This window comes from Streptomyces griseoflavus, from assembly GCF_014649995.1.
In the GTDB taxonomy this organism is placed as follows: domain Bacteria; phylum Actinomycetota; class Actinomycetes; order Streptomycetales; family Streptomycetaceae; genus Streptomyces; species Streptomyces griseoflavus.
The window spans coordinates 495,118-548,574 of sequence record NZ_BMUC01000002.1 but is presented as its reverse complement, the minus strand read 5'-3'; the positions used below and the strand labels follow the sequence as shown (position 1 = coordinate 548,574).

Here is a 53,457-nt window from a genome sequence, read left to right as displayed (position 1 = left end):
GCGGGCTTCCTCGCGGGCCCGGATCTCGGCCTCGGACAGCGGCAGCACCTGGTCGAGCCGGTGCCGGATCACGGTGGTCACCGACTCCGGTTCCTGACCGGCGTCGACGACCAGGTAGCGGCCGGGGTCGGCGGCGGCGAGCGTGAGGAAACCGGCGCGTACGCGCGCGTGGAACTCGGCGGGCTCGGACTCCAGCCGGTCCGGTGCCTCGGTGAAGCGTTCCCGCGCGGTCTCCGGGGCCACGTCCAGCAGCACGGTCATGTGCGGTACGAGGCCGTCGGTGGCCCAGCGGTTGATGCGGGCGATCTCGGTCGGCGACAGGTCGCGTCCGGCGCCCTGGTAGGCGACGGAGGAGTCGATGTACCGGTCGGAGATGACGACCGCGCCGCGCTCCAGGGCGGGGCGCACGACGGTGTCGATGTGTTCGGCGCGGTCGGCGGCGTACAGCAGGGCCTCGGCGCGGTGCGAGAGTCCGGCGCTGGAGACGTCCAGCAGGATGGACCGCAGCCGCTTGCCGACCGGGGTCGCGCCGGGTTCGCGCGTGAGGACGACCTCGTGCCCCTTGGCGCGGATCCAGTCGGCGAGAGCCTCGGCCTGGGTGGACTTGCCGGCGCCGTCGCCGCCCTCCAGGGCGATGAAGAAGCCTGCGGCGGCGGGCGTCTGCTCGGGGTCGTCGCCGCCGAGCAGTGCGTCGCGCAGGTCCTGGCGCAGCGGCACACCGGAACGGTCGTCGACCTTGGCCAGGACGAGCGCCGCCACCGGCAGCAGCAGCGCGCCGACCAGCATCAGCGTGAACGCGGCGCCGCCGTGCGCGAAGACGAAGCGGCCGTTCTCCAGCCGGTGCGGTCCGATGGCCGCGGCGAGAAGCGGGGCGGTCACCGCGCCGAGCGCCACCAGGACGCGGACCACCGCGTGCAGGTGCTCGGTGGTGCGGGCCCGGCGCTGTTCCTCGGTCTCCTGGTCGAGCAGCGTGTGCCCGGTGTTGGCGGCGATGCCCGCGCCGATGCCGGCCAGCGCCATGACCAGCAGCACGCTGGTGACGTCCGGCACGAGTCCGGCGGCCAGCAGCGCGACGCCGGTGAGGGCGAGGGCGAGGGCGAGCAGGCGGCGCCGGGACAGGGCCGGCAGCAGGGCGGGCGCGGTACGGATACCGACGACGACACCGCCGGTCAGCGCGCCCACCATCAGGCCGTAGAGCACGGGGCCGCCGCCGAGGTCCTTGGCGTGCAGCACCGACACGGCGACGGCGGCCGACACCGCGGCGGCGACGGACGCCGAGGCGAGCACCAGCAGCGGCATCGCGCCGGTGCGGCCCTTGTCGTTGCCCGTGGCGCTCTTCGGCCGGCGCAGCCCTTCGAGCGGGGACCGCGCGCGGGGGGTGCGGGTGCCGGGCAGTTCCAGGGAGGTGACGACGGACAGCGAGGCGGCGAAGAGTCCGGCCGCGACGTAGGAGGCGAGGGCGGCCTGGTGGGCGCCGAACCACTCGATGCCGGTGCCCAGCAGGTTGTTGAGGAGGGCCGCGACGACGAGCGCGAGGGCCGCGAGGGGTATCGCCACGAAGCCGGTGCGCAGCGACAGGCGCCGCAGTGCGTCCATGTGGTCGGGCAGCGGCCTGATGGTGGCGCCCTCGGGCGGCGGGGCGGGCAGCAGGGCGGGCGCGGCGCTTTCCCGGCACACCGTCCAGAAGCGCTCGGCGACCCCGGTCACGAAGACGGTGACGAGCAGGATGGCCGGCGCGTTCCGCGGGGTCCAGTCGATCCACAGGGGCGCGACGATGAGCAGGGCGGCCCGCAGTCCGTCGGCGCCGACCATGGTCCAGCGGCGGTCCAGCGGCCCGTCCTGCGAGGTGAGCGAGGTGAGCGGGCCGAGGAGTACGGCGCCGAACAGCAGCGTCGCGAGGATGCGCACCCCGAAAACGGTCGCCACTGCGAACGCCGCTCCCCGACTGCCGCCACCGAACGACTGTTCGGCGATGGTCGCCTGGAGGACCAGGAGGACCAGCACCAGAAGGGCGAGGACGTCACCGACCCCGCCCACCAGGTGCGCGCTCCACAGCCGTTTCAGCTGGGGTCGGCGCAGCAGGGCGCGGACGGCACGCTCGCGGGAGTCCGCGACCAGGGCGTCGTCGGGGGCCGGCTGAGGGGCCGTAGGCTGCTCGGCTCGCGTCATGCGTTCAGCCTATCGGCCCGCGCCCACAGCCCGGCGCGACGCGCCTGACATGCACACGCCCCGACACCAAAGTGTTGCCGGGGCGTTCGCATTCCGAACGCCGGGCGAAGACCGCCCGGCGCTGCCGGGGAGGGGTCAGTCCTCCGCCCCGTTCGAGGCGGTCGCCTTCTTGGCGGCGGTCTTCTTCGCCGCGGTCGCCTTCGCCGCCGTCTTCGCGGTCGTGGTCTTCTTCGCCGCGGTCTTCTTGGCGGCCGTCGCCTTCTTCGCCGGCGCCTTCTTCGCCGCCGTCTTCTTGACGGTCTTCTTCGCGGCCTTCTTGGCGGGGCCCTTCGCCCGCTTCTCCGCGAGCAGTTCGAAACCGCGCTCCGGGGTGATCTCCTCGACGCTGTCGCCGGAGCGCAGCGTCGCGTTGGTCTCCCCGTCGGTGACGTACGGGCCGAAGCGGCCGTCCTTCACCACGACCGGCTTCTCGCTGACCGGGTCGGTGCCCAGCTCCTTCAGCGGCGGCTTGGCCGCCGCCCGGCCACGCTGCTTGGGCTGGGCGTAGATCGCCAGCGCCTCCTCCAGCGTGATCGTGAAGAGCTGCTCCTCGGACTGCAGCGACCGCGAGTCGGTGCCCTTCTTCAGGTACGGCCCGTAACGGCCGTTCTGCGCGGTGATCTCCTGGCCCTCGGCGTCCGCGCCGACCACGCGCGGCAGCGACATCAGCCTCAGCGCGTCGTCGAGCGTCACCGTGTCCAGGGACATCGACTTGAAGAGGGAGGCGGTGCGCGGCTTGACCGCGTTCTTGCCGGTCTTCGGGGTGCCCTCGGGGAGGACCTCCGTGACGTACGGGCCGTAGCGGCCGTCCTTGGCGACGATCGTGTGACCGGTCGCCGGGTCGGCGCCCAGTTCGAAGTCACCGCTCGGCTTGGCGAGCAGTTCCTCGGCGAGCTCGACGGTCAGCTCGTCGGGCGCCAGGTCGTCGGGGACGTCGGCCCGCTGGTGCTGCTCGCTGTCCTTCTCACCGCGCTCGACGTACGGGCCGTAGCGCCCGACCCGCAGCACGATGCCGTTGCCCACCGGGAACGACGACACCTCGCGCGCGTCGATCGCGCCCAGGTCGGTCACCAGTTCCTTGAGGCCGCCGAGGTGGTCCCCGTCGCCGTTGCCCGCCTCGGCCGCGCCGCCGTTGTCGCCCGCGGCGAAGCCGCTGTCGGGCACGGTCTCGCCGAAGTAGAACCGCTTCAGCCACGGCACGGCCCGTGCCTCGCCGCGCGCGATGCGGTCGAGGTCGTCCTCCATCTTCGCGGTGAAGTCGTAGTCGACGAGCCGGCCGAAGTGCTTCTCCAGCAGGTTGACCACGGCGAAGGAGAGGAAGGACGGGACCAGCGCCGTGCCCTTCTTGAAGACGTACCCGCGGTCGAGGATCGTGCCGATGATCGACGCGTACGTCGACGGACGGCCGATCTCCCGCTCCTCCAGTTCCTTGACCAGGGACGCCTCGGTGTAGCGGGCCGGGGGCTTGGTGGCGTGCCCGTCGACCGTGATCTCCTCGGCGGTCAGGGCGTCGCCCTCGGCGACCTGCGGCAGCCGGCGCTCGCGGTCGTCGAGCTCGGCGTTCGGGTCGTCCGCGCCCTCGACGTACGCCTTCAGGAAGCCGTGGAAGGTGATCGTCTTGCCGGACGCGCTGAACTCGACGTCCCGTCCGTCGGCGGCCGTGCCACCGATCTTCACGGTGACGGAGTTGCCGGTGGCGTCCTTCATCTGCGAGGCGACGGTCCGCTTCCAGATCAGCTCGTACAGCTTGAACTGGTCGCCGGTCAGCCCGGTCTCCGCGGGCGTGCGGAAACGGTCCCCCGAGGGACGGATCGCCTCGTGCGCCTCCTGCGCGTTCTTCACCTTGCCCGCGTAGGTGCGCGGCTGCGGAGGCAGGTAGTCGGCGCCGTACAGCTGCGTGACCTGGGCGCGGGCGGCGGCGACCGCCGTCTCGCTCAGGGTCGTCGAGTCCGTACGCATGTAGGTGATGTAGCCGTTCTCGTACAGCTTCTGCGCGACCTGCATGGTGGCCTTCGCGCCGAAGCCGAGCTTGCGGCTCGCCTCCTGCTGCAGCGTCGTCGTACGGAACGGGGCGTACGGCGAGCGGCGGTACGGCTTGGACTCGACCGAGCGCACGGCGAACCGCGTGCTCTCCAGGGCGGCGGCGAGCGCGCGGGCGTTCGCCTCGTCGAGGTGCAGGGTGTTCGCGCTCTTCAGCTGTCCCAGCGAGTCGAAGTCGCGGCCCTGCGCGACCCGCCGCCCGTCGACGCTCTGCAGGCGCGCGACCAGCGACGAGGGGTCGGACCGGTCGCCCTCGCGGCCGGATGGGGGTCCCCCCGCCGGAGCGAAGCCGGAGGTGGGGGAGAAGGTGCCCGTCAGGTCCCAGTACTCGGCGGAACGGAACGCCATGCGCTCGCGCTCCCGCTCCACCACGAGCCGGGTGGCGACGGACTGCACGCGGCCGGCCGACAGCCGGGGCATGACCTTCTTCCACAGGACCGGCGAGACCTCGTAGCCGTAGAGACGGTCGAGGATGCGGCGGGTCTCCTGGGCGTCGACCAGCTTCTGGTTGAGCTGGCGCGGGTTGGCCACGGCCTCGCGGATCGCGTCCTTGGTGATCTCGTGGAAGACCATCCGCTTGACCGGGATCTTCGGCTTGAGCACTTCCTGCAGGTGCCACGCGATGGCCTCGCCCTCGCGGTCCTCATCGGTGGCGAGGAAGAGTTCGTCGGACTCCTTCAACAGGTCCTTGAGCTTCTTGACCTGGGCACGCTTGTCCGCGTTGACCACATAGATCGGCTGGAAGTCATGGTCGACGTCCACACCGAGGCGACGGACTTCGCCGGTGTACTTCTCCGGCACCTCCGCGGCGCCGTTGGGAAGGTCGCGAATGTGCCCGACGCTCGCCTCGACGATGTAGCCAGGGCCGAGATAGCCCTTGATCGTCTTCGCCTTGGCAGGCGACTCGACAATGACGAGTCGGCGCCCGCCGTTCGCGGTCTCGCTGGTCGGGGACAACTTCGCTCTTCTCTCCGGTCGACGCTGGGGCCTCCCCAGGCGGTCTTCCCGGGGTCGGGTCATGGTGACGCTGCGGAGTGTGACGGTACATCCCGCCCCCGTGTCAAACGGGAAAAGCCCGCAACGGCCACTCGAACGGTAACCCGACTACCACCGTTCCTGCCGCCCGGAGTGTCCAGACTGCGCCTGCCCTTATGCGGAGCGCAACCCGCCGCTTGCCGGGGAGCGGCCAGGACCCGAGCGCCTCACAGGCGGGTGAAGCACCATGCGCCGAGCGCCAGGATGATCACCGCGGCGAGCCCGGCGACGGTGACCGATGCGACCGGGCTCACACCCTGGGCGACCGGGCGGTGCTGCCGGGCGCGGGTCACGATCCAGGCCAGCAGAGCGGCCCCGAACAGGCAGAACACCATTCCCACGAAGATCGCCGGTCCGCGTTCCATCGACGCCCCAGCCCCCTCTTTCCGTCCGCTGTGCCGTCCGTCGGCAGCGGCCCGGACGTGACGCTGCCACCCCCGGACGGCGCGCGGGCGAACCGGAGGTGAACGCGGGGGCCACAGGGCCCCGCGAGCCGGCCGGAACGAGTGCGGGAATCCGCAGGAATCGGCGCGGGGAACCGCGCGGGGCGGTGCGTCGAACCGCCGGAATCGGCGCGGGGAACCGCGCGGAGCGGTGCGTCGAACCGCCGGAATCGGTGCGGGGACCGCCGGAACCGGCACCGTGCCGCCGGCGGTGCCGGGCCGCCGGGGGCGCTTCCGGAACGCCGTGCGGCACGACGTGCGGAACGCCGACGGGTGGCGCGGGGAGACGACCGCGCCGTGCCGCACGGGCCGCCGGTCGTCCCTCTCCCCGCCGTCTCAGCCGACGGGCTCCAGGAATCCCTGCTCCACCAGCAGCCGGATCTGGGCCGGCGTGCGGTCGCGCAGCAGCACCGGGTCCTCGCCCAGGAGCTGCGCGATGGCGTCCAGGATCCGGCCCGCGCTCATGGTGCCGTCGCACACGCCCGCGAAGCCCGCGCCGATCGTGTCCACCCGGGTGGCCCGGCGCATCCCGCGGTTCTGCCGCAGCACGACGTGCTCCGGATCCTCCGCGCCGGGCTGCCCGACCTGCTCCTGCACGACCTCGGCGGCCAGCGCGAAGCGCGCCTCCAGCAGCGCCGCGTCGTCGTGCGCCCGCAGGTAGTCGAGCCGGGCGAAGTGCGCGCGGACCGTCTCGCCGAGCGGCTGCTCGACCGGGTGCGGCCACTCCTCCACCGTGACCGACGCCGCGTCGGCGCCCGACTTGCGCAGCGCGATCCAGCCGAAGCCGACCGCCTTCACCCCGCGCGCCTCGAACTCGTCCAGCCACGCGTCGTACCGCGCCCGGTACTCGGTCTCGTCACCGCGGTGGTCGCCCGCGTCCCGGAGCCACAGCTCGGCGTACTGGGTGATGTCCTGCACCTCGCGCTGCACGATCCAGGCGTCGCACCCGGTCGGCACCCACGACCTGAGTCTGTCCTGCCAGTCCTCCCCTTCGACGTGCTGCCAGTTGGCGAGGAACTGCGCGAACCCGCCCTCGTTCAGCCGTCCCCCCGCCTCCTGAACGATCGTGCGGCACAGATCGTCCCCGCCCATCCCGCCGTCGCGGTAGGTGAGCCGCGCGCCCGGTGAGATCACGAAGGGCGGATTGGACACGATCAGGTCGTACGTCTCGTCGTCCCGGACGGGAGTGAACAGCGACCCCTCGCGCAGGTCGGCGGCCGGGGCCCCGGAGAGCGCCAGGGTGAGCGCGGTGATGTGCAGGGCGCGCGGGTTGACGTCGGTGGCGGTCACGCGGGTGGCGTGCCGGGAGGCGTGCAGCGCCTGGATGCCGGAACCGGTGCCGAGATCGAGCGCGGAGGCCACGGGCGTACGGACGGTGATGCCGGCCAGGGTCATGGACGCGCCGCCGACGCCGAGCACCACGCCCTCGTCCCGGCTGCCGATCCCTCCGGCGCCGCCGACCGCGCACCCGAGGTCGGACACGACGAACCAGTCCTCGCCGTCCGGCCCTCCGTACGGCCGGACGTCCACGGTCGCGGCGAGCTCGTCCGAACCGGCCCGCGTCAGCCATCCGCCCTCCAGGCAGACGTCGACGGGCAGGACGTCGGCCACGCGTGCCCGCGGCACCGGCTGCTGCAACAGGAACAGGCGTACGAGCGTTTCCAGCGGGGTGTCCCCGCGGGTGGCCCGGAGGGCGGGCACGGTCTCGCTGCGCGCCAGCGCCGCGTACGCGGGAGCGCCGAGCAGGTCGAGCAGTCCGTCGGCGGTGAAGGAGGCTCCGAGCAGCGCGTCCCTCAGCCGGGCGGCGGCTTCGGGACGGTCGGACGAGGGCAGGGGCGGCAGGCTGGCGTCACTCACGCCCTCCATTGTGGACGCCGCCCCCACCCGGCGCGCCCCGCGGCCCCGCGGCCGGGCCCCGCGTGCGCTGTCGTCGCGTCAGCTCCCGGTGGCTCCGGCCGACTCGGTGGCCGTCCGGCAGCTGGGCTGACGGGACATCGCCTCGCCGACCTCGCCCTCCTCCAGCGCGCTGAGGGCCTCGTTGCCGCTCTTGCTCAGCTTGTCCAGCTCGGCGGCGATGTCCTTCAGGCCGTCCGCGAACTCCGCCTGGTCGGTCGTGTCGAGGCCGTCGACCTGCTTCTTCAGGGAGGCGTAGGAGGTGGAGATGCCGTTGAGTTCCTTGACCGCGTCGGTCTGCTTCTTCTCGCCGTTCTCGACGTCCGGCGGGCCGGCCTTGTTCACGGCGGCGCCGATCGCCTTGTAGGCGTCGGACATGTCCTGGAAGGCCTTGGAGTCGGCCTTCTGGACCTCTTCCGGCGTGCTGTTGTCCGACGTCTCCTTCTGGATCGCGGCGTTGGCCGACCTGATCTTCGCGGCCTGCGGCTGCACCGAGTCGCAGACCTCCTTCGCCCAGGCGTCGAGCTTCTCGTTGCCGTCGTCGCCGCCGCATCCCGTCAGCGCCAGTACCAGTACCGCACCGCCGGACAGTGCGGCCGCGAGCTTCTTGTTCACCGGATTGGTCCCTTCCATGGCTCTCGGCCCCGGAACATACACGCCAGATGGACTACACCCACCAGTCGAACGTCCGTTAAGACACTTTTTGAAGCCATTTGCACCAAGAGAGAGAAGGCTCACGGCAACGGGTGAAAGCCGAGGTGAGGGCGGACGGCACGTCAGAACGCGCCGTCCGCCCTCACCTTGACCCGGTGTTCGCCGCCCGCCGTCAGGAAACCACCGCCGGATCCGGTGACTTGGGTTCCGGTTCGGCGTCGTCGTCATTGTCGCCGTCGTTGTCCACGACGATGCCGCGCCGCTTCGACACGTACACCGCGCCGACGATCACGAGCAGCGAGAGGACCGCGACGAGCACTCTCGCCCCCACGCTCGCGTCGGCGCCGTAGGAGAACTTGATGACCGCGGGCGCGATGAGCAGCGCGACCAGGTTCATCACCTTCAGCAGGGGGTTGATCGCGGGCCCCGCGGTGTCCTTGAAGGGGTCGCCGACGGTGTCGCCGATGACGGTGGCGGCGTGGGCCTCGCTGCCCTTGCCTCCGTGGTGGCCGTCCTCGACGAGCTTCTTGGCGTTGTCCCAGGCGCCACCGGAGTTGGCGAGGAACACCGCCATCAGCGTGCCCGCGCCGATCGCGCCCGCGAGGAAGGCGCCCAGTGCGCCGACGCCGAGCGTGAACCCGATGAAGATGGGCGCCATCACGGCGAGCAGACCGGGCGTGGCGAGTTCGCGCAGGGCGTCCCTGGTGCAGATGTCGACGACCTTGCCGTACTCCGGTTTCTCGCTGTAGTCCATGATCCCGGGCTTCTCCCGGAACTGCCGCCGCACCTCGTAGACCACCGAACCCGCCGACCGCGACACCGCGTTGATCGCCAGCCCGGAGAAGAGGAAGACGACCGCCGCGCCCGCGATCAGCCCGACGAGGTTGTTGGGCTGGGAGATGTCCATCATCAGGCTCATGGGCGCGCCCTCACCGCTGAGCCGTTCGCCCACGTCTCGCGCACCGGTGGTGATGGCGTCCCGGTACGAGCCGAACAGCGCCGCCGCCGCCAGAACGGCCGTGGCGATCGCGATGCCCTTGGTGATGGCCTTGGTGGTGTTGCCGACCGCGTCCAGGTTGGTGAGCACCTGGGCGCCGGCGCCCTCGACGTCACCGGACATCTCGGCGATGCCCTGCGCGTTGTCGGAGACCGGGCCGAAGGTGTCCATGGCGACGATCACACCGACCGTGGTGAGCAGTCCGGTGCCGGCCAGCGCCACCGCGAACAGCGCCAGCATGATCGACGTGCCGCCCAGCAGGAACGCCCCGTACACACCGAGCCCGATCAGCAGGGCGGTGTAGACGGCGGATTCCAGTCCGATGGAGATGCCGGACAGGATGACGGTGGCCGGGCCGGTGAGCGAGGTCTTGCCGATGTCCCGCACGGGACGCCGGGTGGTCTCGGTGAAGTAGCCGGTGAGCTGCTGGATCAGCGCGGCGAGCACGATGCCGATGCCCACCGCGACGAGGGCGAGGATCCGCGGGTCGCCGCCCTTGCCCAGGATCGCCTCGTCGGTGACGCCGTCGAGGCGGGCGTACGAGGACGGCAGATAGGTGAAGACGGCGATCGCGACCAGGACGAGCGAGATCACCGCGGAGATGAAGAACCCACGGTTGATCGCGCTCATGCCGCTGCGGTCCGCGCGCCTCGGTGCCACGGCGAAGATGCCGACCATGGCGGTGAGGACACCGATGGCGGGGACGAGGAGCGGGAACGCGAGCCCCGCGTCGCCGAACGCCGCCGAGCCCAGGATCAGCGCGGCCACCAGGGTGACGGCGTACGACTCGAAGAGGTCGGCGGCCATGCCCGCGCAGTCGCCCACGTTGTCGCCCACGTTGTCGGCGATGGTCGCGGCATTGCGCGGATCGTCCTCCGGAATGCCCTGTTCGACCTTGCCGACCAGGTCGGCGCCGACGTCGGCTGCCTTGGTGAAGATGCCGCCGCCGACCCTCATGAACATCGCGATCAGCGCGGCACCCAGACCGAACCCCTCGAGCACCTTCGGCGCGTCGGCCGCGTACACCAGCACCACGCAGGAGGCGCCGAGCAGGCCGAGGCCCACGGTGAACATGCCGACGACACCACCCGTGCGAAAAGCGATCTTCATCGCCTTGTGCGCGACGGCGGTGAGATCCTTTTCCGGCTCGCCCTCGGCCGGAGTCGCTTCACGGGCCGCCGCCGCGACCCGGACATTGGTGCGCACGGCGAGCCACATACCGATATAGCCGGTGGCCGCCGAGAACGCCGCTCCGATCAAGAAGAACACCGACCGTCCGGCACGCTGATTCCAGTCGTCCGCGGGCAGCAGCATGAGCAGGAAGAACACGATCACGGCGAATACGCCGAGCGTGCGCAGCTGCCGGGCCAGATAGGCGTTCGCGCCCTCCTGGACCGCCGCGGCGATCTTCTTCATGCTGTCGGTGCCCTCGCCGGCCGCGAGTACCTGGCGCACCAGGATCGCCGCGACCACGAGCGCCGCCAGCGCAACGACCCCGATGGCCGCCACGAGCAGGCGGTTGTCGTCGGTCAGCACGGCGGCTGCGAGGGATGTGGGTCGGCCCGACTCGTGTGAGATGAAAAGCCCCGCCATTCGTCCTCCTTGACGCTTGGGCTGAGCTCAAGATGTGGACGGGATTGTAGGTACCGGAACCTGATCAAAACAGAGTGCGCGAAATGTAAAATGGCCTGCACGCACTCTTCCCATTGATCGCCGGGCGGCCAGCGGCCCGAAATCGGTAATGCCTTTGAGGCATTCACGTGAGCGCATTTACGGAGCACGGATCGATCGTGAAGTAATTCACGCGATCAATGCACGTGACCACTGTAAGCGCGGCCGGCGGCACCCGCACATGCCGAAGGGCCCCACGAGGGGGCCCTTCGGGAAAAGCAGTCGGCGTCCGGGTGAACCGGGTCAGACGAGGAGGGTGCCCGGCGTCGCGGTGGGCCACCGCATGCGGATGGATCCGCCGTGCTCCCCCGCACTGACCTCGACGTCGTCGACGAGGCCGCTGATGACCGCGAGGCCCATCTCGTCCTCCTCGGTCTCCACGTCCGCGTCACCGCGTCCGTCGCCGGGCGCGCGCCCGCCGGGGACCGCGTGGGGCGCCTCGTCGCCGACCTCGATGGAGAACTGCTTCTCCTCCTCGATCAGCAGCACCTTCACGGGTGCCGAGATGTCCCCGTGCTGATGCAGTCCCACGGCCCGGGAGCACGCCTCACCGACGGCGAGCCGGACCTCGTCGAGGACGGCCTCGTCCACTCCGGCCCTGCGCGCCACCGCCGCCGCCACGAGACGGGCGGTCCTGACGTGTTCGGGCAGCGCGCTGAAGCGGAGTTCGACGGTGGCCATGCATCCCCCTCGCGACTACGGGCGTGCTGTGGAGAGGCCGGGCCTCGAACGCCCGGCCCTCCTCATGGTTCTCCTCCCCGCCCGGGCACTGACCCGGGAGCGGGGTGATCAGTCGGTCGCCGCCACCGCTTCCTCGACCGAGGTGTGAATCGGGAACACCTTGGTGAGGCCGGTGATACGGAAGATCTTGAGAATGCGCTCCTGGTTGCAGACCAGGCGCAGCGAGCCCTCATGGGCCCGTACACGCTTCAGGCCGCCGACCAGCACGCCGAGTCCGGTGGAGTCGAGGAAGTCCACACCTTCCATGTCGACGACAAGGTGGAAACTGCCGTCGTTCACCAGCTCGACCAGCTGCTCGCGCAGCTTGGGCGCGGTATATACGTCGATTTCGCCACCGACCCTGACGATCGTGCGATCGCCCATGGTCTCGGTCGACAGGGACAGGTCCACGGATCCTCCAGCACCTAGCTATCGAGCGGTCGCCCTTGGGGCATCTCGGCTCAGCCCCCGGGACGGTTCGCCAGCCGCGATGGCATTCAATCACTTACCGGCAGGCGTGCACGACGCCTTGGCCCCATTGTCCGTCACGCCAGTGACACACTCGGTGCCGATGGCCAAGAATCACCGATCCGATCGACCCCAGGCGGAGACGCCGTCCAGGACCGCGCCGGACGCCGTCCTGGGCCGGCTCGCGTCCGGACCGAGCAGGGCTGCGCGCATCACTCATACGGAGCACTTGCCCCCGCGTGCGGGTCGCCATGCCGTCTGGCCGGACCGGATCCGCGCCGAGGTGATCGCCGCCGTGCGGGCCGCGGGCATCGAGCACCCCTGGGCCCATCAGGCACGCGCCGCCGAGCACGCCCTGGACGGCGAGTCGGTCGTGGTCGCCACCGGTACCGCGTCCGGCAAGTCCCTGGCGTACCTCACGCCGGTCCTGTCCACGCTCCTGGACGGCGCCGAGGCCCCGAACGGCCGCGGGGCGACCGCCCTGTACCTCGCTCCCACGAAGGCCCTCGCGGCGGACCAGTGCCGATCCGTGAAGGAACTTTCACAACCGCTGGGCCATTCGGTGCGCGCGGCGGTCTACGACGGCGACACTCCGTTCGAGGAACGCGAGTGGATCCGCCAGTACGCCAACTACGTCCTGACCAACCCGGACATGCTGCACCGGGGCATCCTGCCGTCGCATCCCCGCTGGTCCTCCTTCCTGAAGTCGCTGAAGTACGTCGTCATCGACGAGTGCCACACCTACCGGGGGGTGTTCGGCTCGCACGTCGCGCAGGTGCTGCGCCGGCTGCGGCGGCTGTGCGCCCGCTACGGGGCCTCCCCCGTGTTCCTGCTGGCCTCCGCGACCGCCGCCGAGCCCGCGGTCGCCGCCGGCCGCCTGACGGGCCTGCCGGTGGTGGAGGTGGCCGACGACGCCTCACCGCGCGGAGAACTGGTGTTCGCCCTCTGGGAGCCCCCGCTCACCGAACTGCACGGCGAGAAGGGCGCGCCCGTCCGCCGCACCGCCACCGCCGAGGCCGCCGACCTGCTGACCGACCTCACCGTGCAGGGAATCCGTTCGGTGACCTTCGTGCGCTCCCGGCGCGGCGCCGAGCTGATCTCGGTGATCGCCCAGGAACGCCTCGCGGAGGTCGACCGCTCGCTGGCGAGGCGTGTCGCCGCGTACCGGGGCGGCTATCTGCCCGAGGAGCGCCGCGCGCTCGAACGCGCGCTGCACTCCGGCGAACTCCTCGGTCTCGCGGCGACGAACGCCCTGGAACTCGGCGTGGACGTCTCCGGCCTGGACGCCGTGGTGATCGCCGGCTATCCGGGCACCCGGGCCTCGCTGTGGCAGCAGGCGGGCCGTGCGGGACGCTCGGGGCAGGGCGCCCTCGCCGTCCTGGTCGCCCGCGACGATCCCCTGGACACCTTCCTGGTCCACCACCCCGAGGCGCTCTTCGACCGGCCCGTGGAGTCCACCGTCCTCGATCCCGACAACCCCTACGTGCTCGCCCCGCATCTGTGCGCGGCCGCCGAGGAGCTGCCCCTGACGGAGGAGGACCTGTCCCTGTTCGGCCCGGCCACCGAGGATCTCCTTCCGCAGCTGGAGGCCGCGAAGCTGCTGCGCCGGCGGACGAGGGCCTGGCACTGGACCCGCCGCGAACGGGCGGCCGACCTGACCGACATCCGCGGCGGGGGCGGCCGCCCCGTGCAGGTCGTCGAGACCGGCACCGGCCGGCTGCTCGGCACGGTCGACGCGGGCGCCGCCCACACCAGCGTCCACGAGGGTGCCGTCCACCTGCACCAGGGCCTCACCTATCTCGTGCGCTCCCTCGACCTGGAGGACTCCGTCGCGCTGGTCGAGCGGGCGAGCCCGGCCTACACGACGGTGGCCCGGGACACGACGTCGATCTCCGTGCTGGAGACGGACACCGAGATCCCCTGGGGCGACGGCCGCCTCTGCTACGGCTCCGTCGAGGTCACCAACCAGGTGGTCTCCTTCCTGCGCCGGCGCCAGATCACCGGCGAGGTGCTGGGCGAGACGAAGCTCGACCTCCCTCCTCGTACGCTGCGCACCCGCGCGGTGTGGTGGACGGTCACCGAGGACCAGCTGGACCGGGCCAGGATCAACCCGGAGATCCTCGGCGGCGCCCTGCACGCCGCCGAGCACGCGTCGATCGGCATGCTGCCGCTCTTCGCGACCTGCGACCGCTGGGACATCGGCGGTGTGTCGGTCCCGCTGCACCCCGACACCCTGCTCCCGACGGTCTTCGTCTACGACGGCCACCCGGGCGGCGCGGGCTTCGCGGAGCGCGCCTTCCACACCGCCCGCTCCTGGCTCACCGCCACCCGTCAGGCCATCGCCTCCTGCGAATGCGACGCGGGCTGCCCCTCCTGCATCCAGTCGCCCAAGTGCGGCAACGGCAACGATCCCCTGCACAAGCGGGGCGCGGTGCGGCTGCTCACGGTGCTGCTGGAGGGCGCACCGGTGGAGAAGCCCGGGGCGGCGGGGGACACGTCCGGCACGGACGGGAGGGCGGAGGCGGAGCTGCCCGGGCGGACGCCGGCGTCGGGGTGAACCCCGGGACCGGGCGCGGTGCGGGGCCCGGGCGCGGGGGCCTGCGACGGTCCTGAGTCCGGTGCCAGGCCCGTGCCGGAGCCCCGGCCGTGCCCGGCGGCAGGGGGTCGGGCGGGCCGGCGGGGCCCGCCCGTGCCCTGACCTCCACGGTGAACGGCCCGTTCCCGGACGCCACCGACACGTCCGCCACCTCGCCGGTGATCGCGCACCGCACGAGCCGTGCGTCCTGGGCCCGGGCCACCCGTTCCGCCCGCGCGCATCCGGCCGCGCGTCCCTCGGCCCAGTGGTCGGCCGCGGCGAGCGCTGCCAGGTCCGCACCCCCGGCCGCCCGGTGCCTGATGACGACGGCGTGCCCGAGGGCGAGCACGATGCCGAACACCAGGCACAGCACGGCGATCGCGCCCACGCTCCAGACCGTCGCGGACCCCCGGTCGGAGCCCCGCGCGCGTCCCCGGCCGACGCGCCGACCGCCACCGGGCGGCCGGACGCCGCTGTCCGACGCGCCACCGCCCGCCGGGCGGGCCGGACGTCCCCGTCCGACGGACCACCACCCGCAGGGCAGCCCGGGCGTCCCTGTCGCCGTCGCGCTCCCGCACACGGCGGCTCGGAGGTTAAGGAGCCGTCGTTCGCGGGTCCGGGCCCTCATGTTCCCGCCCCCACCGTCTCTCCCTCGGTCTGCTCCACCGCCGCGACGGCCTCCTCCCGCAGGTCGAACGGCAGCCCGCGCAGCACCGGCGGCCTGGCCACGACGACCACACGCACCTGTCCGGCCTCGCGGCTCACCGTGACCCGCGCGCCGGGCGGTGCCGCTCCCCGGGTCACGTCGACGACCGCGCCGGGCGGGTCCTGCCGGGCCGCCGCGCGGGCGCCCGTACGGGCGGCGTCCACGCACTGGATCTGCGCCGCCACCACCATCAGGCCCCCGACCAGCGCCGTCGCGAACATCACCAGCACGGGCAGCACCATGGCCGCCTCAGCCGTCACGAACCCCTGGTCCGCCCGCCGCTCACATCCGGCCATCAAGTGCCTGCTGCACGATGTTCCGCAGTGCCGTGCTGACCGGTCCGCTGTTGACGACCTCGTAGAGCACCACGGCGAACGCCACCGCCGCCACGATGCCCATCGCGTACTCCGAGGTCACCATTCCGGCGTCCCTCCGTGCCGCACGCGCCCCGCACACCAGGGCACGCAGTCGTGCCCGTACCGCCTGATACATCTCAACCCCCGTAAGGAGAAGTCGTACTGCTCTTGTGGTCACCGCTCGTTCCGGCTTTCCGCCGCAGGCCGTCGCCCGTCACCCACCACCTCCTCCCCGCACTCCGCCCGCGAGCCCGATGACCACGGGAAGGACTCCGATCGCGATGAAGGCGGGCAGGAAGCACAGGCCCACCGGGGCACTGACCATGACGGCCGCCTTCCGGGCCCGTGCCGTCGCCGCGCGGGCCCACTCGGCGCGGGCCTCGGCGGCGAGCCGGCCCACGGGGGCGGCCAGGGCGATCCCGGACACATCGGCCCGTTCCAGCAGCCGGGCCAGCGGCGCGGCACCCTTCAGCCCGGCCAGCCGGCGCCAGGCGGCACCCGGTTCACCGCCGAGCCGCACCTCCGCCGCTCCGCGCGCCAGCGCGTCCCCGACCGGGCCGCCCAGTGCCTCTCCGACGGCCTGCGCCGCCAGTACCGGCCCGGCACCCGCCGCGATGCAGGCGGACAGCAGGTCGGCGGCCAGGGGCAGTCGGCGTGCCGCCTCGGCGGCATCGGACGCCCCGGCGTCCACCGCGGCCGCGTGCCGGCGCAGCTGCCACCGCCACAGCCCGACCGCGGCCGCCAGCCCGACCAGCACTCCGGCGGGACCGTCCACCAGGCACCATCCGGCGCCCACGACGCCCACGAGCGGCAGCCGGTCCCGTGCGAGCCGCAGCCGCTTGGGGCCTGCGGCGGTCGTGGGCACCGCCCGTTCGGGCGGCAGCACCCCGGCCAGTCGGCGTCGCACTGTCCGCGCGGACCGGGTGCGCCGGCACCACTCCGCCGACCAGGCGAGTGCCGACACCATCCCCACGACTGCCCCCAGCCTGTGGACGACCTCCCCGCTCATCCCGTCACCTCCTCGGCGCCCCGCATGATGCGCAGCGCCCACCACAGGCCCAGGCCCTCCAACACCCCGCCGGCGACCAGACAGGCCAGGCCGGACGGCGTGTGCAGGAGAACGCGCAGCGGGTCGGCGCCGAGCGCCGCGCCGAGCGCCAGGCCCACGGCGGGAAGCCCGGCGAGCATCACCGCCGTGGCACGGGCACCGGCCAGCTGGGCACGCAGATCGGCCCGCTGGTCCCGTTCGGCACGCAGCGCCGCTTCCAGCCGGTCGAGCCCGTCCGCGAGACCGGCGCCCTGGTCCACCGCCACCCGCCAGCACGCGGCGAGTCCCCGCAGCCCTTCGGCGCCCGGCTGCCGCGCCGCCGCCGCGAGCGCGTCCGGTACGTCGCCGCCGAACCGCGCCGCCGCCAGCACGGCCGCCTGCGTGTCACCGAGCCCGCCGGAGTCCCGCCCGGCAGACAGCAGCGCCTCGGCCGGCTGCCGCCCGGCGCGCACCTCGCCGGCGAGCGCCCCGCACAGCGCGATCACCGCGTCCCCGCGCCCGTCCCGGGTCCGTCGTGCCTCGGCGGCCCGCCGCACCCGGCGGAGCACGGGCACCCCGGCCACACCGGCGAGGACCGGCAGCACGGACGCGCCCAGCAACGCCAGCACCGTCCCGGCGACCAGCGACCACCATTCGGCCCGCAGCCGCCCACGGATCCGCGCCCACTCGCCGGCCACCCGGGGCCACCCCGGCGGTCCGAGGCCCGCCGCGCCACCGCCGGCCAGCAGCAACCGCGCCCGCCGGGCCCCGCCACACCCGCCGCTCAGCATCCAGGCGGCGGCCCCCAGACAGGCCACGGCCGCACCCGTCGACATCCCGGCCGTCCCGTTCATCGCACGGCCCCTGCCCGCGGTCCGTCACCGCTCCCGAGCCGGAGCAGTTCCCGCAGCCGCTCCCAGCCCCGCTCGCGGACGAACGCCTCCGGACCCCACCGCAGCGCCGGCACGGTGCGCACCAGCCCCGACGGGTCCCGCTCCAGCACGTGCACTTCGGCGATCCGCCGCCGTCCGCTGCGGTCGCGTACGAGGTGCAGCACCACCGAGAGGGCGGCCGCCAGCTGGCTGTGCAGGGCGGAACGGTCGAGTCCCGCGGCCGTGCCGAGTGCTTCCAGCCGGGCCGGTACGTCGGCGGCGGCGTTGGCGTGGACCGTGCACGAGCCGCCTTCATGGCCGGTGTTCAGGGCGGCCAGCAGATGGGTCACCTCCGGGCCGCGGACCTCGCCCACGACCAGCCGGTCGGGCCGCATCCGCAGCGCCTGCCGCACCAGGTCCTCCAGAGTGACCAGGCCCGCGCCCTCCTGGTTGGCCGGCCTGGTCTCCAGGCGCACGACGTGCGGATGATCCGGGCGCAACTCCGCCGAGTCCTCCGCCAGGACGATGCGTTCGTCCGGCCCGGCCAGTCCCAGGAGCGCGCTCAGCAGGGTCGTCTTGCCGCTGCCGGTGCCTCCGCTGACCAGGAACGACAGCCGCGCGTCCAGCAGCGCCCGCAGCAGACGGTCACCGCCCGGCGGCACCGTCCCGGCCGCCACCAGCTCGGCGAGCGTGAAGGCGCGCGGCCGTACGACGCGCAGCGAGAGACAGGTGCAGCCGACCGCCACCGGGGGCAGCACCGCGTGCAGCCGCGTCCCGTCGGGCAGTCGTGCGTCGACCCAGGGGCGGGCGTCGTCGAGGCGCCGGCCGGCCACGGCGGCGAGCCGCTGGGCCAGGCGGCGGACGGCCATCGCGTCGGGGAAGGAGATCTCGCTGAGCTCCAGCCCGCCGCCCCGGTCCACCCAGACCCGGTCCGGCGCCGACACCAGGACGTCGGTCACCGACGGATCGGCCAGCAGCCGCTCCAGCGGGCCGCTGCCGACCAGCTCGGACCGCAACTGCTCGGCTGCTCCCAGCACTTCGGCGTCCCCGAGCACCCGGCCCTGGTCCCGCAGCGCCTGCGCCACCCGTGCCGGCGTCGGCTCGGCCCCGCTCTCGGCCAGCCACCGCCGCACCCCGTCGAGCAGCCCGGGAGGCATCCCGGCCCCGCTCACCGTCGACGCCCTCATACCGTCCTCGCCTCCACCAGCGCGCGCTCCAGGAACTCCTTGCAGAAGCGGGCGAGCGGGCCCCGGCCGGAGGCCCCCGGCGGCCGTCCGGGGTCGTAGGGGCGTTGCAGGGCGGGCTCGACGGGCACGTCTCCCGCGAGGGGCAGTCCCAGCAGGCGGGACACCTCGCGGTCGTCCAGGCCCGGCGCGTAGGGCCCGCGCACCGCGACCCTCAGGTCGCGCAGGACCATGCCGACGGCGGAGGCGACCCGGCCCGCCGCCGCGACGGCGCGCAGTTCCGCGGGGACCACGAGGAGTCCGAGATCGAGCTGGGCGAGGACCTCGGCGACGCCGTCGTCGACGCGGCGCGGCAGGTCGACCACGACGGTGCCGCCCCCGCGCCGGGCCGCGGCGAGCACCGCGCGTACGGCGGGGGGCGGTACGGCGAGGCAGTCGCCGCGGTCCCAGCTGAGTACCCGCAGCGAGTGGAGCTCGGGCAGGGACTCCTCCAGGGCGCCGCCACCGACCCGCCCCCGTGAGGCGGCGAACGCGGGCCAGCGCAGTCCTTTGGCCGTCTCCCCGCCGAGGACCACGTCGAGTCCGCCGCCGAGGGGATCCGCGTCCACGAGCAGCGTGCGCAGTCCCTCCCGCGCGGAGGTGACGGCGAGCGCGCACGCGAGGGTGGACGCTCCGGCTCCGCCGCGGCCGCCGATGACTCCGACGGTCAGGGCGGGCCGGCCGACTCCTTCGGCCACGTCGGCGATGCGGTCGACCAGCCACTGCTCCCCGTCGGGGAGCATCAGTACGTGGTCGGCGCCGATCTCGACGGCCCGTCGCCAGACCCCCGAGTCGTCCTGGTCGCGCCCGACCAGCACCACTCCGGTCCGGCGCACCGCCCCGCGCAACCGCCGGGCGGCGTCGTCGCCGACCAGGACGAGCGGCGCCGCCTCCCAGCTGCCCCTGTCCCCCGGCGCCCCGTGGTGGACCTCAGGGGTGGCGCCGGCCGCCGCGCACAGGCGCAACAGGTCGTCGAGGAGTCCTGCGTCCTCGGTGACGATCAGCGGTGCGCCCTGCCGGCCTCCTCCGGAGGCCGGCGGTGGGTCGTGCGTGATGGATGCGTTCATGTACGTCCCCGTTCGCTGCGTGCGCGCGGCCCTCCGGCCGCGCGTTTCCCAGGCGTGTGAAGAACCGGCGAGCGGTCTTCTGATGAGCGGCCGGCGGAAACCGGCCGTGCGCGACCCGGCAAACGGAAGCGGGCGTGAACTCGCGGTGAGCGGGTCGCGCAGGAATCACGGTGCAGCGATACGGAAAAACTCGTGGATCTTGGTCGATATCTGTGGACAAGAGGGCACCTGTGAATATCGCGGTCACCCAAACAGGTGAGCCCTGCGAGCCTTCTGTGCGAGCCCCGCAGGGCAGTCCGACGACTACCCCTGGTAATCAGTCGCGGACATGACAATCAGCTACCGCGGGCATCGCCGCTGCGACACCGTAGGGCCGAAAGGGGGAAGAAAACGTGTCCGGACATGCGACGACCCCCGCCGGGGGGGAGAGCGGGGGTCGTCCCCACGGCCGACTCGGGGGGGGGAGGAGTCGGGCCGGGTTAGCACGGTCGCGAACGATCCGTGACTTCCATGGTGTACCCGAGAGCCCTCTCAGGCAAACCCACGCGCCCCACCTTACGCCGAATGGGCTGCGCCTATGCTCAGGGATGTGGAAAACCACTCCTTGCCCCGCGCAGCCGCCTTCTTCGACCTGGACAAGACGGTCATTGCGAAGTCGAGCACACTCACGTTCAGCAAGTCGTTCTACCAAGGCGGTCTGATCAACCGCAGGGCGGTCCTGCGTACCGCATACGCCCAGTTCGTGTTCCTCGCCGGCGGCGCGGATCACGACCAGATGGAGCGCATGCGCAAGTACCTGTCCGCCCTCTGCCGCGGCTGGAACGTCCAGCAGGTCAAGGAGATCGTGGCCGAGACGCTGCACGACCTGATCGACCCGATCATCTACGACGAGGCCGCCACCCTCATCGAGGAGCACCACACCGCGGGCCGCGACGTCGTGATCGTCTCCACGTCGGGCGCCGAGGTCGTCGAACCGATCGGCGAACTCCTCGGCGCCGACCGGGTCGTGGCCACGCGCATGGTCGTCGGCGAGGACGGGTGCTTCACCGGTGAGGTGGAGTACTACGCGTACGGCCCGACCAAGGCGGAGGCGATCCGGGAACTGGCCGCGTCCGAGGGCTATGACCTGGCCCGTTGCTACGCCTACAGCGATTCGGTGACCGACGTGCCGATGCTGGAGTCCGTGGGTCACCCGCACGCGGTGAACCCGGACCGCGCGCTGCGCCGCGAGGCCCTCACGCGCGAGTGGCCGATCCTCGACTTCCACCGGCCGGTCCGGCTCAAGCAGCGCTTCCCCGCCTTCTCCGTGCCGCCCCGCCCCGCCCTGGTCGCCGCGGCCGCCATAGGAGCCGCGGCCGCCACCGCCGGCCTCGTCTGGTACGCCAGCCGGCGCCGCACCACGGCGGCCTGACCACCCGCCTCCCGGCCCGCGCGCCCCATGGACCACGCGGACGGTCGTCGGCCGCCTGTGTCTCGCCTCCGTCCGTTTCACGAGTATGTGAACCCAAAAGTAAAGAAGCAGGTCCTGGACTTCCCCTCGCTTCGGACCCGGAGTACAAAGGATTTAACGGCCCGCGAGACCAGGGACATCCGCGAGGATCACCTTCACAACGCATCAGGCCCCACGGACCGCGCATGAACACCGGGCACCCACGCGACGTCGACCCGTCGATTACGGGCCAGCCGCACCAGGTGACGGGCAAAGTCCCCGACCTGATGGGCACTTATCGAGGACGCTTGGTAACGCGGTGGACATGCCAGCGGCGGTACGAGTATTCGTACCGCCGCATCATCGTGAGGTCGCGTTTCTACGCCGCCCCGCGCTGCAGCGCCTCGCACACCGCCGTGGATTCGCGGGCCCCGAGTCCGACCGCCCGACCGCAGTGGGCGATCCAGGCTGCCACCCCTTCGGGTGTACCGGAGACATAGCCCTCGAGCGCCCGCAGATACGCCTCCCGCCCCAGCTCCGCGTGACCGACCTCGGCGGGGCAGACCGACTTGGGGTCGAGGCCGCTGCCGATCAGGACGATGCGCTCGGCCGTACGGGCGACCAGCCCGTTGTGCGAGGTGAACGGGCGCAGCGCGAGCAGCTCGCCGTGCACCACGGCGGCGGTGACGAGCGCCGGCGCGGAACCACCCGCGATGATCAGCGCGGACAGCCCTTCGAGCCGGCCGTGCGCCTCCGCCGCGCCAGGCAGCGGAAGCGGGATCAGCGGCTCGTCGACCGGCTCGCCCTGCTGCCGGGGCCTGCCGACCCGCTCGTCCTTGTCGGCCGCCGCGACCAGATGCAGCCGGGCCAGCACCCTCAGGGGCGACTGCCGCCAGATGGACAGCAGCTGGCCCGCCTCGGCGGTCAGCCGCAGGGCGGCCCCCATGGTGCGCGCCTCCTCGTCACCGCTGAAGTCGCTGCGCCGGCGCACCTCCTCCAGGGCCCAGTCCGCACCCGACAGCGCCGCGGAGCCCCGCGCGCCGCGCAAAGCCGCCTCGGACGTGATCTCGTTGCTGCGCCGCCGCATGACCCGGTGCCCGTAGACCCGGTCCACGGCCTTGCGCACGGACTCCACGGAGTCGGCCACACCGGGCAGGGCGGCCAGGGCCGCGAGCGGGTCGGCGGTCGCGCCTGTCGTACTCATGAGTACGACCCTACGCACCCCGGGCGCCCGCCCCACGAAGGAGTGGTCTTCTTCACGCCCGCACATCACGCAAAGCAATGAAGGCACTACCCTTGGTGAACATGAAAATTGCTTTCGTGGGGAAGGGCGGCAGCGGAAAGACGACCCTGTCCTCCCTGTTCATCCGTCACCTCGCGGCCTGCGGGGCTCCGGTGATCGCGGTCGACGCCGACATCAACCAGCACCTCGGAGCCGCGCTGGGCCTGGACGAGGCGGAGGCCGCCGCCCTGCCCTCCATGGGCGAGCACCTGCCGCTGATCAAGGACTACCTGCGCGGCACCAACCCCCGCATCGCGTCCGCCGAGACGATGATCAAGACGACGCCGCCCGGCGAGGGCTCCCGCCTGTTGCGGGTGCGGGAGGACAACCCGGTCTACGACGCCTGCGCACATCCGCTGGAACTCGACGGCGGAGCCGTCCGTTTGATGGTCACCGGCCCCTTCTCCGACGCCGACCTGGGGGTCGCCTGCTACCACTCCAAGACCGGAGCGGTGGAGCTGTGCCTGAACCACCTGGCGGACGGCCCCGGCGAGTACGTCGTGGTCGACATGACCGCCGGCTCGGACTCCTTCGCCTCCGGCATGTTCACCCGCTTCGACATCACGTTCCTCGTCGCCGAGCCGACCCGGAAGGGGGTCTCCGTCTACCGTCAGTACAAGGAGTACGCCCGCGACTTCGGCGTCACCCTCAAGGTCGTCGGCAACAAGGTGCAGGGACCGGACGACCTCGACTTCCTCCGCGCGGAGACCGGGGAGGACCTGCTGGTGACGGTGGGGCACTCGGACTGGGTCCGGGCCATGGAGAAGGGCCGGCCGCCCCGGTTCGAGCACCTGGAGGAACGCAACCGCAGCGCGCTGAGTCTGCTGCGGTCGGCCGCCGACGCGACGTACGAACTGCGTGACCGGGAGCGCTACACCCGCCAGATGGTGCACTTCCACCTGAAGAACGCCGCGTCGTGGGGGAACGAACGCACGGGGGCCGACCTGGCGGCCCAGGTCGACCCCGCTTTCGTGCTCGGCGAGGACGTCACGGCTTCCGCCTGACGCCCGCCGTCACTCCTTGGCCGCCGGGGACCCCGGCGCTCCCTTGGGGGCCGGGGCGGGGCCGTCGGCGAGGAAGGACTTCCAGCCCTTCTTCGGGGCCTCGCCCACGCCGAGCGTGCGCAGCTTCGCCAGGGCCGCCGGATCCTGGGCGTCCAGCCAGTCCGCCAACTGCCGGAAGGAGACACAGCGCACCTCGGACCTGGTGCACACCGACTCGACGACCTCCTCGACGGCACGCATGTAGGTGCCGCCGTTCCAGGACTCGAAGTGGTTGCCGATGATCAGAGGCGCCCTGTTGCCCTCGTAGGCCCGGTCGAATCCCTGGAGCAGACCGTCGCGCATCTGGTCGCCCCACATCTCGTGCTTGGACGGGTCGCCCTGGGTGGTGGTCCCGGACTGGTTGACCATGAAGTTGTAGTCCATGGTGAGCTGTTCGAAGGAATGCCCGGGGAAGGGCACCAGCTGCATGGAAAGGTCCCACAGCCCTTCCTTCTTCTTCGGCCACACCTGGTTGTTGACCCCGCTGGTGTCGTAGCGGAAGCCCAGGGCACGGGCGGCCTTCATGAAGTTCTCCTGCCCTTCCAGGCAGGGGGTGCGGGCGCCGATGAGCTCCTTGTCGTAGTCGAAGGGCAGCGGCGCCGTGTTCTTCATGCCGGTATTGGTCTTCCACGTCTTCACGAAGCTCTTGGCCTGCGCGATCTCGTCCTTCCACTCCGCCACCGACCATTCGCCGACGCCACCGCCGCTGCCGCAGAAGTGCCCGTTGAAGTGGGTGCCGATCTCGTTGCCCTCGAGCCAGGCCAGCCGGAGCTGCTTCACGGTGTCGGCGATGCCCTGCTGATCGTTGAAGCCGATGTCGGAGCGGCCCGGGGAGTGCTGCGGCGGCCTGTACAGATCGCGCTTCTCCTCCGGGAGCAGGTAAACACCGCTCAGGAAGTACGTCATGGTCGCGTCGTTCTCCTTGGCGACCTTTCGGAAGTGCGAGAAGAGCTTCTGGCTGTCCTCACCCGCGCCGTCCCAGGAGAAGACAACAAACTGCGGGGGCCTCTCCCCGGGCTTCATCCGCTCGGGCCGGGGCAGGTGCGGCTGCGCTCCGGTGTAGGCGGTGGAGCCGTCGCCGATCAGCCGGACGACGTTCTTCGGGGCGGGCGCCGGCTTGGCCTTCTCCCGGTCCCGCGCCTGCTCGCCGGCGTGGTCGGCGCCGGTCCCGCAGCCGGCGAGCGAGGCGGCGCAGACCGCGGCGATCACGGTGCCCGCGGCGATCCTGTGGGTGGCGGCCATCCGCCCACCTTCTTCCTTCTCTCGGGCCGAGCTCGATGAGGGGCGCTGTCTGGTGCTGTTCCGGTATGCGCCGACAGCGCCGCCAACGTCGCACGGAATGAAGAAGGAATTAATACGACAAGCCGATGAAATGAGTGCTTCACGCGCCGGAGTGATTGACTACTCCATTTGCCCGGAAAGTCTATGCCAGCGCTTTACTCTGAATTACGATTCGTTTACTGATAGTGACCACTCGATGTTCTGCTGTTGCCCTTCACCGCCGTGAGCGGGCCGTCCCCACGGCCCCGGCCGCCCCGCCGCCGAGCGAGGCCTCACCCGTCACGCGACCGCGCAGACCCTAAGGAGACGGGGCACCATGTCCGCCTGCGTTCCCGCCCGCACCACCGACGCGAACCACACCGAGCGCACCCATCCACCCCACAGCCCGCCGCCCGGCCCCCGGCGTCCCCGCATCGCGAGCGCCGACGTGTCGGCCGCGGTCGCGGTCTTCCTCATCGCGCTGCCACTGTCCCTCGGCATCGCCCTGGCGACCGGCGCCCCGCTCCAGGCCGGACTGGTCGCCGCCGCCGTCGGCGGACTCGTCGCCGGGCGGTTCGGCGGCTCCCCGCTCCAGGTCAGCGGCCCCGCCGCCGGACTCACCGTCGTCACCGCCGACCTCATCCAGCACTACGGATGGCGGACGACCTGCGCCATCACCGTCCTCGCCGGCCTCGCCCAACTCGGGCTCGGCTGCCTGCGGGTGGCGCGCGGCGCGCTCGCCGTCAGTCCCGCGATCGTGCACGGCATGCTCGCCGGAATCGGCGTCACCATCGCCGTCGCCCAGCTGCACATCGTCCTCGGCGGCACCCCGCAGAGCTCCGTCCCCGACAACCTGCGGGCGCTCCCCACCCAGTTGGTCAACGTGCACCCCGCGGCCCTCTTCGTGAGCCTGCTGACCCTGACACTGCTGCTCCTCTGGCCGCGGCTCCCCGGCCGGGCCGGGCTCCGGCTGCACAAGATCCCGGCCGCGCTCGTCGCCGTCTCCGGCGCCACCGCGATCGCCGCCGCGGCCGGCCTCGCCCTGCCCAAGGTCGACCTGCCCTCCTGGCGCAACCACGCCCTGGCCGGTCTGCCGGACGGCCCGGTGCTCGGGCTCGCCGCCGCCGTGCTCACCACGACACTGGTCTGCAGCGTGCAGTCGCTGCTCGGCGCGGTCGCCGTGGACAAGCTGGTGTCGGGCCGTCCCGGTCCCGCTCGCGTCGGACGCTCCGACCTGGACCGCGAACTGCTCGGCCAGGGCGCGGCCAACATCGTCTCCGGTTCGCTCGGCGGACTGCCCGTGGCCGGGGTGGCGGTGCGCAGTTCCGCGAACGTGCACGCGGGAGCCGTGAGCCGGAACTCCACGATGCTGCACGGCGTTCTCGTAGTGGCTGCCGCGCTGCTGATGGTCCCGCTCCTGGAGTTCATCCCGCTCGCCTCGCTCGCCGCCCTGGTGATGGCCGTCGGCATCCAGATGGTCTCCCTGCACCACATCCTCACGGTGACCCGCCACCGTGAGGTGCTGGTCTACGCCGTGACCACCCTCGGCGTCGTGTCCCTCGGCGTCCTGGAGGGCGTCGCACTGGGGATCGCCGTGGCCGTCGGCGTGGCCCTGCACCGCCTCACCCGCACCCGTATCACCCACGAGCGAGAGGAAGGAGTCCATCACGTACACGTCAGGGGGCAGTTGACGTTCCTCGCGGTGCCCCGGCTCAGCCGGGTCCTGCATCTCGTACCCCAAGGGGCCCGTGTCGTCGTCGCGTTGGACGGTTCCTTCATGGACCACGCGGCGTACGAGACGCTGCAGGACTGGCAGAGCACCCACACCGCGCAGGGCGGCACCGTCGAGATCACCGGCCGACGCGCCGGGGTCCGCATCGCCGAACCCTCCGCCCTCGCCTCCGCCCACCTCACCGTCGGTGCCGAGGCGGCCGGAGCCTCCGAGGCCGACTGCCGTTGCCGGCCCTGGACGCCCTGGCGCAACCACCAGTGCGAGCTCCCCCGCCCCCTGCCGGACGGCGGCCGGAGACCGGACCTGGCCGACGCAGCGGGCGGCGCGGACGCAGCGGGCCGAGGGGACAGGACCGCGGCGGACGGGAGGGGCTCGGCGGCCGCAGCAGGCGGAACGGACGCGGAGAAGGCGCCGGCGCCGGATCGGGAGAGCGTCGGCGGCAGCCAGCTGGTGCGCGGCATCGGCACGTTCCAGCGGTACACCGCGCCCCTGGTCCGCGGTGAGCTGGCCCGGCTGGCGCGCGAGGGTCAGCGGCCCACCCAGCTCTTCCTGACCTGCGCCGACTCCCGGGTCGTCACGTCCATGATCACGTCCAGTGGTCCGGGAGACCTGTTCGTGGTGCGCAACGTCGGCAATCTCGTGCCCCCGCCCGGTGCGGAGAGCGGCGACGACTCGGTGGCCGCCGCCATCGAGTACGCCGTGGAGGTGCTGGCCGTGCGGTCGATCACGGTGTGCGGGCACTCGGGGTGCGGCGCCATGCAGGCGCTGCTCGACTCCGACCCGGGCGGAAGCGCCCGTACGCCGCTGAGACGGTGGCTCCGGCACGGGCAGCCGAGTCTGGAGCGCGTGGGCGCCGCCGGCAAGGTCCCGCCGCGGCTGACCGGGCGGAGACCGGCCGACGCGGCCGAGGAGCTCTGTCTGACCAACGTGGTGCAGCAGCTGGAGCACCTGCGTGCGCACGACTGCGTGGCACGGGCCCTGGAGAACGGGGCACTGGAGCTGCACGGGCTGTACTTCCACGTGGGGGAGGCCCAGGCGTACCTCCTGACGGAGCGGGACGAGGAAACGGTGTTCGACCGGGTGCGGGCCGTGGACCTGGCCCTGTGAGGTGGCGCGTCCGGGTGTGAGAGGCGTTACACCCCCTGAACCGGCTCGCGCCCGGGCCCGTGGGAAGGGGTGACGAACATCGCACCACCACCCGACCCGACAGGTCTAAACCAATTTCCCGTCGGCCCTTGTCAGCGCACCCCCGGGTCTGATGAGCTGTGGCCTGGGACACAACGGACACCCCTGGGAAAGGCAGATGCCGTGAGCAATGAAAGCCTGGCCAACCTTCTGAAGGAGGAGCGTCGCTTCTCGCCCCCCGCCGACCTGGCCGCGAACGCCAACGTCACGGCGGAGGCGTACGAACAGGCCAAGGCTGACAGGCTCGGCTTCTGGGCCGAGCAGGCCCGCCGGCTGACCTGGGCCACGGAGCCCACCGAGACCCTGGACTGGTCGAACCCGCCGTTCGCCAAGTGGTTCCAGGACGGCGAGCTCAACGTCGCCTACAACTGCGTGGACCGGCACGTGGAGGCCGGGCACGGCGACCGGGTCGCCATCCACTTCGAGGGCGAGCCGGGCGACAGCCGCGCCATCACCTACGCCCAGCTCAAGGACGAGGTGTCCAAGGCCGCCAACGCCCTGCTGGAGCTGGGTGTCCGCAAGGGCGACCGGGTCGCCGTCTACATGCCGATGATCCCCGAGACCGCCGTGGCGATGCTGGCCTGCGCCCGGATCGGCGCGGCCCACTCGGTCGTCTTCGGCGGCTTCTCGGCGGACGCGCTCGCCACCCGCATCAAGGACGCCGACGCGCGCGTGGTCATCACGGCCGACGGCGGCTACCGGCGCGGCAAGCCCTCCGCGCTCAAACCGGCCGTCGACGAGGCGGTCGGCCGCGTGGACAACGTCGAACACGTCCTCGTCGTCCGCCGCACCGGCCAGGACATCACCTGGACCGAGGGCCGCGACGTGTGGTGGCACGAGGCGGTGGAGCGGCAGAGCGCCGAGCACACCCCGGAGGCGTTCGGGGCCGAGCACCCGCTGTTCATCCTGTACACGTCGGGTACCACGGGCAAGCCGAAGGGCATCCTGCACACCTCCGGCGGCTACCTGACCCAGACGGCGTACACGCACTGGTCGGTGTTCGACCTGAAGCCCGAGACGGACGTGTACTGGTGCACGGCCGACGTCGGCTGGGTCACCGGCCACTCGTACATCGTCTACGGCCCGCTCGCCAACGGCGCCACCCAGGTCATGTACGAGGGCACCCCGGACACGCCGCACCAGGGCCGTTTCTGGGAGATCGTGCAGAAGTACGGCGTGACGATCCTCTACACGGCACCGACGGCGATCCGGACGTTCATGAAGTGGGGCGACGACATCCCCGCGAAGTTCGACCTCGGCAGCCTGCGGGTGCTGGGCTCCGTCGGCGAGCCGATCAACCCCGAGGCGTGGATCTGGTACCGCAAGAACATCGGCGGGGACCGCACACCGGTGGTGGACACCTGGTGGCAGACCGAGACCGGCGGCATCATGATCTCCCCGCTGCCGGGCGTGACCGACGCCAAGCCCGGTTCCGCCCAGACCCCGCTGCCCGGCATCTCCGCGACGGTCGTCGACGACGAGGCGAACGAGGTGCCCAGCGGCGGCGGCGGTTACCTGGTCCTCACCGAGCCGTGGCCGTCGATGCTGCGCACCATCTGGGGCGACGACCAGCGGTTCATCGACACGTACTGGTCCCGCTTCGAGGGCAAGTACTTCGCCGGCGACGGTGCGAAGAGGGACGACGACGGGGACATCTGGCTGCTGGGCCGGGTCGACGACGTGATGCTGGTGTCCGGGCACAACATCTCCACCACGGAGGTCGAGTCCGCGCTGGTCAGCCACCCGTCGGTCGCCGAAGCGGCCGTGGTCGGCGCGGCGGACGAGACGACCGGCCAGGCGATCGTCGCCTTCGTGATCCTGCGCGGCACGGCGGCGGAGACCGAGGACCTCGTCGGCGAGCTCCGCAACCACGTGGGCGCCACGCTCGGCCCGATCGCCAAGCCCAAGCGGATCCTGCCGGTGGCCGAGCTGCCGAAGACCCGCTCCGGCAAGATCATGCGCCGTCTGCTGCGGGACGTGGCGGAGAACCGTCAGCTCGGAGACGTCACCACCCTGACGGACTCCACGGTCATGGACCTCATCCAGGCCAAGCTGCCCCAGGCGCCCGGCGAGGACTGAGCGGGCGGCCCCTGACCACGGCGGGACACCCGGCGCACCGACGCGCCGGATGTCCCGCCGGGCCCCCGGCTCCTCGTGCAGCTCAGGGGCGGTTTGGTTAGGGTGGGGGCGGAAAGCTGTTGTCTCATGGGGCGCCGGGAAGTCTGGTCGGCACGCGATTCGTGCTGCCCGTCGACCGGAGGAACACCCAGTGACCGCCCCCCGCACTCCCGGCCCCCGCAAAGCCTTCGGGCGCCTCTCCCTGCCCGAGCGGACGTTCGTCACGGACGCCCTGCGCACCGAGACCGTCGGCGGAGTCCTCCTCCTGCTGGCCGCCGTCGCCGCGCTGGTCTGGGCGAACATCCCCGGACTGAGCAACAGCTACGACAGCGTCAGCGACTTCCACTTCGGCCCAGCGGCGCTCGGGCTGGACCTGTCGGTGGCGCACTGGGCCGCCGACGGACTGCTCGCGGTCTTCTTCTTCGTCGCCGGCATCGAACTCAAACGCGAACTGGTCGCCGGCGACCTGCGCGACCCCAAGGCGGCCGCGCTCCCCGTCGTCGCCGCCCTGTGCGGCATGGCCGCACCGGCGCTGGTCTACACGATCACCAACGGTATAGGCGGCGGCTCGCTGGCCGGCTGGGCGGTGCCCACCGCCACCGACATCGCCTTCGCGCTCGCCGTGCTCGCCGTCATCGGCACCTCCCTGCCCAGCGCCCTGCGCGCCTTCCTGCTCACCCTCGCCGTCGTCGACGACCTGTTCGCGATCCTGATCATCGCGGTCTTCTTCACCGCCGACCTGAACTTCGCGGCCCTCGGCGGCGCGCTCGCGGGCCTGGCCGTCTTCTGGCTGCTGCTGCGCAAGGGCATACGCGGCTGGTACGTCTACGTACCGCTCGCGCTGGTGATCTGGGGGCTGATGTACAACAGCGGCATCCACGCCACCATCGCCGGTGTCGCCATGGGCCTGATGCTGCGCTGCCACCGCCACGAGGGCGAGGAGCACTCCCCCGGCGAGCACATCGAGCACCTCGTGCGGCCGCTCTCGGCGGGCTTCGCGGTCCCGTTGTTCGCCCTGTTCAGCGCGGGTGTGGTGGTCTCCGGTGATGCCCTGGCGGACGTGTTCACCCAGCCGGAGACGCTCGGCGTCGTCCTCGGGCTGGTCGTCGGCAAGATGCTGGGCATCTTCGGCGGCACCTGGCTGACCGCCCGTTTCACCAAGGCGTCGCTCAGCGACGACCTCGCCTGGGCCGACGTGTTCGCGGTGGCGACCCTCGCCGGGATCGGTTTCACCGTCTCGCTGCTCATCGGCGAACTCGCCTTCGAGGGCGACGCGTCGATGACGGACAGCGTGAAGGCCGCCGTCCTCACCGGTTCGCTGATCGCCACCGTCGTCGCGGCCGTCCTGCTGAAGATCCGGAACGCCAAGTACCGCCGGCTGACCGAGGAGGAGGAGCGCGACGAGGACCGCGACGGCGTCCCGGACGTCTACGAGCAGGACGACCCCGCGTACCACCTGCGCATGGCGGAGATCCACGAGCACAAGGCGGCCGAGCACCGGCGACTCGCCCGGGAGAAGGCCGCCGAGCGGGACGCGCTTGCCGAAGTGCCGGGCGGGGCAGGCGATCGGCAGCACGGTCCGGCATGATCTGACGAGACGGTACAAAAGACTGGACCGTACGCGCAGCCACGAGGAACGTACGCAGGACGTACGCAGGAGAGGGAGACCGCGATGAGCGCACCCGACGGCAGCCCGGTCGGCGCCGAACGCAGCATCGGCCAGTTGTTCGCCTCGGCGACGGCTGACATGTCGGCGCTGGTGCACGACGAGATCGCGCTGGCGAAGGCGCAGCTCAGGCAGGACGTCAAGCGGGGCGCGACCAGCGGTGGGGCGTTCACGGCGGCCGGCGTGCTGCTGCTGTTCTCCCTGCCGATGCTGAACTTCGCCCTCGCCTACGGCATCCGCACCTGGAGCGGCTGGAACCTCGCGGTCTGCTTCCTGCTGTCCTTCGCGGCGAACGTGCTGATCGCCGGGGTCCTCGCACTGATCGGCGTCACCTTCGCCAAGAAGGCCAAGCAGGGCCGCGGCCCGCAGAAGGTCGCCGCCTCGGTGAAGGAGACGGCGGGCGTGCTGCAGAAGGCCAAGCCGCACCCGCGGCCCGCCCTGCCCGAGGACCGGATCCCCCACGCCGTCGAGGCTGTGGCACGCTCGTCCTCATGACGGACCCCGCCACACCTTCGGCGCAACCCGCCTCAGCCGTACGACTCGCCGTCCCCGACGCCCCGGGGCTCGTCCACCGGGACGTCGCGGCCAACGGCGCCCGCTTCCACATCGCGGAGCTGGGCGACGGCCCCCTGGTGCTGCTGCTGCACGGATTCCCCCAGTTCTGGTGGACCTGGCGGCACCAGCTGACGGCGCTCGCCGACGCCGGGTTCCGCGCCGTCGCCATGGACCTGCGCGGAGTGGGCGGCAGCGACCGCACACCGCGCGGCTACGACCCGGCCAACCTCGCGCTGGACATCACCGGGGTGGTCCGCTCCCTCGGCGAGCCGGACGCCGCGCTGGTCGGCCACGACCTGGGCGGGTACCTGGCGTGGACGGCGGCGGCGATGCGCCCCAAGCTGGTGCGGCGGCTGGCGGTCGCCTCCATGCCGCACCCGCGGCAGTGGCGGTCGGCGATGCTCTCCGACGCCCGGCAGTCGGCGGCCATGTCGCACATCTGGGGGTTCCAGCGGCCCTGGGTGCCGGAGCGGCAGCTCACCGCGGACGACGGGGCGCTGGTGGCGAAGCTGATCCAGGACTGGTCCGGGCCCCGGCTGCCGGACGAGGAGACGCTGGAGAACTACCGGCGGGCCATGTGCATCCCCTCCACGGCGCACTGCTCGATCGAGCCGTTCCGCTGGATGGTGCGCTCCCTTGCCCGCCCGGACGGCTTCCAGTTCAACCGCAGGATGAAGCGCCCCGTGCGGGTGCCGACACTGCACCTGCACGGCTCCCTCGACCCGGTCGTCCGCACCCGCGTCGCGGCGGGCTCCGGGCAGTACGTCGAAGCCCCCTACCGCTGGCGGCTGTTCGACGGGCTGGGACACTTCCCGCACGAGGAGGACCCGGTCACCTTCTCCACGGAACTGATCAACTGGCTGAAGGATCCCGAACCCGACCGGTGACCGGACGGGCGCGCTCCGTACCGCCTCCCGGCCCCCACCCTGAACGCTTGTCCGACGAACGCCAATTGCCTGACGCATAGGCCAATTGGCCGCCCGCAAAGCGGTTATCGACCATGGGTCGGGGGCAAACGTCGGGGTATGGGCTGGACGCACGATTACAGTGACGCAACCCGCAATCGCCGCCCGGCGGGCGGTGTGAGCTCCCACCAGCAAGGCGGTGCACCACAGATGGCGGCAACGGACCTCAGGGTGGGAATCCCGCGTATCCTCCGGCGCCGGGCCCGCTGGGTGTCCGTACGCCTGCGTCACCCGCGCGGCTGACGCCCCCTCACCTCACAGCGCGCAGCTGTCGCTGTCCACCTCACGGTTCGCGGTACGCCCCTTGGCGATGTCCTCCTGGATCTCGTCCACGGTGAGGGCGTACCCCGTCTCGGCGTTGTCCCGGGACTTGGCGAAGACCACGCCGTAGACCGTGCCGTCGGTGCTCAGCAGCGGCCCGCCCGAGTTGCCCTGACGGACGTTCGCGAACAGCGAGTACACGTCCCGCCGGACCGTGCCGCGGTGGTAGATGTCCGCGCCGTTGGCGGTGATGCGGCCGCGTACGCGCGCGGCCCGGACGTCGTACGCGCCGTTCTCGGGGAAGCCGGCGACGATGGCGCCGTCACCGCTGCTCGCGTCCTCGGCCGCGAACCTCAGTGCCGGAGCCTTCATGTCGGGGACGTCGAGGACGGCGATGTCGCGCCCCCAGTCGTAGAGGACGACCTTGGCGTCATACTTCCTGCCCTCGCCGCCTATCTGCACGGTCGGGTCGTCGACGCCGCCCACGACGTGGGCGTTGGTCATCACCCGGCGGTCGGCGAAGACGAACCCGGTGCCCTCCAGGACCTTGCCGCAACTCTCCGCCGTCCCCATGACCTTGACGATGGAGCGCTGCGCGCGCGCCGCCACGGGACTGTCGACGAGAGCCGGGTCGGGCGGCTGTACGTCGTTGATCGGCTCGTTGGCGAACGGGCTGAAGACCTGCGGGAAGCCGTTCTGCGCGAGGATGGAGGAGAAGTCGGCGAACCAGGTGTCGGCCCGGTCGGGCAGCACCCGGGAGACGCCCAGCAGCACCGTGGAGCCGCGGACCTCCTTGCCCAGGGTGGACAGTGTCGTACCGGCGAGGGCCGAGCCGACGAGCCAGGCGACCAGCAGCATCGCGACGACGTTGACCAGCGCCCCGCCGGTCGCGTCGAGCGCGCGGGCCGGGGACCAGGAGATGTAGCGGCGCAGCTTGTTGCCCAGATGGGTGGTCAGGGCCTGGCCGACGGAGGCGCAGACTATGACGACGACGACCGCTATGACGGCGGCGGTCGTGCCGATCTCGGCGTCATCGGTGAGGGCGTCCCAGATCACCGGCAGCACGTACACGGCGGCGAGTCCGCCGCCCAGGAAGCCGATCACCGACAGGATGCCGACGACGAAGCCCTGCCGGTAGCCGACGACCGCGAACCACACGGCGGCGAGCAGCAACAGGATGTCCAGCACGTTCACCGCTTCAAGCCTCGCCTCGTCGTACCCAGCACGGCGCCCACCCTGTCATGACCCCCAGTCCAGGGGGACCCGCTTGCCCCGGTCCCAGGGCCGCTCCCATCCGGCGAAGTGCAGCAACCGGTCGATGACGCCCGCGGTGAAACCCCACACGAGGGCCGATTCGACCAGGAATGCCGGGCCCTGGAAGCCGCTGGGGTGGACCGTGGTCGCACGGTTGTCCGGGTGGGTGAGATCCGCCACGGGAACGGTGAACACCCGCGCGGTCTCGTTCGGATCGACCACGTCCACCGGAGTGGGGACCCGCCACCAGCCCAGCACGGGGGTGACGACGAAGCCGCTGACCGGAATGTAGAGCTTGGGCAGCACACCGAAGAGCTGCACGCCGGACGGATCGAGCCCGGTCTCCTCCTCGGCCTCGCGCAGGGCGGCACGCAGCGGGCCGTCGCCCTGCGGGTCACCGTCCTCCGGGTCGAGGGCACCTCCGGGGAAGGACGGCTGCCCCGCGTGGGAGCGCAGCGAGGTCGCCCGCTCCATGAGGAGCAGCTCCGGGCCGCGCGCTCCGTCGCCGAAGAGGACGAGGACGGCCGACTGCCGTCCCGCACCGTCCTCCGGGGGCAGGAAGCGGCTCAGCTGCCGGGGCGCTACCGTCTCCGCGGCGCGGGCCACCGGTTCCAGCCAGCCGGGCAGGCCCTCCTGGCTGACCGTCACCGCGCCGCCCTGGGCGCCGCTCGTCCGCGTCATCGCCACCCCCCTCGTCCGGTCGCGTCCCTCGGGTCCAACGCCCGGCGCCCCCGAGATCGTTCCGTCGGCCACCGGACCGTGTGCCGCTCCGTCATCCGGCCCCCAGCGGCGGGGCGGGCCGGCCGCCGGCGTCGAGGTAGGCCTGCGGGGGGTTCAGGCGCTGGCCGGGGAGGCCGCCCTTCTCGTACTTCAGCAGCTTCTCCGCCTTCTCCGGGTCCGTCTCGCCCTCGCCGTACGCGGGGCAGAGCGCCGCGATGGGGCAGGCGCCGCAGGCGGGCTTGCGGGCGTGGCAGATGCGGCGGCCGTGCCAGATCACGTGGTGGGACAGGTCCGTCCAGTCGCTCTTGGGGAAGAGCGCGCCGATGGCCGCCTCGATCTTGTCGGGGTCGGTCTCCGCGGTCCACCGCCAGCGCCGCACCAGGCGCTGGAAGTGGGTGTCCACGGTGATGCCGGGGCGTCCGAAGGCGTTGCCCAGCACGACGAAGGCGGTCTTGCGGCCCACGCCGGGCAGCTTCACGAGGTCCTCGAGCCGGCCGGGCACCTCGCCCCCGAAGTCCTCCGCGATCGCCTTCGACAGCCCGATCACCGACTTGGTCTTGGCGCGGAAGAAACCGGTCGGGCGCAGGATCTCCTCCACCTCCTCGGGATCGGCCGCGGCCAGGTCCTCCGGGGTGGGGTACCTCGCGAAGAGGGCGGGGGTCGTCTGGTTGACCCGCAGGTCGGTGGTCTGGGCCGACAGCACCGTGGCGACGACGAGTTGGAAGGGGTTCTCGAAGTCCAGCTCCGGATGGGCGTACGGGTACACCTCGGCGAGCTCACGGTTGATCCGGCGCGCCCGCCGGACCAGCGCGGTGCGCGACTCGTCCCCGGCCGGTTTCACCACCGCCTCGGCGGGGGCGGCCTTCACGGCCGCGGTCGCCTTCTTCGGCGCGACGAGTTGCTTCCTGGGGGACGGGGCCTTCTTGATGGGGGCGACCTTCTTGGCTGGGGTGGCGGACTTCTTGGCGGCGGTGGTCCTCCCGACGGAACCGGCCTTCTTCGCGGGGGCGGCGGCCTTCCTGGCGGGGGCTGCCGCCTTCTTCCCCGTGGAGGCCGCCTTCTTTCCCGGCGAGGCCGCCCTCTTCGCAGGCGCGGCGGCCTTCTTCGCCGACGAAGCCGCCTTCTTGGCGGGCGCGGCAGCGGTCTTCGCGGAAGGGGCGGCCTTCTTCGCCGGCGCGGCCTTCCTCGCCGCTGCCTTGGTCTCCGGCTGCCCCGACGGCGACCGCTTTGCCGTTTTCGCCGATTCCCTACCGCCATCGGAGCCCTGTTCGCCCACAGCGGAATCGCGACGTACACCCACTCGTGCAGCCCCCTCGGCCTGTGCTCTCACCGGCGATTTGGACACCCGGCCAGCCTACGACCCGGCACCGACATCCGCCCCGGTCCCTGAAGTCCGGCGCCCAATTGGACCCCTGCCGCATACCCCGACCGGCCCGTACGGCATCCTTGTGACAGATCACACTGTTTGGACCGTCCGGCAAAATGGGCACCACGGTCCCCTGGTACGTGGGGAAGAAGATCCCCTGAGCAGGTCGACAAGGAGAGAACTCGTGGACGACGTTCTGCGGCGGAACCCGCTTTTCGCGGCGCTCGATGACGAGCAGGCCGCGGAGCTTCGCGCCTCCATGAGCGAGGTGACCCTGGCACGGGGCGATTCCCTGTTCCACGAGGGCGATCCCGGAGACCGCTTGTACGTGGTGACCGAGGGCAAGGTCAAGCTGCACCGCACGTCCCCCGACGGCCGCGAGAACATGCTCGCCGTGGTCGGCCCGGGCGAGCTGATCGGTGAGCTGTCCCTGTTCGACCCGGGCCCGCGCACCGCGACCGCCACGGCGCTGACCGAGGTCAAGCTGCTCGCGCTGGGCCACGGCGACCTCACGCCCTGGCTGAGCGCCCGCCCCGAGGTCGCCACCGCGCTGCTGCGCGCCGTGGCACGCCGGCTGCGCAAGACCAACGACGCCATGTCGGACCTGGTCTTCTCGGACGTCCCGGGCCGTGTCGCCCGCGCCCTGCTGGACCTGTCCCGCCGTTTCGGCGTGCAGTCCGAGGAGGGCATCCACGTGGTGCACGACCTCACGCAGGAGGAGCTGGCCCAGCTGGTCGGCGCGTCCCGCGAGACGGTCAACAAGGCCCTGGCGGACTTCGCCCAGCGCGGCTGGCTCCGTCTGGAGGCCCGCGCGGTGATCCTCCTGGACGTCGAGCGCCTCGCGAAGCGCTCCCGCTGACCTCCCGCACTGCCGGTACGGCGGAGCCCCGCCCCCCTCGGGGAGCGGGGCTCCGCCGTGTCTCCGTGCATCCGGAGAACCCGTCCCACGCGGCACCGCAAGGGGCGGGCCGCAGCGCCCTCGGCCTCCTGCTCTCCCTGCGCGGCGACCCGACCGCCCGGCACCGGGACGCCGTGCGCGTGGCGGAGGAGCGGCGGGACGGCACGTATCCGCAGATCGACGGCGTCGGCACGCTGTTGTACTCACGGGAGCGGCTGCTGAGCGGGCGGGAGCGGATCGCCGCGGCCGTGGCCCTCGGGCACGAGCCGGCCGGGGACGCCGCCGCCCTCGCCTGGTACGTCGACGACCTGGGCCCGTGGCTCGCCGGCGAGTACGCGCGCGTGCACGGCGTGAAGGCCCCCCGGCCGGACTGACCGGGACGGGCCCGGGCCCGGGCCCGGGCTTCAGATGATGCCGTGCTCCCGCAGGTACTCCATCTGGGCGCGTACCGACAGTTCCGCGGCCGGCCACAGCAGGCGGTCGACGTCGGCGTAGACGTGGGCGACGACCTCGGACGGCGTGCGGTGTCCGTCCTCGACGGCCGTCTCGACCTGGGCGAGGCGGTGCGCGCGGTGGGCGAGGTAGTACTCCACGGCTCCCTGGGCGTCCTCCAGGACGGGCCCGTGGCCGGGCAGGACGGTGTGGACGCCGTCGTCGACGGTGAGCGACCTGAGCCGGCGCAGCGTGTCCAGGTAGTCCCCGAGCCGCCCGTCGGGGTGGGCCACGACGGTGGTGCCGCGGCCGAGGATGGTGTCGCCGGTGAGCACCGCCCGGTCGGCCGGGAGGTGGAAGCACAGGGAGTCGGCGGTGTGGCCGGGGGTGGGGACGACCCTCAGTTCGAGTCCGCCGACGGTGATGACGTTCCCGGCGGCCAGCCCTTCGTCACCGAGCCGCAGCGCCGGGTCCAGGGCGCGTACCTTCGTGCCGGTCAGCTCGGCGAAACGGCCGGCGCCCTCGGCGTGGTCGGGGTGACCGTGCGTCAGCAGGGTGAGGGCGACCCGCTTGCCGGCCTGCTCGGCCGTGCCGATGACGTGCCGCAGGTGCCCGTCGTCGAGGGGTCCGGGGTCGACCACGACCGCCAGGTCGGAGTCGGGTTCGGACAGGATCCAGGTGTTGGTGCCGTCCAGGGTCATCGCCGACGGGTTGGGGGCGAGCACGTTGACGGCGCGCGTGGTGGCGGGGCCGGAGAGGACACCTCCTCGCGGTTGTCCGGGCAGCGTGTTGGCGTCCGTCATGCGGGGGCTCCCCCGGTCGGGATGTGCTTGGTGAACTCGTCGTGCCCCGGCCAGGTGAGCACGATCTCGCCCTCCACCAGGCGCGCGGTGGCGCGCACCGGCGTGAGGTCCCGCGCGGGCGCCGCGTCGAGCGCCTCCGCGGCCGTGTCGTACGCCGCGAGCTGGCGCAGGGTGGCGATGGTGGGGGGCATCATCAGCAGCTCGCCCCGGTCGTACCCGGCGGCCGCGGCGCGCGGGGTGGTCCACACGGTGCGGTCGGCCTCCGTGGAGGCGTTGCGGGTGCGCTGGCCCTCGGGGAGTTTGGCGGCGAAGAACCAGGTGTCGTAGCGGCGGGACTCGAACTCGGGGGTGATCCAGCGCGTCCAGGCGCCCAGCAGGTCGGAGCGCAGGACCAGCCCGCGGCGGTCGAGGAACTCCGCGAAGGACGTCTCCCGCGCGACGAGCGCGGCCCGGTCCGCCTCCCAGTCCTCGCCGGTCGTGTCACCGACCACGGTGTCGGGGGTGGGCCCGGCGAGCAGGACCCCGGCCTCCTCGTACGTCTCCCGTACGGCCGCGCAGACGATCGCCTGGGCGCCCGCCTCGTCCACGCCGAGCCGGCCGGCCCACCACGAGCGGGCGGGGCCCGCCCAGCGGACGTGCCGGTCGTCGTCGCGCGGGTCCACGCCGCCGCCGGGGTAGGCGTACGCGCCGCCCGCGAAGGCCATGGACGTGCGTCGCCGCAGCATGTGCACGAGGGGACCGTCCGCGGTGTCCTTCAGGAGCATGACGGTGGCCGCCCGCTTCGGCGTGACCGGTGTGAGGGTGCCGTCCGTGAGCGCCCGGATCCGCTCCGGCCACTCCGGCGGGTACCACTGCCCATCAGCCTGCGCGTTCGCCATGGCCGGAGGCTATCCCGTGACGCCCGGATGTTCGAGTGGCCGTGGGGACGGGCGGGGAGGGCCGTACGCACCCGGGCCGCGGGCGGGAGGCTCAGGGACCCACGCCCGCAAGCCGCTGCGGGCCACCGTGCGGCGGTGCCGCCGCCCGGGACGGGACCGCCCGTTCGAACAGCGGAGGGGACGGTGCGCCCGGCGTGCACGCGCGGCGGGAACACCTCACGGTCCCATGTCCGGGCCGGCGGTCGGCCCCCGACCGGCGGGGGCCGCGTCGCGCCCGCGCGGGGCACTCCCCGACGGCCGGTTCACTCGGACGCGTCAGCCAGGAGAAGGAACCCGGCCGGACCTCCGCCCCTCACAGGGAGCCTCAGCCCGGCACGGCGGCGCCCGCGTCTCCGCGACCGCCGCCACGACCGCTCACCGGGGGCTACGCCTCGGTGAGTTCCACCTGCATCTCGACCTCCACGGGCGCGTCCAGCGGCAGCACCGCGACACCCACCGCGCTGCGGGCGTGGACGCCCTTGTCGCCGAGGACCTCGCCCAGCAGCTCGCTCGCGCCGTTGAGGACACCCGGCTGGCCGGTGAAGTCCGCCGCGGAGGCGACGAAGCCCACGACCTTCACCACGCGCGCCACCCGGTCCAGGTCCCCGGCGACGGACTTGACCGCGGCGAGGGCGTTCAGCGCGCAGGTGCGCGCCAGTTCCTTCGCCTCCTCCGGGGTGACCTCCGCGCCGACCTTGCCGGTCGTCGGAAGCTTGCCGTCCACCATGGGGAGCTGGCCGGCGGTGAAGACGTACCGCCCCGACCGCACGGCCGGCTGGTACGCGGCGAGGGGCGGCACGACCTCCGGAAGGGTCAGGCCGAGCTCGGCCAGTTTCGCCTCGACGGCGCTCATGCCTGCTTCTCGCGCTTCAGATAGGCCACCAGCTGCTCGGGGTTGTTCGGCCCGGGCACGACCTGGACGAGCTCCCAGCCGTCCTCGCCCCAGGTGTCCAGAATCTGCTTCGTTGCGTGGACGAGCAGCGGCACAGTCGCGTATTCCCACTTGGTCATGCGGCCGACTCTAGCCGCTGCCGTCCCGGCTTCCGGTGGCCGCACCACCCTCGCGGGCCCGCCCCGCACCACCACCGCTCGCCCGGCCCGCACCACACCTGGCGCCCGCCCCCACGCCCCGCCGACGGCCCCGCGCGGCGCCCTTCGCGCGGGGCGCGACCCCCGGCAACTGCCACCCGGAGCCGACGGGGCGCGCGCGGAGCCTTTAGGCTCGAAGACGTGAGCAGGCTCCAGGTCGTCAGTGGCAAGGGCGGAACCGGCAAGACCACGGTGGCCGCCGCCCTCGCGCTGGCCCTGGCCACGGAGGGGAAGCGGACGCTCCTCGTCGAGGTCGAGGGCCGGCAGGGCATCGCACAACTCTTCGAGACGGAGGCGCTCCCGTACGAGGAGCGGAAGATCGCGGTCGCTCCGGGCGGCGGGGAGGTGTACGCCCTCGCCATCGACGCCGAGCAGGCCCTCCTGGACTACCTCCAGATGTTCTACAAGCTGGGCAGCGCGGGCCGGGCCCTGAAGAAGCTCGGCGCGATCGACTTCGCGACCACCATCGCCCCCGGCGTCCGTGACGTCCTGCTGACCGGCAAGGCGTGCGAGGCGGTCCGGCGCAAGGACAGGAACGGCCGGTTCGTCTACGACTACGTCGTGATGGACGCCCCGCCGACCGGCCGCATCACCCGCTTCCTCAACGTCAACGACGAGGTCGCCGGGCTCGCCAAGATCGGCCCGATACACAATCAGGCACAGGCCGTCATGCGGGTGCTGAAGTCGCCGGAGACGGCCGTGCACCTGGTGGCCCTGCTGGAGGAGATGCCGGTCCAGGAGACCGCGGACGGCATCGCGGAGCTGCGCGCCGCGCGGCTGCCGGTGGGCAGGGTCATCGTGAACATGGTGCGGCCGCAGGTCCTGGACGACTCCGCGCTGGAACTCGTGGTGTCGGTCCCTCGTTCCTCTGTAGCGCGGGCCCTGTCGTCGGCCGGCCTCGGCGGCGCGCGCCGCGGCGGACACGCCGAGCGGCTGGTGGAGCCGCTGCTCGCGCAGGCGGAGGAGTACGCCGAGCGGTACGCGCTGGAGACGGAGCAGCGCGCCGTGCTGGCGGACCTCGGCGTACCGTTGCACGAACTTCCGCTGCTCGCGGAGGGCATGGACCTGGCCGGTCTGTACGCGCTGGCCAGGAAGCTGCGCGAACAGGACGTCACATGACCCACGGCGTCCGCCCGCCCCGCCCCCACGGCCGTCACCGCCCCACCCGTCCCAGCACCAGCCCCGTCACCCGTCGCAAGCACCGGAAGCAGGGGATGTCATGAGCCGTCGTCCGGAACCGGCGACCCACGATCCGGCCCGTCACCACCTCTCCCCCACCCGCACGCTCGACATCGACCCGCTGATCGAGGACCCGGGGACCCGGATCGTGGTGTGCTGCGGCGCGGGCGGGGTCGGCAAGACGACGACCGCGGCGGCGCTGGGCCTGCGCGCGGCGGAGCGGGGACGCAAGGTGGTGGTCCTCACCATCGACCCGGCGCGCCGGCTCGCCCAGTCCATGGGCATCGACTCGCTCGACAACACCCCGCGCCGGGTGAAGGGCATCGACGACTCCGCGGGCGGCGAACTGCACGCGATGATGCTCGACATGAAGCGCACCTTCGACGAGATCGTCGAGGCGCACGCGGACCCCGAGCGGGCCTCCGCGATCCTGGGCAACCCGTTCTACCAGTCGCTCTCGGCGGGCTTCGCGGGCACGCAGGAGTACATGGCGATGGAGAAGCTGGGCCAGCTGCGGTCGCGGGACGAGTGGGACCTCATCGTGGTCGACACCCCGCCCTCCCGTTCCGCGCTGGACTTCCTGGACGCGCCCAAGCGGCTCGGGTCCTTCCTCGACGGCAAGCTCATCCGCGTGCTGCTGACTCCGGCGAAGGTCGGCGGCCGTGCGGGGATGAAGTTCCTGAACGTCGGGATGTCGATGATGACCGGCGTGCTGGGCAAGGTGCTCGGCGGTCAGCTGCTGAAGGACGTCCAGACGTTCGTGGCCGCGATGGACTCGATGTTCGGCGGGTTCCGGACGCGCGCGGACGCCACCTACAAGCTGCTCCAGGCGCCCGGCACGGCGTTCCTGGTGGTGGCGGCCCCGGAGCGGGACGCGCTGCGCGAGGCCGCGTACTTCGTGGAGCGGCTGGCCGCGGAGGACATGCCGCTGGCCGGTCTGGTGCTCAACCGGGTCCATGGCAGCGGCGCGGACCGGCTGTCGGCCGAGCGGGCGCTCGCCGCCGCGGAAAATCTTGAGGACCCCGGCATTGTGGATCAGGAGGACGGGAAAGCTGGACTTCGTAACTCTCCCGAAACGTACGGCAGTTCAGAACCGCCCGCGTCATCCGAGACATCCGTGACCACCGAGACATCCTCGACCGCCGAGACATCCGCAGCCGCCGGGACACCGGCCCACGACGTCCCCGGGGAAGGCTCCCCCGCCACCGCGGACGGAACGGAGGCAGCCGCGGACCCGGACGCCGCGGACCCCGAGGGGTCGGTCGACCGGCTCACCGCGGGCCTGCTGAGGCTGCACGCCGAGCGGATGCAGCTGCTCTCGCGCGAGCAGCGCACGCGTGACCGCTTCACCGCGCTCCACCCGGAGGTGGCGGTGACCGAGGTGGCCGCACTGCCCGGCGATGTGCACGACCTCACGGGGCTGCGGGACATCGGCGACCGGCTCGCGACCGGCCGGCCGGAGCTGCCCGAGACACCCTGAGGCGCCCTGGAGCGCCCAGCCGCGCTCCTGCCGGGGAACCCGGGCGGGACGACCGGGGGCCGAACACCCCCGAGGCCCTCAGCTCACCGCCGCGTAGCTCTCGTACACCTCGTCGTCGTCGAGGGACACGACCCCCGTCCCCCGCTCGTACTCCGAGCGCGCGGTCTCCAGCAGCCTGCGCCACGACGTCACGGTCGGCCGCCGGCGCAGCAGCGCGCGGCGCTCACGCTCCGTCATGCCTCCCCACACGCCGAACTCGACGCGGTTGTCCAGCGCGTCGGCCAGACATTCGGTGCGTACCGGGCATCCGGTGCACACCGCCTTGGCCCTGTTCTGCGCTGCTCCTTGAACGAACAGTTCATCCGGATCGGTAGTGCGGCAGGCAGCCTGCGCACTCCAGTCGGTAACCCAGCCCATACCGGCGCCGTCCTCTCCCGAATCGAGGCTCCCCCACGGCGGCAGCGGCATATTCACCGCCGCCAGTTGAGGACGTTACGGAAGGTGGGCACGGCGCAACACCCCCAGCGGGCCCAATCTTGAATGGTCCGAACGGACTATGGGTAAGCGGCAGATCACCCGGGGGAGTGAGGGGGCGACATGCGCGGCATAGGGGGCGTTCCGGGTCAGTTCAGTTGCGTCACAACGGGCACCGCGTGACACACGAGGCGGATACGGACACGGACTCAACACCCCTCGACGCACTTCATATGAAGAAACCCGAGAGGGTCCGGAACGATTCGGGGTCGCCGGACGTATTGATACGTGGCCTCACTGCTGTGACAGTTGAGTGCAGCTTAGGCCAAGGCATTTGCGCTTGTCCGGCGAATGAGAACGTAGGCTGCTCCCATGCCAAAGAAGCGCTCGGGCGGTGGTCTGTCTCCCACGCAGCAGGCCGCCAAGTTCCTCGGTGTCAGTGTCCTCGCGGGAGCCGTCATGGCCGGCATCGCGCTGCCCGCGGTGGGCGCGCTGGGCCTCGCGGCCAAGGGATCGGTCGAGAGCTTCGACGAGCTCCCGGCCAACCTCAAGACCCCGCCGCTGAGCCAGCGCACCACCATCCTCGACGCCGACGGCGGCACCATCGCCACCGTCTACTCGCGCGACCGCACGGTGGTCGAGCTCAAGGACATCTCGCCGTACCTGCAGAAGGCGATCGTCGCCATCGAGGACTCGCGCTTCTACGAGCACGGCGCGGTGGACCTGAAGGGCGTCCTGCGCGCCCTCAACAAGAACGCGCGCAGCGGTGAGGTCTCCGAGGGCGCGTCCACGCTCACCCAGCAGTACGTGAAGAACGTCTTCGTCGAGGAGGCGGGCGACGACCCGACGAAGGTCGCGCAGGCCACCCAGCAGACCATCGGCCGCAAGATCGCCGAACTCAAGTACGCGATCCAGGTCGAGGAGGAGCTGGGCAAGAAGAAGATCCTCGAGAACTACCTGAACATCACCTTCTTCGGCCAGCAGGCCTACGGCGTCGAGGCGGCCGCCCGGCGCTACTTCTCCAAGCCCGCCAAGGACCTCAACCTCCAGGAGTCCGCCCTCCTCGCCGGCCTGGTCCAGTCCCCGAGCCGCTACGACCCGGTCAACGACGAGGCGGAGGCGACGAAGCGGCGCAACACGGTCATCCAGCGGATGGCCGAGGTCGGCGACATCTCCCGGGAGGAGGCGGCGAAGGCCGCGGAGAGCCCGCTGGGCCTGGACGTCAGCAAGCCCAAGAACGGCTGCATCACCGCCACCAAGGGCGCGGGCTTCTTCTGCAAGTACGTGGAGAAGGTCTTCCTCAACGACCCGGTCTTCGGCAAGACCCGTGAGGACCGGGCGAAGGTCTGGAACCAGGGCGGCCTGACCATCCGCACCACGCTCGACCCGCAGGCGCAGGAGTCGGTGCAGAAGTCGCTCAAGGACCACGTCAACCAGTCGGACTCCGTCGCCGCGGCGAGCACCCTGGTCGAACCCGGCACCGGCAAGATCGTCGCGATGGGCCAGTCCAAGCCGTACGGCTACGGCAAGAACGAGACGGAGATCAACTTCTCGGTCGACAACGCCTGGGGCGGCTCCAACTTCGGCTTCCCGACGGGTTCGACGTTCAAGCCGTTCGTGGCCGCCGCCGCCATCGAGGAGGGCAGGCCCCCGACCCAGACCTACTCCGCCCCGTACGAGATGCCGTACCCGAAGACCGTGCGCGGGTGCGAGAAGCCCTGGGTGAACGACGCGAACTACAAACTCTCGAACGAGAACGAGGCCGAGGTCGGGCCGTACCCGCTCAAGGAAGCGATGGCCCTGTCGGTCAACACCTACTTCGTGCAGATGATCGAGGACATCGGCATGTGCCCGGTGGTCACCATGACCGACAAGCTCGGCGTGGTCCAGGGCAACGGCAAGAAGATCCCCGAGGTCCCCTCCTCGATGACCCTCGGCTCCACCGGCCTCTCCCCGCTGACGATGGCGAGCTCGTACGCCGCCTTCGCCGCCCGGGGCATGTACTGCACGCCGGTCGCCATCGAGTCGATCACCCAGAAGGTCGGCGACGAGCAGGCATCGCTGGAGGTGCCGAAGTCCACGTGCTCCCGCGCGATGAGCGAGAAGACCGCCGACACGATCAACACCCTGCTCCAGGGCGTGGTCGACTCCGGTACGGGCCAGGCGGCCGGTCTCAGCGACCGCGCCAACGCCGGTAAGACGGGTACGACGGACGAGCGCAGGAACGCCTGGTTCGTCGGCTACACGCCGAACATGTCGGGCGCCGTCTGGGTGGGCAGCGCCAGCCAGAAGGTCGAGATGAAGAACATCAGGATCGGCGGCCGGTACCACGCACTGGTCTTCGGTGGCGCGGTCCCCGGCCCCATCTGGAAGGACGCCATGACCGGCGCCCTGTCCGGCAAGGAGGCCCCGTCCTTCAACCTGGTGGACGTCCCGGACGCCAAGGACCCCGACCGTGACGGCGACGGTGACCGCGGCGGCGAGGGCGGCGGCCGCGGTGACGACGGCAACAACGGCGACGGGGGCCTCATCGGCGGCCTGATCGGCGGCGGCAACGGCGACGGGGGCCGCAACGGAAACGGCGGAGGCGGCAACGGGGGCACCGAGCCGGACCCGACCTTCTCCATCCCGGAGGGCTTCGTCCGCGGCCCGGGCAACGGGCCCGGAGGACGCGACTGACCCGACCGGCCTGCCCGGCGACCCGGAGCACCACGCCGGACGGCCCCTGACCCCGTAGATCGGGGTCAGGGGCCGTCCGGCGTACTACCCGGCCGCCCTCGGCGGGACCGTCTCCCGCCGGCTCAGCCGGCCAGCAGCCTCTTCACCGCGGCCGCCACCCGGCCGCCCTCCGCCTGCCCGGCGACCTTCGGGTTCACGATCTTCATCACGGCGCCCATGGCCCGCGGCCCCTCGGCACCCGCCGCCTTCGCCTCCTCCACCGCCTGGGAGACGATCGCGTCCAGCTCCTCGTCGGACAGCTGCTTGGGCAGGTACGCGGCCAGCACCTCGCCCTCCGCCTTCTCCCGCTCCGACTGCTCGGGACGCCCGCCCTGCGCGAAGGCGTCCGCCGCCTCGCGGCGCTTCTTCGCCTCGCGGGTGATCACCTTCTGCACCTCGTCGTCGGAGAGCTCGCGCTTCTCCTTGCCCGCGACCTCCTCCTTGGTGATCGCGGCGAGCGTCAGCCGGAGCGTCGAGGAGCGGAGCTCGTCACGCTCCTTGATCGCGGCGTTGAGGTCGGCGTGCAGCTTCGACTTGAGCGTGGTCATGACTCGATTGTCGCAGGTGCGCGAGCGAGGACGCCTGCCCTTTTAACGCCCGCCGCACCGGAGGGCGTTCGGAGGAACCCCCCGGGGTCTGACACGATGGACCCATGCGCGCGCGATACGGAATCCCCCTCGGAATCATGGCGGCCGGCGCTGCCGGGCTGCTGTACGCGGCGGGCTTCGAGGCCCGCTCCTTCCGCCTCCGACGGGTGACCGTCCCCGTCCTGCCGTCCGGGATGCGCCCCCTGCGCGTGCTGCACGTCTCCGACATCCACATGGTCGGCGGCCAGCGCAAGAAGCAGCGCTGGCTGCGCTCCCTGGCGGGCCTGCGCCCCGACTTCGTGATCAACACGGGCGACAACCTGTCCGACCCGGAGGGCGTCCCCGAGGTCCTCGACGCACTCGGCCCCCTCATGGAGTTCCCGGGCGCGTACGTCTTCGGCTCCAACGACTACTACGGCCCCACCCCGCGCAACCCCGGCCGCTACCTGATCGAGAAGCTCCAGGGCCGGCACGGCCTGAACGGCAACCCCCCGGTGGTCGGCGCGGTCCACAACCCGTGGGAGGACCTGCGGGACGGGTTCGACTCCGCGGGCTGGCTCAACCTCACCAACACCAGGGGCACCCTGAAGATCGAGGGCACGTCGATCGAGCTGACCGGCCTGGACGACCCGCACATCAAGCGCGACCGCTACCTGGAGGTGGCGGGCGGCCCCTCGGACGCGGCGGACTTCTCCATGGGCGTCGTCCACGCCCCCTACCTGCGCGTCCTGGACTCCTTCACCGCCGACGGCTACCCCCTGGTCCTCGCCGGCCACACCCACGGCGGCCAGCTCTGCATCCCCTTCTACGGCGCCCTGGTCACCAACTGCGACCTGGACACGGACCGCGTGAAGGACCTCTCCACCCACACGGCGGAGGGCCGCACCTCCTACCTCTACGTCTCCGCGGGCTGCGGCACCAGCCGCTACACCCCGGTCCGCTTCGCGTGCCCCCCTGAAGCGACCCTGCTCACCCTCGTCGGCCGCGACGAGGGCGGCATCGGCCGGCGGTAACCCGTCCGGCCCACCCGCATCGCCGCGTCTCCCCCGTCCGCTCACGCTGGGGTGCATGACCGCCCCGATACCCAGGGACATGCCGGACCTGCCCGCCCTGCCGCGCAGGACGTCCCGGCTGCTGCCCTCCGCCGTCCCCGCCAGAGCCGTCATACCCCTGGTACGCCGCCCGGTGGCGGCGGCGTACCGCACCCTCCTGGCCCTGCTCGCGACGGCCGCGGTGCTGGTCCTGCTCCTCCTCGGCAGCCCGGCCCGCGTCCTGAGCTACTTCGCCGTCCAGAGCGCGCTCGTGCTGGCCGTGGTCATGGCGGCCTCCGCCCGCCGCGCATGGTGCGCCCGCCATCCCCTGCCGGGCGCCGTCACGGGAGCGGCCCTCCTCTACGTCGTCATGGCGGCCCTGGTCCACCACCTGCTCCTCGCGGACGCCACCCCGCCCTTCTCGATGGCGCCCGCACCCTCGGGCCCGGCCTGGCCGGCCGCCCTGGCCGCCCACACCCTGCACACGGTCCTCCCGATCGCCGCGCTGCTCGACTGGCTCCTGCTCTCCCCGCCGGCCCGCACGCACCTCCGCCAGGCCGCGACCTGGCTCGCCTACCCCCTCGCCTACCTGGCCTTCACCCTCGCCCGGGGCGAACTCCTCCCCGGCTCCCCCAGCGCCTACCTCTACCCCTTCCTCGACGTCTCCCGGCACGGCTACCGCAGCGTCCTCGCGAACGCCCTCCTCACCGGCCTCTCCTTCTACGCCCTGGCCGTCCTCCTCGTGGCCCTGGACCACGCCCGCCCGAACCCGGTCCGCCGCCGCTCGAAAACCGGATTTCGTGTCTAGCGAGCAGTGGGCTAAAGTAAACGTCGTCGCCGCGACAGCAGCGACACTCGGGGTGTAGCGCAGCTTGGCAGCGCGCTTCGTTCGGGACGAAGAGGTCGTGGGTTCAAATCCCGCCACCCCGACAGTGAAGTACCAGGTCAGGGGCCTGATCCAGTGAGTGGATCAGGCCCCTGAGGGGTTTCTGGAGATCGTATGGGAGAAATCTGGGAGAAGATCTTGGTCGGGCTCTCCCAGGGGGTGGCTGGTGAGGCCGTCTCAAGTGCGGCGGCTGAGGGCACTCACACCTGCGCGTTCGCGAATCCAGCCCCGCAGTCGGCCGGGAACACTATGCCCGCCCGCCTCAACCGCCCTTAGGATCACGACACATGGCAAGCCATCACTCAGCGCGTCCCCACGACCACGACCGAGCACTCGCCCAGCGCGTGCGAGCGAGGCGGGAGGGTCGAGGGTGGTCGCGGGAGCGGCTCGCCAAGGAAGCCGGCGTCGCCGTTGGAACGCTGGCCCGACTGGAGAGCGAGGGAGCGATCCAGCCAGGTTTCTTCACCGTCGGAGCAGTCGCCGAGGCACTTGAGGTCTCCCTCGATGAGCTCTTCCAGGAGACCAAGGTCGCTCCCGGCCTCTGGTCCGCTGGGTACGAAGGCCGGGACATCGACTCCTTCGTCGCCTCGCTCCTCGACAGCCGTATTGATGTCGTGGCGGACGTACGGCTCACGCCGATCAGCCGCAAGAAGGGCTTCAGCAAGACCCGCCTCGGGGAGGCACTTACCGAGGCCGGCATCGAGTACACGCACCTGCGTGGCCTGGGCAATCCCAAGGACAACCGGGCGCCGTTCTGGGACGGCCGGCTCGACGAGGGCCGGGCCCGGTTCCGTGGGGTGCTGCGGTCCGAGGAGGCGCAGACCGATCTTGAGCGCCTCGCGGAGCATGCCCGCCAGTCCCGGGTCGCGGTCCTGTGCTTCGAGAAGGACGAGAGCCGCTGCCACCGGCAGGTCGTTCTGGACACGGTCCGCAAACGGGCCGCGGTGCCCGTCATTCCCCTGGCCTGACTTCGTCCGTCGCTCCTGTACGCGCCCTTGCCGGTGGCGCATGCCTCTCCTCCAATCAGATCGGGAGATCAGTGGAGGGGGCAACCATGGGATCGGGGAAATGGCAGCGCGCACGGATCATGATCACGGTCAAGACCTATCCGGAACTGTCCGCGAAGTACCACGAGACGAGCTGCGTGGCTGGCATACGGCTCGACCAGGGGACGCCCCAGCATGTGCGGCTCTTCCCGGTTCCGTTCCGGCTGCTGAACGAAGAAAGCCAGTTCGCCAAGTACTCGATCGTCGAGGTCGACGTGCAGCGACACCATGGGGACCGCCGTCCCGAGAGCTTGCGCCCCAATCTGCAGACCCTCAAGGTGATCGAGCGCCTCGGGACAGCGGACGGCTGGCGAGAACGCTTCTCGCATGTTCGGCCTCTCGTGGCGCCGTCCCTGTGCTCCATAAAGCGAGACCAGGAGGTGCGGGGCACATCGCTCGGCGTCTTCCGTCCAGCGGAGTTCACTGGCTTCCGCTTCGCTCCTGCCGAGCCCTGGCCCGCTTCGAAGGCAGCCTTGGCCGATCAGTTGGATCTACTCGCGCAGGACCTTCGCCAGCTGGAGTGGGTGCCGCTTGAGTTCCGGTACAGCTTCCGATGTGCGGATCAGGGGTGCGGCGGCCACGATATGGGGCTGAGGGACTGGGAGGCGGGTGAGTCGTACCGCAAGTTCCTTCGCCAGTACGGGCCGGACGCCGTGGAGGGGAAGCTCCGCGAGCGCTGGTTCGACCGGATGGTCTCTCCGGAGAAGGCCGTGCACTGCTTCGTCGGAAACGTCGCGGCCCGCCCCAAGACCTTTCTGCTGTTGGGCCTGTTCTACCCGCGACGGGATGTCGTCGCGAACTTCCAGGAGAGTCTGTTCGACCTGTAAGGGTGAGTACGCAGGGCACGGTCCCCGGGGCCGACCGCATCGGGGACCCCAGCCGTCATTCCTACAGCCGCTCCACCTTGACGCTGGTCGTCGCCGTGGCGCCCTCATAGTGCCGCGCCCAGTTACAACACTCCCGACGCCCCACTACGGGCTCTGCACCGACGATCTTGCATCGTCCCTCCCGGCATCACCGGCAGCGGTGGCATCATGCTGTCGGTGACGTGCAAGATTCGCCTGTCCGCAGCTGGTGTTCACCTGTTTGACCGTGTCTCCGGGATGAACGTGCTATTCGACGAGGTGCCTGTTCCCGCTGAGCAATTCTCCCGTGCTCCCCGGTACCTGTCCGTCGCGCTGACCAACGCCTGCGAGCTCCACTGCGCCTACTGCTACGCGCCCAAGCACACCGCCGCGCTCGTCAGGGAGCGTGTGCTGGCATGGGCGGTCGAACTCGATGCCGCCGGGTGCCTCGGTGTCGGCTTCGGAGGAGGGGAACCGACCGCGTACCGAAGGTTCGCCCAGCTGTGTTCGGACATAGCCCGGTCCACGTCTATGGCGGTGACCTTCACGACCCATGGGCACCGGCTCACACCCGAACTCGTCGAATCCCTGGGGCCGCTGTGGCATCGATGGAGCGCAGCTCGCGAAGTATGAAATCGTCTTCGACGTCGATCCGTTCGGCTCGGCTCAGCAGCGCGGACCAGAGGGCCTCGTCCGCTTCGGCGTCGGGTGAGGAGGCGTTTGCGCCGTCGTCGGCCAGTGGCCTGCCGTCGAGCCGGCGCAGGCAGAGCAGGCTGCCGAGCGTCTCGACCAGCTGCCAGGGCGTGAAGCGGTCACGCAGCGCGATGATGCCGAAGAGGGCCAGCTCGGATCGGAGCTCCGTCGGGGCGGCGTTGCCCAGGCCGGAGGCGATCAGCCAGTCGGTCACCTGTGCGCCGTCGAACAGCGGCCGTCCCGAGTTCTCGGACACGGCGGCGGGGAAGTCCGGGTGGCGCCGGCGCCAGGTGGACACGACAGGGCGCTTCACCCGGGCGAAAGTCGCAATATCGGACATCGACACCAGGAGGGGCAGCGGCGCTGGGGAGCGGAGCGCCGGGTCCAGCGGACCAGTGACCACGGTGCGCATCCCCCTCCCCCACCCATCTATCGTCTCATCAGCCGCTTCGGCCGTTGGGCCGGGCCCTGTCTCACGTCACGGCTCCGCTTGCAGCGGATTCAGGTCTGACCGCCACAAGACGATACGCCGATCCATGAGACGTGAGTGCACCTTCCTTTGATAATGGCGGTTATCAGACTCATGACCGCATTCCACTTCCTCGCTCCACCAGGCGCTCCCGCGGCCGAGAGCCGATGACGATCAGGACTCTTCACGCAGAACGGCCGTCCGCGGTTGCAGCTTCACCTCCCCATGGACCTGTTTCGTCCGGCTGCGTGATTCGTATCCGAAGTGCCGCTGGCCCCGGCGGAGATGCGCCAGAATGACGGATCAGTTTCCCGACCGAACAGCATTGAGGGGGTGGCAGCCGAAATGGTCGAGCGCGGCCGCGATGCAGCCGGAGCGAGGCAGCTCCGTTCCTCAGCAGCTATCTCGCCCACATGGGCGGGAGGACCGTCTTGCCGCAGAGTGCTCGCTGCGCGGCACACCCCCCGGCCGACGGCGTTCGGCTCCTCTCGGTCCGATGGTTGAGCGCATGGTCACCGTCGGTGGGAAGGGACAGGCACCGGAGCTCGTGGACGGACCGGGCTGGAGCCGTCCTGGGTTGGACGTCGCCGCGGGCCGTTATCCGCTCTCGGTGGAGCGGCATGTGATGCGCATGGTCGATCACCTGGTGCCCGGGGTGACCGCGGTGACTCCGCACGCGCGTTACTACGCACTGCACGGGCTGATCGCTGCGCAAGCCGATACGGAAGACCTGACGGTCCCGGCCGCCCAGACCCTGCTGCGCCGCGCGGAAGTGGCGTTGGCCGCCGTGTCGTTCGCGCATCATCCGCAGACCCTGGAGTGGCTGCCGCGTGCTCATGGGGTCGATGCCCTGGCCCGGCGGCTGCACGCCGGGACGGTCGCCATGTCCGAGGCCGAGGTCCCGGGCAAGGACGGGTATGTACGCAACTCGTGGGGGTTCTGGGGACCGTACGCCGGATCCGAGGTCGCGCTCGGCGTCCTCGGCACAGGCCCCATGCCGGTTCCTGGGCCGCGGCTCGAGACGACGGCACTACGAGCCGGACTGGGCGGGCTGCTCGAGCTGGCCGCCGAGGACACGCTGAACGTGGATGATCTCGCCTCTTTCGGCGACCGACTGTG

General features: G+C 71.7%; 46 protein-coding genes, 1 tRNA gene and 1 pseudogene (1 of these 48 only partly in view). 21 read left to right on the top strand and 27 right to left on the bottom strand.

Going from position 1 to position 53,457, the window contains the following annotated elements; all coding sequences use genetic code 11:
• From tmk to bldG, 8 genes are all read right to left on the bottom strand, one after another.
• Window positions 1-2,169 (bottom strand): dTMP kinase (tmk, locus tag IE172_RS08315; protein WP_190096430.1); only part of this gene is annotated, 2,169 nt, incomplete at its 3' end.
• Between the two features lie 135 nt (window positions 2,170-2,304).
• Window positions 2,305-5,205, bottom strand: coding sequence for a type I DNA topoisomerase (gene topA, locus IE172_RS08310; RefSeq protein WP_190096429.1), 2,901 nt, complete (start codon window positions 5,203-5,205; stop codon window positions 2,305-2,307).
• Window positions 5,206-5,450: 245 nt separating this feature from the next.
• A complete protein-coding gene (locus IE172_RS08305) occupies window positions 5,451-5,648 on the bottom strand; it encodes a hypothetical protein (protein ID WP_190096428.1) in 198 nt (65 codons plus the stop codon).
• A gap of 414 nt (window positions 5,649-6,062) precedes the next feature.
• Window positions 6,063-7,592 carry a DUF7059 domain-containing protein gene (locus tag IE172_RS08300; protein WP_190096427.1) on the bottom strand — a complete coding sequence of 510 codons (1,530 nt, stop codon included), beginning with the start codon at window positions 7,590-7,592 and terminating at the stop codon, window positions 6,063-6,065.
• Window positions 7,593-7,661: 69 nt separating this feature from the next.
• A complete protein-coding gene (locus IE172_RS08295) occupies window positions 7,662-8,252 on the bottom strand; it encodes a small secreted protein (RefSeq protein ID WP_190096426.1) in 591 nt (196 codons plus the stop codon).
• A 193-nt stretch (window positions 8,253-8,445) separates the two neighbouring features.
• The gene (locus IE172_RS08290; protein ID WP_190096425.1) at window positions 8,446-10,863 is read right to left on the bottom strand and encodes a sodium-translocating pyrophosphatase; all 2,418 of its coding nucleotides are present in this window, start codon (window positions 10,861-10,863) and stop codon (window positions 8,446-8,448) included.
• Window positions 10,864-11,184: 321 nt separating this feature from the next.
• A complete protein-coding gene (locus IE172_RS08285) occupies window positions 11,185-11,622 on the bottom strand; it encodes an ATP-binding protein (RefSeq protein ID WP_190096424.1) in 438 nt (145 codons plus the stop codon).
• Window positions 11,623-11,730: 108 nt separating this feature from the next.
• On the bottom strand, window positions 11,731-12,072 hold the full coding sequence (gene bldG, locus IE172_RS08280; RefSeq protein WP_003991900.1) for an anti-sigma factor antagonist BldG: 342 nt from the start codon (window positions 12,070-12,072) through the stop codon (window positions 11,731-11,733).
• A 79-nt stretch (window positions 12,073-12,151) separates the two neighbouring features.
• Between bldG and IE172_RS08275 the strand changes: the two genes are divergently transcribed.
• Window positions 12,152-14,686, top strand: coding sequence for a DEAD/DEAH box helicase (locus IE172_RS08275; RefSeq protein WP_229885878.1), 2,535 nt, complete (start codon window positions 12,152-12,154; stop codon window positions 14,684-14,686).
• A 94-nt stretch (window positions 14,687-14,780) separates the two neighbouring features.
• On the opposite strand, the pseudogene IE172_RS34415 reads toward IE172_RS08275, so the two are convergent.
• The 7 genes and pseudogenes from IE172_RS34415 to ssd form a co-directional block, all read right to left on the bottom strand.
• Window positions 14,781-15,092 (bottom strand): annotated as a pseudogene (locus IE172_RS34415) (Rv3654c family TadE-like protein); the annotation flags it as partial.
• Between the two features lie 236 nt (window positions 15,093-15,328).
• Complete coding sequence (locus IE172_RS08265) at window positions 15,329-15,706, bottom strand: TadE family type IV pilus minor pilin (RefSeq protein WP_190096423.1); 378 nt, start codon at window positions 15,704-15,706, stop codon at window positions 15,329-15,331.
• Window positions 15,693-15,902, bottom strand: a complete 210-nt coding sequence (locus tag IE172_RS08260) for a DUF4244 domain-containing protein (RefSeq protein WP_190096422.1) — start codon at window positions 15,900-15,902, stop codon at window positions 15,693-15,695. Before IE172_RS08260 ends, IE172_RS08265 begins: the two co-directional genes overlap by 14 nt.
• A 78-nt stretch (window positions 15,903-15,980) precedes the next feature.
• On the bottom strand, window positions 15,981-16,775 hold the full coding sequence (locus tag IE172_RS08255) for a type II secretion system F family protein (RefSeq protein ID WP_190096421.1): 795 nt from the start codon (window positions 16,773-16,775) through the stop codon (window positions 15,981-15,983).
• Complete coding sequence (locus IE172_RS08250; protein ID WP_190096420.1) at window positions 16,772-17,647, bottom strand: type II secretion system F family protein; 876 nt, start codon at window positions 17,645-17,647, stop codon at window positions 16,772-16,774. Before IE172_RS08250 ends, IE172_RS08255 begins: the two co-directional genes overlap by 4 nt.
• Window positions 17,644-18,852 (bottom strand): TadA family conjugal transfer-associated ATPase, encoded by a 1,209-nt coding sequence (locus IE172_RS08245; protein ID WP_190096419.1) that lies wholly within the window; start codon window positions 18,850-18,852, stop codon window positions 17,644-17,646. The genes IE172_RS08250 and IE172_RS08245 overlap by 4 nt, the downstream gene beginning before the upstream one ends.
• On the bottom strand, window positions 18,849-19,955 hold the full coding sequence (gene ssd, locus IE172_RS08240; RefSeq protein WP_190096418.1) for a septum site-determining protein Ssd: 1,107 nt from the start codon (window positions 19,953-19,955) through the stop codon (window positions 18,849-18,851). Before ssd ends, IE172_RS08245 begins: the two co-directional genes overlap by 4 nt.
• A 577-nt stretch (window positions 19,956-20,532) precedes the next feature.
• Between ssd and IE172_RS08235 the strand changes: the two genes are divergently transcribed.
• A complete protein-coding gene (locus IE172_RS08235; protein WP_190096417.1) occupies window positions 20,533-21,366 on the top strand; it encodes an HAD family hydrolase in 834 nt (277 codons plus the stop codon).
• A gap of 397 nt (window positions 21,367-21,763) precedes the next feature.
• Here IE172_RS08235 and IE172_RS08230 read toward each other — a convergent pair whose 3' ends face one another.
• The gene (locus tag IE172_RS08230) at window positions 21,764-22,588 is read right to left on the bottom strand and encodes a Fic family protein (RefSeq protein WP_190096416.1); all 825 of its coding nucleotides are present in this window, start codon (window positions 22,586-22,588) and stop codon (window positions 21,764-21,766) included.
• Between the two features lie 101 nt (window positions 22,589-22,689).
• Between IE172_RS08230 and IE172_RS08225 the strand changes: the two genes are divergently transcribed.
• Entirely contained in the window at window positions 22,690-23,670 is a 981-nt protein-coding gene (locus tag IE172_RS08225) for an ATP-binding protein (RefSeq protein WP_190096415.1), read from the top strand.
• Window positions 23,671-23,679: 9 nt separating this feature from the next.
• Here IE172_RS08225 and IE172_RS08220 read toward each other — a convergent pair whose 3' ends face one another.
• Complete coding sequence (locus IE172_RS08220) at window positions 23,680-24,951, bottom strand: polysaccharide deacetylase family protein (RefSeq protein ID WP_190096414.1); 1,272 nt, start codon at window positions 24,949-24,951, stop codon at window positions 23,680-23,682.
• A gap of 355 nt (window positions 24,952-25,306) precedes the next feature.
• On the opposite strand from IE172_RS08220, the gene IE172_RS08215 reads away from it, so the two are divergent.
• The 6 genes from IE172_RS08215 (at window position 25,307) to IE172_RS34410 (ending at window position 33,433) form a co-directional block, all read left to right on the top strand.
• Window positions 25,307-27,808, top strand: coding sequence for a bifunctional SulP family inorganic anion transporter/carbonic anhydrase (locus tag IE172_RS08215; RefSeq protein WP_190096413.1), 2,502 nt, complete (start codon window positions 25,307-25,309; stop codon window positions 27,806-27,808).
• A 201-nt stretch (window positions 27,809-28,009) separates the two neighbouring features.
• Window positions 28,010-29,965, top strand: coding sequence for an acetate--CoA ligase (gene acs, locus IE172_RS08210; protein ID WP_190096412.1), 1,956 nt, complete (start codon window positions 28,010-28,012; stop codon window positions 29,963-29,965).
• A 190-nt stretch (window positions 29,966-30,155) separates the two neighbouring features.
• Window positions 30,156-31,592, top strand: coding sequence for a Na+/H+ antiporter NhaA (nhaA, locus tag IE172_RS08205; RefSeq protein WP_190096411.1), 1,437 nt, complete (start codon window positions 30,156-30,158; stop codon window positions 31,590-31,592).
• 84 nt (window positions 31,593-31,676) lie between these two features.
• Window positions 31,677-32,165 (top strand): phage holin family protein, encoded by a 489-nt coding sequence (locus IE172_RS08200; RefSeq protein WP_190096410.1) that lies wholly within the window; start codon window positions 31,677-31,679, stop codon window positions 32,163-32,165.
• The gene (locus tag IE172_RS08195; RefSeq protein ID WP_190096409.1) at window positions 32,162-33,112 is read left to right on the top strand and encodes an alpha/beta fold hydrolase; all 951 of its coding nucleotides are present in this window, start codon (window positions 32,162-32,164) and stop codon (window positions 33,110-33,112) included. Before IE172_RS08200 ends, IE172_RS08195 begins: the two co-directional genes overlap by 4 nt.
• Before the next feature lie 138 nt (window positions 33,113-33,250).
• A complete protein-coding gene (locus IE172_RS34410) occupies window positions 33,251-33,433 on the top strand; it encodes a hypothetical protein (protein WP_229885876.1) in 183 nt (60 codons plus the stop codon).
• Between the two features lie 12 nt (window positions 33,434-33,445).
• Here the strand turns inward: IE172_RS34410 and IE172_RS08190 are convergent, their stop codons facing one another.
• From IE172_RS08190 to nth, 3 genes are all read right to left on the bottom strand, one after another.
• Complete coding sequence (locus IE172_RS08190; protein WP_190096408.1) at window positions 33,446-34,645, bottom strand: MarP family serine protease; 1,200 nt, start codon at window positions 34,643-34,645, stop codon at window positions 33,446-33,448.
• Window positions 34,646-34,690: 45 nt separating this feature from the next.
• Window positions 34,691-35,386 carry an NUDIX hydrolase gene (locus IE172_RS08185; RefSeq protein ID WP_190096407.1) on the bottom strand — a complete coding sequence of 232 codons (696 nt, stop codon included), beginning with the start codon at window positions 35,384-35,386 and terminating at the stop codon, window positions 34,691-34,693.
• A 91-nt stretch (window positions 35,387-35,477) separates the two neighbouring features.
• Entirely contained in the window at window positions 35,478-36,701 is a 1,224-nt protein-coding gene (gene nth / locus IE172_RS08180; protein ID WP_438817008.1) for an endonuclease III, read from the bottom strand.
• Between the two features lie 274 nt (window positions 36,702-36,975).
• On the opposite strand from nth, the gene IE172_RS08175 reads away from it, so the two are divergent.
• Window positions 36,976-37,650 carry a Crp/Fnr family transcriptional regulator gene (locus IE172_RS08175; protein WP_004928297.1) on the top strand — a complete coding sequence of 225 codons (675 nt, stop codon included), beginning with the start codon at window positions 36,976-36,978 and terminating at the stop codon, window positions 37,648-37,650.
• A 65-nt stretch (window positions 37,651-37,715) separates the two neighbouring features.
• Window positions 37,716-38,063 (top strand): hypothetical protein, encoded by a 348-nt coding sequence (locus IE172_RS08170; RefSeq protein ID WP_190096406.1) that lies wholly within the window; start codon window positions 37,716-37,718, stop codon window positions 38,061-38,063.
• 30 nt (window positions 38,064-38,093) lie between these two features.
• Here the strand turns inward: IE172_RS08170 and IE172_RS08165 are convergent, their stop codons facing one another.
• From IE172_RS08165 to sp36, 4 genes are all read right to left on the bottom strand, one after another.
• Window positions 38,094-38,924, bottom strand: a complete 831-nt coding sequence (locus IE172_RS08165; protein ID WP_190096405.1) for an MBL fold metallo-hydrolase — start codon at window positions 38,922-38,924, stop codon at window positions 38,094-38,096.
• Window positions 38,921-39,802, bottom strand: a complete 882-nt coding sequence (locus tag IE172_RS08160) for an NUDIX hydrolase (RefSeq protein WP_190096404.1) — start codon at window positions 39,800-39,802, stop codon at window positions 38,921-38,923. The genes IE172_RS08165 and IE172_RS08160 overlap by 4 nt, the downstream gene beginning before the upstream one ends.
• Window positions 39,803-40,226: 424 nt before the next feature.
• Entirely contained in the window at window positions 40,227-40,694 is a 468-nt protein-coding gene (locus tag IE172_RS08155; protein WP_190096403.1) for a RidA family protein, read from the bottom strand.
• Entirely contained in the window at window positions 40,691-40,852 is a 162-nt protein-coding gene (sp36, locus tag IE172_RS08150) for a Sp36 family protein (protein ID WP_003975360.1), read from the bottom strand. The genes IE172_RS08155 and sp36 overlap by 4 nt, the downstream gene beginning before the upstream one ends.
• 219 nt (window positions 40,853-41,071) lie before the next feature.
• Between sp36 and bagA the strand changes: the two genes are divergently transcribed.
• Together bagA and bagB are read left to right on the top strand one after the other, a co-directional pair.
• Window positions 41,072-42,049: an ATPase BagA gene (gene bagA / locus IE172_RS08145; RefSeq protein WP_190096402.1), complete on the top strand. Its 978-nt coding sequence runs from the start codon at window positions 41,072-41,074 to the stop codon at window positions 42,047-42,049.
• 100 nt (window positions 42,050-42,149) lie between these two features.
• Window positions 42,150-43,589, top strand: coding sequence for an ATPase BagB (bagB, locus tag IE172_RS08140; RefSeq protein ID WP_190096401.1), 1,440 nt, complete (start codon window positions 42,150-42,152; stop codon window positions 43,587-43,589).
• A 78-nt stretch (window positions 43,590-43,667) separates the two neighbouring features.
• Here bagB and wblA read toward each other — a convergent pair whose 3' ends face one another.
• Window positions 43,668-44,006: a transcriptional regulator WblA gene (gene wblA, locus IE172_RS08135; RefSeq protein ID WP_190096515.1), complete on the bottom strand. Its 339-nt coding sequence runs from the start codon at window positions 44,004-44,006 to the stop codon at window positions 43,668-43,670.
• Window positions 44,007-44,435: 429 nt separating this feature from the next.
• On the opposite strand from wblA, the gene IE172_RS08130 reads away from it, so the two are divergent.
• Window positions 44,436-46,742, top strand: coding sequence for a transglycosylase domain-containing protein (locus IE172_RS08130; protein ID WP_190096400.1), 2,307 nt, complete (start codon window positions 44,436-44,438; stop codon window positions 46,740-46,742).
• A 122-nt stretch (window positions 46,743-46,864) separates the two neighbouring features.
• On the opposite strand, the gene IE172_RS08125 is transcribed toward IE172_RS08130, so the two are convergent.
• Entirely contained in the window at window positions 46,865-47,329 is a 465-nt protein-coding gene (locus tag IE172_RS08125; RefSeq protein ID WP_190096399.1) for a GatB/YqeY domain-containing protein, read from the bottom strand.
• Between the two features lie 104 nt (window positions 47,330-47,433).
• Here IE172_RS08125 and IE172_RS08120 point away from each other — a divergent pair, with 104 nt between their 5' ends.
• The 6 genes from IE172_RS08120 (at window position 47,434) to IE172_RS35335 (ending at window position 51,809) form a co-directional block, all read left to right on the top strand.
• Window positions 47,434-48,381, top strand: coding sequence for a metallophosphoesterase (locus IE172_RS08120; protein WP_190096398.1), 948 nt, complete (start codon window positions 47,434-47,436; stop codon window positions 48,379-48,381).
• A gap of 55 nt (window positions 48,382-48,436) precedes the next feature.
• A complete protein-coding gene (locus IE172_RS08115; RefSeq protein WP_190096397.1) occupies window positions 48,437-49,207 on the top strand; it encodes a Pr6Pr family membrane protein in 771 nt (256 codons plus the stop codon).
• Window positions 49,208-49,255: 48 nt separating this feature from the next.
• A tRNA-Pro gene (locus IE172_RS08110) sits at window positions 49,256-49,329 on the top strand.
• Window positions 49,330-49,572: 243 nt separating this feature from the next.
• On the top strand, window positions 49,573-50,253 hold the full coding sequence (locus IE172_RS08105) for a DUF488 family protein, N3 subclade (protein WP_190096396.1): 681 nt from the start codon (window positions 49,573-49,575) through the stop codon (window positions 50,251-50,253).
• An 86-nt stretch (window positions 50,254-50,339) separates the two neighbouring features.
• Entirely contained in the window at window positions 50,340-51,158 is an 819-nt protein-coding gene (locus tag IE172_RS08100) for a DUF8758 domain-containing protein (protein WP_498067186.1), read from the top strand.
• Window positions 51,159-51,365: 207 nt separating this feature from the next.
• Window positions 51,366-51,809, top strand: coding sequence for a radical SAM protein (locus IE172_RS35335; RefSeq protein WP_368858533.1), 444 nt, complete (start codon window positions 51,366-51,368; stop codon window positions 51,807-51,809).
• Here IE172_RS35335 and IE172_RS08090 read toward each other — a convergent pair.
• The gene (locus IE172_RS08090; protein WP_190096394.1) at window positions 51,742-52,281 is read right to left on the bottom strand and encodes a hypothetical protein; all 540 of its coding nucleotides are present in this window, start codon (window positions 52,279-52,281) and stop codon (window positions 51,742-51,744) included. The two genes, IE172_RS35335 and IE172_RS08090, sit on opposite strands and share 68 nt — an antisense overlap.
• A gap of 553 nt (window positions 52,282-52,834) precedes the next feature.
• Here IE172_RS08090 and IE172_RS08085 point away from each other — a divergent pair.
• Window positions 52,835-53,457, top strand: the 5' end (the start) of a protein-coding gene (locus tag IE172_RS08085) for a hypothetical protein (protein ID WP_190096393.1). Its footprint extends 901 nt past the window's final position; only the first 623 of its 1,524 coding nucleotides appear in the window; the start codon lies at window positions 52,835-52,837; its stop codon lies off the right edge, out of view.

Excerpts from the sequence above, each read along its gene's own strand:
- IE172_RS08305 (WP_190096428.1), bottom strand. The coding sequence starts at position 5,648 with ATGGAACGCGGACCGGCGATCTTCGTGGGAATGGTGTTCTGCCTGTTC.
- IE172_RS08300 (WP_190096427.1), bottom strand. The coding sequence starts at position 7,592 with ATGGAGGGCGTGAGTGACGCCAGCCTGCCGCCCCTGCCCTCGTCCGAC.
- IE172_RS08295 (WP_190096426.1), bottom strand. The coding sequence starts at position 8,252 with ATGGAAGGGACCAATCCGGTGAACAAGAAGCTCGCGGCCGCACTGTCC.
- IE172_RS08290 (WP_190096425.1), bottom strand. The coding sequence starts at position 10,863 with ATGGCGGGGCTTTTCATCTCACACGAGTCGGGCCGACCCACATCCCTC.
- IE172_RS08285 (WP_190096424.1), bottom strand. The coding sequence starts at position 11,622 with ATGGCCACCGTCGAACTCCGCTTCAGCGCGCTGCCCGAACACGTCAGG.
- IE172_RS08275 (WP_229885878.1), top strand. The coding sequence starts at position 12,152 with ATGGCATTCAATCACTTACCGGCAGGCGTGCACGACGCCTTGGCCCCA.
- IE172_RS08265 (WP_190096423.1), bottom strand. The coding sequence starts at position 15,706 with ATGGCCGGATGTGAGCGGCGGGCGGACCAGGGGTTCGTGACGGCTGAG.
- IE172_RS08260 (WP_190096422.1), bottom strand. The coding sequence starts at position 15,902 with ATGTATCAGGCGGTACGGGCACGACTGCGTGCCCTGGTGTGCGGGGCG.
- IE172_RS08255 (WP_190096421.1), bottom strand. The coding sequence starts at position 16,775 with ATGAGCGGGGAGGTCGTCCACAGGCTGGGGGCAGTCGTGGGGATGGTG.
- IE172_RS08250 (WP_190096420.1), bottom strand. The coding sequence starts at position 17,647 with ATGAACGGGACGGCCGGGATGTCGACGGGTGCGGCCGTGGCCTGTCTG.
- IE172_RS08245 (WP_190096419.1), bottom strand. The coding sequence starts at position 18,852 with ATGAGGGCGTCGACGGTGAGCGGGGCCGGGATGCCTCCCGGGCTGCTC.
- ssd (WP_190096418.1), bottom strand. The coding sequence starts at position 19,955 with ATGAACGCATCCATCACGCACGACCCACCGCCGGCCTCCGGAGGAGGC.
- IE172_RS08235 (WP_190096417.1), top strand. The coding sequence starts at position 20,533 with ATGCTCAGGGATGTGGAAAACCACTCCTTGCCCCGCGCAGCCGCCTTC.
- IE172_RS08230 (WP_190096416.1), bottom strand. The coding sequence starts at position 22,588 with ATGAGTACGACAGGCGCGACCGCCGACCCGCTCGCGGCCCTGGCCGCC.
- IE172_RS08225 (WP_190096415.1), top strand. The coding sequence starts at position 22,690 with ATGAAAATTGCTTTCGTGGGGAAGGGCGGCAGCGGAAAGACGACCCTG.
- IE172_RS08220 (WP_190096414.1), bottom strand. The coding sequence starts at position 24,951 with ATGGCCGCCACCCACAGGATCGCCGCGGGCACCGTGATCGCCGCGGTC.
- IE172_RS08215 (WP_190096413.1), top strand. The coding sequence starts at position 25,307 with ATGTCCGCCTGCGTTCCCGCCCGCACCACCGACGCGAACCACACCGAG.
- IE172_RS08200 (WP_190096410.1), top strand. The coding sequence starts at position 31,677 with ATGAGCGCACCCGACGGCAGCCCGGTCGGCGCCGAACGCAGCATCGGC.
- IE172_RS08195 (WP_190096409.1), top strand. The coding sequence starts at position 32,162 with ATGACGGACCCCGCCACACCTTCGGCGCAACCCGCCTCAGCCGTACGA.
- IE172_RS34410 (WP_229885876.1), top strand. The coding sequence starts at position 33,251 with ATGGGCTGGACGCACGATTACAGTGACGCAACCCGCAATCGCCGCCCG.
- IE172_RS08185 (WP_190096407.1), bottom strand. The coding sequence starts at position 35,386 with ATGACGCGGACGAGCGGCGCCCAGGGCGGCGCGGTGACGGTCAGCCAG.
- IE172_RS08165 (WP_190096405.1), bottom strand. The coding sequence starts at position 38,924 with ATGACGGACGCCAACACGCTGCCCGGACAACCGCGAGGAGGTGTCCTC.
- IE172_RS08160 (WP_190096404.1), bottom strand. The coding sequence starts at position 39,802 with ATGGCGAACGCGCAGGCTGATGGGCAGTGGTACCCGCCGGAGTGGCCG.
- IE172_RS08155 (WP_190096403.1), bottom strand. The coding sequence starts at position 40,694 with ATGAGCGCCGTCGAGGCGAAACTGGCCGAGCTCGGCCTGACCCTTCCG.
- sp36 (WP_003975360.1), bottom strand. The coding sequence starts at position 40,852 with ATGACCAAGTGGGAATACGCGACTGTGCCGCTGCTCGTCCACGCAACG.
- bagB (WP_190096401.1), top strand. The coding sequence starts at position 42,150 with ATGAGCCGTCGTCCGGAACCGGCGACCCACGATCCGGCCCGTCACCAC.
- wblA (WP_190096515.1), bottom strand. The coding sequence starts at position 44,006 with ATGGGCTGGGTTACCGACTGGAGTGCGCAGGCTGCCTGCCGCACTACC.
- IE172_RS08130 (WP_190096400.1), top strand. The coding sequence starts at position 44,436 with ATGCCAAAGAAGCGCTCGGGCGGTGGTCTGTCTCCCACGCAGCAGGCC.
- IE172_RS08125 (WP_190096399.1), bottom strand. The coding sequence starts at position 47,329 with ATGACCACGCTCAAGTCGAAGCTGCACGCCGACCTCAACGCCGCGATC.
- IE172_RS08120 (WP_190096398.1), top strand. The coding sequence starts at position 47,434 with ATGCGCGCGCGATACGGAATCCCCCTCGGAATCATGGCGGCCGGCGCT.
- IE172_RS08115 (WP_190096397.1), top strand. The coding sequence starts at position 48,437 with ATGACCGCCCCGATACCCAGGGACATGCCGGACCTGCCCGCCCTGCCG.
- IE172_RS08105 (WP_190096396.1), top strand. The coding sequence starts at position 49,573 with ATGGCAAGCCATCACTCAGCGCGTCCCCACGACCACGACCGAGCACTC.
- IE172_RS08100 (WP_498067186.1), top strand. The coding sequence starts at position 50,340 with ATGGGATCGGGGAAATGGCAGCGCGCACGGATCATGATCACGGTCAAG.
- IE172_RS35335 (WP_368858533.1), top strand. The coding sequence starts at position 51,366 with ATGCTGTCGGTGACGTGCAAGATTCGCCTGTCCGCAGCTGGTGTTCAC.
- IE172_RS08090 (WP_190096394.1), bottom strand. The coding sequence starts at position 52,281 with ATGCGCACCGTGGTCACTGGTCCGCTGGACCCGGCGCTCCGCTCCCCA.